Below are 55,144 nucleotides of genomic sequence, written 5' to 3' on the forward strand. Positions count from 1 at the left end.
CTCCTGCAACACCTTCACCGCGCCGAGCGCGAAGGTCTCCTGACTCGATGAGGGCCGGCGTCGCGGCGGCTGCCGTGATCGGCGTACTCGTGCTGGGCGCGACGGCGGTCCGGTTCGGCCCGGCGCTGGTGTCCGTGCAGGCCGAGGAGCCCGGGCGGCCCGTCGTACGGGTGCCGAAGACGGTCGCCGGCGGGCCTTCGCGGCAGCCGACCAGCGCGATGACGTTCACGCCGGACCTGCCGCTGGTGCAGAACTCGCTCTACAAGGCAGGGCGGGTGCCGACCGTCAGCTGCAAGCTGCCGGCCGCCGCGCAGACCTCGAAGGCTGCGGTCTCGGCGGCGGCTGCGGTGGTGCTCGACTGCCTTGACCGCGCGTGGGTGCCGGTGGTCGCCAAGGCGGAGTACCTGTACGAGTCGCCCGGGCTGGTCCTGTTCGACCGCGCGAAGGACAAGTCGTGCGACCTGCGCGAGCTGCACGCGTCGGCGTTCTACTGCTCGAGGGAGAACAAGATCTACCTGGAGTGGAAGGAATACCTCCAGCGCGGCAGCTGGAACCGCCAGATCGACCTGCTGGACACGATGGCGCACGAATACGGCCACCATCTCCAGCGACTGGTCGGCATCCTCACCTACGGCTGGGACCCGAAGGCCTCCCAGACCTCTCCCGCCGCCCTGCTGAAAAGCAGACGCATCGAGCTCCAGGCCACCTGCTTCGGCGCGGCCTTCCTCGGCGCCACCAAGACGTCCCTGCGCCTGACCGGCAGCCGCCGCGCCACCTGGGAGTTCCAGACCAAACACAGCGGCGACGAGTACAACCCCGACAAACTCCGCGACCACGGCTCCCGCACAAGCCAATGGCGCTGGGCCGGCCCGGCCTTCCAGTCGATGAGTCCCGCCTCCTGCAACACCTTCACCGCCGCCCAGACGAAGGTCTCCTGATGCGCCGCGCTGCCGTAGTTCTGGCGATTGTTCTGTGTGCTGTGTCGGCTTGTGGGAGCAAGCCTTCGGCGGTTCCGCAGCCGCGGCCGACGATGGCCAAAGCGGCCCTTGAGGTCAAGGCACCGCATCGGCCGATGCCGAGTGCACCGCCGAAAGGCGCCGACGAGTCGCCGTTGCTGAACAACGCGCTGTACCGAGCAGGCCGGGTGCCGGCGGTCAACTGCCGGTTTCCGGCGGGGCGCCTGGCGACGAAGGCGACTCTGCTGAAGTTCGGCCAGGCCGCTGTGGCCTGTCTCGATCTGGCTTGGCGACCGCTGGTCAGCCGGTCCGCGGTCGAGTTCCGGTCTCCGGCGGTGGCGGCGGTCAAGGTCGGTGACTCGACGGACTGCGGGGAGGTGGAGGACGACACCTCGGCGTTCTACTGCTCGGCGGACAACACCATCTACTTCGACTGGACCTTGTACGTCGAGGGGGAGCACAGCCGGACGAGTGTTCAGGTCGCCGTCATCTACACGATGGGGCACGAGTACGGGCACCATCTGCAGGAGTTGACGGGCATCAGTGACGCCTACGGCGAGCGCTACCGGCAGAAGTCCGGTGACGCGCAGCTCGAGCAGACCCGTCGGTCCGAGCTGCAGGCGAGCTGTCTGGCCTCTGCCTTCTTCGGAGCCAATCAGCGGACACTGGCCCTTACCGGCAACCGGTTGTATCACCTGCGGTGGCACGAGGACGGCGGCGACGCAGCCGGATTCCCGCGCGACCATGGCTCCCCGGGCAACAATCGCGCGTGGTCCCGAGCCGCCTTCGCCAGCAAGAACCCTGCCTCCTGCAACACCTGGGCGGCGCCGGCCAAGAAGGTCAGCTGAGGGCGTACTTGAAGCCTTCGTGGCTCTGGGTGAAGCCGAGACGCAGGTAGAAGCGGTGGGCGTCGACGCGGGCCTTGTCCGAGGTGAGCTGCAGGATGGTGCAGCCGCGGGCGCGGGCCTCCTCGATCGACCACTCCATCAAGGTCGTGCCGAGGCCGGTACCGCGAGCTGATGCGGCGACCCGGACGGCCTCGACCAGGCCGCGGGTGGCGCCCATCCGGGACAGGCCGGGGATGATCGTCAGCTGCAGCGTGCCGACCAGCTCGCCGTTGCGTTCGGCAACGACCAGGACCTGCTGCGGATCGGCCTCGATCGCGGCGAAGGCGGCCTGGTACGGCGTCAGGTCGTCCGGGCTCTCCCGCTGGGCGGCGATCTCGTCGTCGGTGAGCAGCGAGACGATGCCCGCGACGTCGGTGGCGGTGGCGCGGCGGATCACGACAGAGGTCATTGCCTTATGCAATCACATTACTTTAAGTTAGCGCCGTTTACGGTCTGTCAGCGCGGGCACGTGGGGGTCAGACACCACTGCAACCCGCCCGTAGCCGGAGTCGCGCGGGACAGGTGCGTGGCGACGGGTGCGGGCCAGTCCGGAGAGGAACGCCGATGTCAGCACTGGCCATCGACTTCACCCAACCCTTCGAAGATGCCTTCAGCAAGCTTCTGGGGTTCATTCCCAACCTGCTCGGCGGCATCGTCATCCTGGTGATCGGCTACATCGTCGCCAAGGTGCTCGGCAAGCTGGTCGGGAAACTGCTCGGCAAGGTCGGCTTCGACCAATGGATGGAACGAGCCGGCGTCTCCGGCATCCTGCAGCGGTCCGGCACGGGGCTGACCGCTTCCGCGATGCTCGGCAAGGTCGTGTTCTGGTTCGTCTTCCTGATCAGCTTCACGATGTTCGCCTCGGCGCTCGGCGTCCCGGAGATCTCGAACTTCATGTCCGACATGCTCGGCTACATCCCGCGGATCTTCGCGGCGATCGTGATCGTCTGTCTGGCCGCGCTGTTCGCGAACTTCCTGGCGATGGTGATCCGCGGCGCGACCGGCAACGAGACGCTCGCCAAGGTCGGCCGGTACGCCGTCCTGGTGTACGCCGCGTTCGCCGCGCTGACCCAGCTGGGCATCGCCGTCCAGCTGACCGGCAACACGCTGCTGATCGTCCTCGCGGGTGCCGCCCTGGCGCTCGGCCTCGCTTTCGGTCTCGGTGGCCGCGAGATGGCCGGCCAGGCGCTGCAGACGCTGTTCGACCGCAGTACGTCGAACCGCCCGGAGGCCGCTGCCCACTCCAACGGGATGAGCAACGGCAACGGGATGAGCAACGGGAACGGGATGAGCAACGGCACCACCGCTCGCAACGGCGCCGCCGACCAGGCCGGCTACCCGACCCAGGAGCCGGCGCACCACGGCGCGCCGCAGACGAACGGCAACTGGCCCGGCAGCAGCGACAACGGCTGGAGCACCGAGCCGCCGCGGCACAGCTGATCCACCGCCGTACGGATGCTTCACCGCAGTACGCCGCGGTGCGGGTGCTTCACCGCAGTAGACCGCGGTGTAGCTGATTCACCGCAGTAACCAGAGCGGGTGGGTGCGATCTTCGCACCCACCCGCTCTCTCGTTCAGTCCTCGGTCGAGTCCGGCCCGGCCCGGCGCACATCCTCCACCTTGGCCATCGCCTCCCGCAGATCACCCAGCCAACTTTCACTGTGCTGAGCCACCAACTTCACGCACCAACCGAGCGCGTCACTCCGCGACCGCGCCACCCCAGCGTCGACAAGCGTGTCCAGCACCTGCCGCTCCGGCTGCCGCAACCGCGTCATCACCGGCGCGGACAACGAGGTGAACACAGTCCGCGTCTCCCCGGCCCGCACCCCCCAGGCAACCTTCCGCCGAGTCGCGTGCTCCAACTCCCGCGCGATCTCGATCCGCTTCTCCCGGGTGTCCTCCCGGAACTGCTTGATCCGGCCTTCCTCCGCAGCAGACCGCTCCGCCGCACTGACCCCGTCACCCTGCTCAGGCGCCGCGATCCTGCCGACCACGAGAATCTCGTCGCGATCGATACTCACCTCAGGCTCACCCTCGAACCACTCCGCCGGCAGCCGACCAGTCAGCCACCCACGCACCCGTTCACCTTCTGACTGTGTACTCATGTAATCATGATTACACGGCATGCAAGCCTGCGGTAGGGGAGTATCTGTCAGGTCGATCTGCTGGATGGAGGACAGATGCGGAGTGTCTCGCTCGTGCACGTCGAAGTGAATTGCTCGCTGCCTGACGACGAGGAATTCGCGATGGTGGCGCGTCGGTGGCTGGAGGGTGGGGCGGCGTTCTTTCCGGAACTGTTCGACCGGCTCAGGTCCGGGGCGGCGATCGGGGCGTTCGTGGATCAGCCTCGAGGTGCGCGGATGTCCCAGCGGAAGTTCTCGCTGCCGGGATGGGAACAGCGGCTGGCCGGGTTGGACAACCGGCCGCTGGGGCTGACGCTCTCGATGGTGGAGGAGTCATTGGGGAGTGTCGAGATCACCGCGATCGACGAACACACCGATCAGCCGGGGCAGGTGCGGCTGACCATCAATGCGAGGGCGCCGGAGCTGCTGGCGCCCGATTCCGGCGAGCGGTGGATGTCCTTCCTGGCCGACTCGGTCGGTTCGCGTTCTGTCGACTACGGGCAGGTTGTTCTCGACGGCAACATCAACCACTCGACCGCGCTCGACATGGCTGTGGGCCGCGATTTCATCACCTCGATCGAGGAGAGTTCGAAGTTCCTGCGCGGCTACGGCTGGATCACGCTGTGCCCGAAGGTGCTTGCCGATCGGCTCGGCGGTGGAGCCGGGCTGGAGGCTTCGGGGGCGTTCGTGGCGGTCCGAACGCTGGACAGCGGTGATGTGTTGCTGCTGGCGACTGCTACTCCGCAAGAGTTCGACCGGGAGGCTCTGCGCCGGGTGTGGCGTGCGCTGGCTCCTGTACTTCCGCCTGGTTTGCCAGAGGCAACGGTCGGTTATGAACGCAACGAGGTGATCCTCGAGGATGCATCCCTTGCGAGCCGACCCCAGCCACCGCCTTCCAGCCATCTGGGCTAGCTGCGCGTCAGTGCTGTCACGGCAGCGGGACGAGCGACGAAGGAGCGAGGGAGCTGGGGGGTGGGGAGCAGGCGACGAAGTAGCCGGCGTGGGCGTCTGCAACAGGCGGTTCGGTCCGGGACGGGGTCCGGGCCGAACCGCCTGCGATCGGGTTACGCCGTGACCCGCCCCACCGAGCCGATCCCCAGCCTCCAACCATCAGGCTTAGCAGCGCGTCAGTGCTGTCACGGCAGCGGGACGAGCGACGAAGGAGCGAGGTAGCTGGGGGGGTGGGGAGCAGGCGACGAAGGAGCCGGCGCGGGCGTCTAAGCCGCAGGAGACGGGGCGTAGGCGGACCTAAGGGTGAGATGCGCAGCAGGCGCCGCATTGGTGTGGTCAAGCCCAAGCAGAGCCGCCCCGACGACCGGAGGCACGTCCACTACCCGCGCCACAGCCTTAGGAGCCGCAGCAGCAAGCAACCGGACGATGGTCTCCATCAGCAGCGGATGCCCCGCAGTAAGCACACCCCCACCCAGTACGACGTCCGTCGGCTCGTCCAGCAAGTCCAAGCGGCGCATCGCCACCACAGCCATGGCGACAACCTCCTCCGCCTGGTGCTGAACAACCGCCCGAGCGACGGCGTCACCCGCGGCTGCTACCTGGAAGAGGAGAGGAGTCGCTTCCAAACGGCGGGCCGACGGGATATCGCCCAGGTGGAGCGCCTCGATCAGCAAGGGCATCGAGGCCACCCCGTAGTGCGCGGGGAGGGCGGTAGTCAGCGCAGTGGCCGGCCCCCGGCCGTCATCGGCGCGGGCGGCTGCCCAGAACGCCTCGTCGGCCAACTGCTGCCCACCGCCCCAGTCACCGGAGATCTTGCCGACCGCAGCGAAGCGCGCAGTACGGCCGTCGGGGAGCAGGCCCGCGCAGTTGATCCCGGCGCCGCAGACCACTGCGACGCCGCGCGGCTCGTCCACGCCTGCGCGCAGCAGGGCGAAGGTGTCGTTGGCGACGTGCACCGACGTGGCCCAGCCGAACGACTCGAAGGCCTCGGCGAGGCGTTCTTCCTCGATCGGCAGGTCCGCGTTCGCCAGGCACGCGGAGATCTGCTGTACCAGCGGGATGTCGCCGAGCGTCAGCCCTGCCTCGGCCGCCGCGGCGGCGACCAGCGGGGCCAGCCCCTCCACGGCGGCGTAGGCGCCGACGATGTGCGGCTCGAAGCCGCCACCGCGCGCGGTACCGAGCACTGTGCCGTCGGCGGACACGATGGCGACGTCGGTCTTGCTGTTCCCGGCGTCGAAGGCGAGCACGCCACCCGGCACCAACGGTCTCGCCAAGGCCACGCCGTCCACCTCGTCCACCATCGTCACGCCCATGACAGGTACTCGCGGTTGTGCGCGAGCAGTTTGTCGGTGAGCTGGTTCGCGTACTCGATCTGCCCGATCAGCGGGTGTGCCAGCAGCGCGTTGAAGACCCGCTCCGCCCCACCCTTCAGTGCTGCTTCGAGAGCAAGATTCTCGTACGCCGTGACGTTCGCGACCAGCCCGGCGTACAACGGCTCGAGCGGTGAGATCGGCAGCGGCGTCGTACCGGCTGCGCCAACCGTCGCCGGGACCTCGATCACCGCGTCGTCGGGGAGGAACGGCAACGCGCCGTTGTTGAACGTGTTGACCACCTGGACGTCGCCGGTGTCGTTCAGCAGCGACGACGCCAGCGCGACCGCGGCCTCCGAGTAGTAGGCGCCACCCCGCTGCTCCAGCAACGCGGGCTTCTCGTCCAGCGACGGATCGGCGTACAGGTCGAGCAGTTCCTTCTCGATCGCGGCCACCTCGGCGGCCCGCGACGGCTTCTCCTTCAGCTCCCGGACGACCTCGTCGTGAGCGTAGAAGTAGCGCAGGTAGTACGACGGTACGACGCCAAGTTGCAGCAGCAGCTCGGCCGGCAGGTGCAGCTCATCGGCCAGCTCCGCGGAATGCGACGCGAGCAGCTTGGGCAGCACGTTCTCGCCGTTGACCCGGACGCCGCGCTCCCAGGTCAGGTGGTTGAGCCCGACGTGGTCGAGCGCGACCTCCTCCGGCGTCACCCCCAGCATCCGGGCGAACTTGCGCTGGAACCCGATCGCCACGTTGCACAGCCCGACGGCCTTGTGGCCCTCGGTCAGCAGCGCCCGGGTGACGATCCCGACCGGGTTGGTGAAGTCGATGATCCACGCGTCCGGGTTGGACTTGCGGACCCGCTCAGCAATGTCCAGTACGACGGGAACAGTGCGCAGCGCCTTCGCGAGGCCGCCCGCGCCGGTGGTCTCCTGGCCGACGCAACCGCACTCGAGCGGCCAGGTCTCGTCCTGGCCGCGCGCGGCCTGCCCGCCGACCCGCAGCTGCAGCAGCACCGCGTCCGCGCCCTCGATCCCCTCGTCCAGGTTGGACGTGGTGACAACGCGACCCGGGTGGCCTTGCTTCGCGAAGATCCGCTCGGCCAGCCCACCGACCAGCTCGAGCCGGTCGGCCGCCGGGTCGACCAGCACCAGCTCGGAGACCGGGAGCGAGTCGCGCAGCCGGGCGAACCCGTCGATGAGTTCAGGCGTGTAGGTGGATCCGCCACCGACGACTGTGAGTTTCAACCTTTGACCCCTGTGAGTGTGACGCCTTCGATGAAGGCCTTTTGGGCGAAGAAGAACAGGATGATCACCGGCGCCATCACGAGCAGGGTTGCTGCCATGGTGAGGTTCCAGTTGGTGTGGTGGGCGCCTTTGAAGGATTCCAGACCGTAGCTGAGGGTCCAGGCGGCGGCGTTCTCCGACGCGTAGATCTGCGGGCCGAAGTAGTCGTTCCAGCAGTAGAAGAACTGGAACAGCGCGACCGCCGCGATGGCCGGCTTGGCCATCGGCAGGATGATCCGGACCAGCGCCCGGAAGTCGCCGCAGCCGTCGACCTTGGCCGCGTCGACGTACTCCTTGGGGATGGTGAGCAGGAACTGGCGGAGCAGGAAGATCGAGAACGCGTCGGTGAACGCCATCGGGATGATCAGCGGCCACAGCGTTCCGGACAGGTGCAGTTGCTTGGCCCAGAACAGGTACATCGGCACGATCACCACCTGCGGCGGCAGCATCATGGTCGAGATCACCAGCATCATCGCGAAGTTGCGGCCGCGGAACTTGAACCGGGCCAGCGCGTAGGCGACCGGGATGCTGGAAACCAGGGTCAGCACGGTGCCGAGTACGGCGTACATCAGGGTGTTCTTCCACCAGGTCAGGAAGCCCGGGGTCTCCCACACGGTGCGCAGGTTCTCCCAGTGCCAGCTGTCCGGCCACAGGTCGCGGGTCAGTGCCTGCTGGTCGCTCATCAGGGCGGTCAGAGCGACGAACACGAACGGCAGCACGAAGAACAGCCCGGCCGCGATCGCCAGCGAGTGCACGGCGACCCACTGCAGGAACCTGGTACGGCGTGCCTCGCGGCCGGCCATGGTCAGGCCGGGGGCGGATTCAGGTGTCTCCACCCGGGGGGTGGTGGTCAAGGTGCTCATCTCAGCAGGCCTCCTAGTCGTCCGTGGCCAGGAAGCCACTGCCGCGGCGCATCAGGATCGCCGTGAACACCATCGCCAGTACGAACAGCACCAGCGCGATCACCGAGGCGCCACCGGTGTCGAACCGCTGGAACCCCAGGTTGTAGACCAGCTGCGGCAGGGTCAGCGTCGACTTGTCCGGGTACCCCGGCTCGAACTGCTGACCCGACCCACCGATCACCCCGCTGGCGACCTTCCCCGCGATCAACGGCTGGGTGTAGTACTGCATCGTCTGGATCACGCCCGTGATCACCGCGAACAGCAGGATCGGCTGGATGTTCGGCAGCGTGACGTGGACGAACCGCTGCCACGCCGAGGCGCCGTCCAGCGACGCCGCCTCGTACTGCTCCAGCGGTACGTCGAGCAGCGACGCCATGAAGATCACCATCAGGTCGCCGATGCCCCAGATCGCCAGCAGCGTGAGCGCCGGCTTCGACCAGGTCGGGTCGTTGAACCAGCCCGGCTGCGGCAGCCCGATCTTGCCCAGGATGTTGTTCACCGGCCCGGTGCCCGGGTTGAGCAGGAACGCGAACGCCATCGTCGCGGCCACCGGCGGCGCCAGGTAGGGCAGGTAGAACAGGGTCCGGAACAGGCCGGCGCCGGTCTTCACCTTGGTGATCAGCAGCCCGATGCCGAGCCCGAACACCACCCGCAGGGTGACCATCACGATCACCAGCCAGAGCGTGTTGCGCAGGGCCGGCCAGAAGAACGGGTAGTCGGTGAAGACGTAGGTCCAGTTCTTCAGGCCGGTCCAGACCGGCGGGGTGAACCCGTCGTACTTCATGAAGCTGAAGTAGACGGTCGAGGCCAGCGGGTAGAGGAAGAAGACGCTGACCCCGATCAGCCACGGGGACAGGAAGGCGAGGTTGCGGAGTCGTTCCCGGCGCCGCTTGTGCCTCAACCCTGGTGAGATCGTTGCGGTGGCCATCACTTGGCCTGCGCGATGTCCTTGTCGATCTGGGTGTCGGTCTTGGTGAGACCGGCGGCCAGATCGGTTTGCTTGCCCGCTTCGAACGCGTACCCGAAGTCCTGCAGGGTGAGCTGGTACGCGCCGCCGTTCGGGCTGGCCGGGGTGGTGCTGCTCTTGGGGTGCTGGGCGATCTCCAGGAAGACCTTGAAGCTCTCGTCGATCTTCAGGTCCGGCGACTTCAGCGCCTCCAGGGTGGAGGGCACGTTGTGGATCGCGTTGGAGAAGTCGACCACGGCCTTGGTGTCGGTGGTCATGAACTTGACCAGTTCCCAGGCGGCGTTCTGCTTCTCGCTGGTGTTCGCGATCCCGATGATGGTGCCGGACAGGTAGCCCTTGCCGTAGCTGTCGGCCTGGTCGTCCGGGACCGGGAACGGCGCGACGCCGATGTCGAACTTGACCCCGGCCTCCTTGGCCATCCCGAGCCGCCACTCGCCGTCGATCGACATCGCGACCTGGCCGGTGTGGAAGGGGTTCTTGGCGCCCCACTCGTCACCGAAGGTGGCGCGGTACTTCTCCAGCTTGGCGAAGCCGCCGAGCTCCTTGACCAGGTTCGACTGCCAGGTGAGCATCTTGCCGAACGCCGGGTCGGCAGCCAGGTTCGACTTGCCCTCCGGCGTGAAGTACGTCGGGTTCCACTGCGCGGCGAAGTGCGTCGAGGTCGACTCGTAGCCGTGGAAGTTCGGCATGAAGCCGAGCTGGGTGTAGCCGGCCGGGGTGGCCTTGGTCAGCTTCTTGGCGACCGCGTCGAACTCGGACAGCGTCTTCGGCGGCTCGGTGATGCCGGCTGCCTTGAACGCGGTCTTGTTGTAGTACAGGCCGTACGCGTCGTTCAGCAGCGGCAGCGTGCAGCGCTTGCCCTGGAACTGGGTGTAGTCCTGCAGGGCCTTCGGGAAGGTCTTGTCCAGGTCGACCGCGGACTTCTCCAGGAACGGCTTCAGATCGGCGAACACGTTGGAGGCGCAGAAGGTCCCGACGTTGTCGGTGGTGAACGACGACACCACGTCGGGGGAGTTCGGGCCGCCGGCCCGCAGCGCCTGCTTGATCTTGTCGTCGTTGATGTTGCCGACGACCTTCACCTTGATGTTCGGGTGCGCGGTCTCGAACGCCTTCACGTTGGCGGCGATCGCGGCCGCCTCGCTCGGCGCGCTCCAGCCGTGCCAGAAGGTGATGGTGGTGTCCTTGGTGGCGTCGTCGCTGGCCTTGGGGGCGGTCGACGTACCGGTGCAGGCGGTAGCGAGTAGCGCGACCGCGGCGGCCGCGGTCACTGCTCGGTGGACTCGACGCATTTCCGTTCTCCTGATCCTGGGTGGAGCTGGACAGCATTTTGGGTGTGCGGATCCACCGGGCCGGGGTGGTGTCCCGGTCCGGGGATGTAGGTGGCTGGCGGTCTGGGTTAGTCGGCAGTGCTCCCGGAGGTGGTGCCGGCTGTGTCGAAGACTGCGTCGCGGGTGAAGCTCAGAGCGGACTGGAGGGCGCCGGCCAGCACCGGGTCGGTGTGGATGGCGGTCATCAGCAGCCGCGGCCGCGGTACGGCGAGCTCGGCGAGCTCGTCCTGCACCAGGCCGCGGAGGCGTTCGCCGCCGGCGGTGATGACGCCGCCCGCGAGCACGATCAGCTCGGGGTCGACGACGGAGACGATCGCGGCCAGGCCGACCGCGAGCCGGTGGGCGAACTCGGCGAGCACGATGTCGCCGGCGCCGGGGGTCTGCAGGGCGGCGGCGATCGCGGCTTCCGGCGTACGGGCGCGGAGGCCGTTGGCGCGGGCCAGTTCGAGGACCGGTTCGCCACCGGCGAGCTCCTGGAAGCCGCCGGCGTTGTTGCGGCCGACGTTGCGCACCAGCGGAGTACCGGGCAGGGGCAGGAAGGCGACCTCACCGGCGCCGCCGGTCGCGCCGCGGACGAGGTGGCCCCCGATCACTATCGCGGCGCCGATCCCCTCCTCGCCCCAGAGCATGACGAAGTTGTCGCTGCTGTTCGCGTGCCCGACCTGCTGCTCGGCGACGGCGGCCAGGTTGACGTCGTTCTCCACCTCGAGCGGTACGGCGACGGCAGCCGCCAGCTCCTCGAGCAGGTGCGGCGCGTGCCAGCCGGGCAGGTGGGTCGCGTAGCGGAGCCGGCCGGTGGTCGGGTCGAACCCACCGGGCGTGCCGATCGAGACCCGGTGCAGCCGGTCGCGGGTCAGCCCGGCCTCACCGAGCGCGCCGTCGATCACCTTGACCACGCGCTCGACCGTGCCGCGGGCGCTGCGGCCGGGGGTGGGCAGCTCGAACCGGCCGACCACCTTGCCGGTCAGGTCCGCGACGGCGGATCGGATCCGGGTCGGCGTGACGTCCAGCCCCGCGACGTACGCGATGCCGCCGTTGATCTCGTACAGCTGCGCGTTCGGGCCGGGGCGGCCGGCGCTGGTACCGCTGGCCCGGACCAGACCGGCGCTCTCGAGCCGGGCGAGAAGTTGCGACGCCGTCGGCTTGGAGAGACCGGTGAGGTTACCGAGCGTAGTACGAGACAGCGGACCCTGTGACAGGAGCAGATCGAGGGCGGCGCGATCGTTCATCGCGCGGAGCAGGCGGGGCGTACCGGGTGTGCTGGCCATGTGCATACTCTCCCCTTCCTTCGCCGTCGCGTCGCCGAACCACGCTGCTGGATGCTGCCCTGAATCAACTGTTAGGAAAGTTTCCTATTACCGCGAGACCGTACGGGGGGAGCTGGCCGGGTGTCAATCGATCAGCGTGATCGGCTTGCGCCCGACTCAAGTTAGGGTGGGCTAACTTGTCGCCGAAGTTGCGGTGGGATCGAGTGGGGAAGGGCTTTCCGTGGAGTTCACACCAGGCAGCGTGATGCGGCGCTCGGTCCGCAGGCACCGTCGGCGGTTGGCCGGCGGCGTCGTGCTGCTCTCGTTGCACCAGGCCACCGAGGCCGCCGTACCGGTGGTGATCGGCATCTTCGTCGACCAGGCGGTCTCGACCGGGCGGCTGGAGTCGTTGCTGTGGTGCGTGCTGATGCTGTTCGCGTTGTTCGCCGTGCTGTCGAACGCGTGGAAGGCCGGCGCGCGGCAGGTGATGCGAGCGATCGAGTACGAGACACACCAACTGCGGTTGGAGATCGCGCGCCGGGTGCTGGATCCGCGGGGCCATCGGACCGGCCTGCGATCGGGTGAGCTGCTGCTGATCGCGACCTCCGACGCAGAGAAGGCCTCCCTCGTACTGCGTGCCGTCGCGCTGGGCTTCGCCGGCAGTACTGCGCTGGCAGTGTCGTCGGTCGCCTTGTTGCTGGTCGACGTGCCGCTGGGCATCGGCGTGATGATCGGCGTTCCCCTGCTGGTGTTGGGGATCCAGGCCTTGTCGCCACTGCTGACCCGGCGTACGTCGTCGCAGCAGGAGGCAGTGGCCAACACGACGGCGCTCGCCACCGACCTGGTCGGCGGTCTGCGGACGCTGCGCGGAATCGGGGCGCAGCACAACGCGGCCGAGCGCTACCGCCGGTCCAGCCAGGAGACCCTGAAGGCCACGCTTCGCGCTGCCTCCACCAACGGCTTGCAGGACGGCGTGACGACGGCACTGAGCGGGCTGCTTCTCGCGGCGGTCGCTGGTATCGCAGGCTGGTTCGCCTTGGACGGGCGGATCAGCATCGGCGAGCTGATCACTGTGGTCGGCCTGGCGCAGTTCGTCGCCGAGCCGGTCGGCCTCCTCGGGTTCAGCGGCCAGGTCTTCGCCATGTCGCGTGCATCTGCGGGTCGTCTGGCCTCTGTGCTCGGGTCGCCGTGGGGGATCGCCACCGGCATCTCCACCACTGTGGATCCGTCGAAGCCGCTGCTAGCCCTGGAAGGCGTCGGCTACAAGACGCTGTCGTCGCTCGACCTTTCCCTGCAGCCCGGTGAGCTCGTCGGGGTGCTCTGCTATGACCCCCGCGATGCCGATGCGCTGCTGACCGTGGTGGCAGGCAGAGCCGCCGAACACTCCGGCCGAGTGCTGGTCGGCGGCGCCGAGGTCGAGGAGCTGGACATCGACCTGGTACGCCGGTCCGTCCTGGTCGAGCAGCACGACACCGACCTGTTCGAGGGAACGCTTCGCTCCAACCTGCTGGCCGGTTCCGGCAACACTGCTCGCCTTGACCGCGTAGTAGCGGCTGCAGCGGCCACTGATGTCGTCGAGGCTCATGCGGACGGTTTGGACCACCCGCTGGCCGATCGCGGCCGCACCTTGTCGGGAGGCCAGCGCCAACGTCTCGGCCTGGCCCGAGCCCTACTGGCCGAGCCGCCGGTACTGGTGCTGCACGACCCCAGTACTGCGGTGGACGCAGTCACCGAGGAGCTGCTGGCCGAAGGGCTCGCAGAGGTCCGCGGTGTCGCGACACTCGCCACCCTGGTGCTGACGAGTAGCCCTGCCCTGCTGGGCAAGATGCATCGGGTGCTGGTGGTGTCGGACGGGGTGCTGGTGGCAGAGGGAAGGCACGCGGAGTTGGCCGAGACGGATTCGGCGTACCAGGAGGCGGTACTGCGATGAGCACGTTCGAGACATCGACGAGCGCGTCCGAGTTGTTGCCGATCGCCGGGCCGCGGGCCACCTGGATCGTGTTGTGGCGGGAGATCCGGCGGCTGCGGGCGCTGTCGCTGATCGCCGCCGCTGTGGTGACTGTGGGGAGTGCGGCCGGACTGGTCGCGCCATGGGCCTTGGGAGTGCTCGTCGACGACGTTTCGTCAGGCGCCTCCGGGAATGCTGTGTGGCGGGTTGTCCTGCTGATCGGTGGGGCGGCGTTGCTGACCGGCGTACTGACTACGTTCGGGGTGCTGCTGATCGCGAGGGTCGGTGAGACCGTGCTGGCGCGGATCCGGGAGCAGGTGCTGGATCGGGTGCTGCACCTGCCGGCGCCGGTGCTCGACCGGATCCGTACCGGGGACCTGCTGTCGCGGGTCGGCGATGACGTGGCGTCGGTGGCTACCGCGTTGACCGAGGTCGGGCCGGTGCTGCTGTCCGCGTCGCTGACGATCGTGCTGACCGCGGCCGGGATGTTCGCGCTGGACTGGCGGCTGGGCCTGGCCGGGCTGCTCTCGGTACCGATGTATCTGCTGGCCCTGCGCTGGTACCTGCCTCGCTCCGCGCCCTTCTACCGCCAGGAACGGCTCGCGATGGGCGAGCGGTCCGAGGCGATCATCACCTCGCTGCGGGGCAGCGCGACGGTCCGCGCGTACCAGTTGGAGGAGGCGCAGCTGGAGCGGATCGGGGACCGCTCGGCGGCCGCGCGGGACCTTTCGCTGAAGGCGTTCCGGCTCTTCGGCACCTTCGTGTCCCGGATCAACCATGCCGAGTTCGTCGGGCTCGCGGCGATCCTGACAGCCGGGTTCTTCCTGGTCCGGGCGGATGCGGTGACGGTCGGCGCGACTACCGCGGCCGCGCTGTACTTCCACCGGTTGTTCAACCCGATCGGCTCGCTGCTGATGCAGTTCGACGAGGTGCAGACGGCTGCGGCCGGATTGGCGCGGCTGGCCGGCGTGCTGTCGCTGGAGCCTGCTGTCGAGCCTCCTCCCGGTCCTGCGCCCGCGGATGCGTCAGTGGAGCTGGTAGGCATCGGCCACTCGTACGACGGTCCGCTGGTGGTCGACGGGGTTTCGCTGCGGCTGGAGCCCGGGGAGCGCGTTGCGCTGGTCGGCGCGAGCGGTGCAGGCAAAACAACCCTGGCGGCGATTGCGGCCGGAGTGCTGATGCCAACTGCGGGGACGGTATTGCTCGGCGGCGTGGACCTTCGCACGCTGGGCGAGACGCGTACTCAGCGGCAGGTCGCGCTGCTCAGCCAGGAGGTTCACGTGTTCTCCGGGACGCTGCTGGACGACGTACGGCTGGCGAAGGACTCGGCGACTGTTGCCGAGGTCGAGGAGGCGCTGGAGCGGGTCGGCGCGTTGGCCTGGGTGCGTGCGCTGCCGGACGGGTTGGAGAGCCAGGTCGGGGAGAACGCGCATCAGCTGACCGGTGCGCAGGCGCAGCAGGTCGCCCTGGCACGGCTGGTGCTGGCGAACCCACCGGTCGCAGTACTGGATGAGGCGACAGCTGAGGCGGGCAGTGCCGGCGCTCGCGAGTTGGAGCGGGCCAGTGCGGCGGCTACCGAAGGCCGCACGACGCTGGTGGTGGCTCATCGGCTCACTCAGGCGCAGCAGGCGGATCGGATCGTCGTGATGGACCAGGGGCGAATCGTGGAGTCAGGGACGCACGATGAGCTGCTGGCTGCCGGTGGTCGCTACAGCCAGCTCTGGCACAGCTGGACCGGCACTCCTAGGGCAGGCGCCAGTCAATAGCCGTGCCGCCGCGCTGAACTAGCAACTCGTTGACCCAGCTGAACGGCTTGGAACCGAAGAAGCCACGGTCGGCGGACATCGGGCTCGGGTGCGCGCTCTCGATGTACGGCGTATCGCCGAGCATCGGCTTGAGCGTCTGCGCGTCCCGGCCCCACAGGATCGCCACCAGCGGGCCACCGCGCTCGACCAGCGCGTGGATGGCCTGCTCGGTGACGGCCTCCCAGCCCTTGCCCTTGTGCGAGGCGGACTTGCCCGGCTGCACGGTGAGCACTCTGTTGAGCATCAGCACGCCCTGCTCGGCCCATGGCGTCAGGTCGCCGTTGGAGGGCGCCGGTACGCCGACGTCGGCCATCAGCTCGCGGTAGATGTTCTGCAGGCTGCGGGGGATCGGGCGCACGTCCGGCGCCACCGAGAAGCTCAGGCCGACCGGGTGCCCGGGCGTCGGGTACGGGTCCTGGCCGACGATCAGCACCTTCACGTCGTTCAGCGGTTGCTTGAACGCCCGCAGCACGTTCTCGCCGGCCGGCAGGTACGGCCGCCCGGCGGCGATCTCACCGCGCAGGAACTCGCCCATCCGGGAGACGGTCTCTTCCACCGGCGCCAGGGCCTCGGCCCAGTCCGGTGCCACCAGATCGTTCAAGGTCTTGGGGCTCACCGGGACATGATGTCACTCGTTGTTCGCGTGTCGGTCCACCTACTCGTCGATCCGGCCCGGTAGAACTGTGCCCGGCCCCGCGGCAGGTATGAGCTTCTGCGGGGCCTTTACCTTGTTTTCAAGCGGTTTCCCAGCCGAAGTTGAGCGAGTGGCTGTTCGGCTCGTGCCGGTTGTAGAACCTGTGCGCGTCCGTCCGTGCTGTTGATGAATCCAGCTCGAGATGCGTGGCGCCGTTCGCTTTCGCCCACTCGCGAGCGGCTGTCAGCAAGGCGGCCCCGATCCCGCCAGACCGCTGCGACGGGTCGACGGCCAGGTCCTCCACCCAGCAGCGCTGACCGAATCGCACCGACTCGATGTCCAAGTACGTCGTACCGAAGCCGACGACCGTCTCACCCTCGACAGCAACCAGTACTCCGCTGCGTGGGCCCGCGATCGTCCGCTCCAGGCGATCGGCAGCGACCACCGGGTCCCAGGCCGCCGGCTTCGCGCCGGGCGGCGCGAAGAGCCAGGCGTAGGCGTCGACCAGTTGGGGGATGTCTGCGGTGGTGGCTGCGCGCACTGTGCTCATACCGACGAGGCTAGTGAGGTGAAGTGGTTCGCAGACAGATCCAATTCACGCTGCTTTCCCCAGTCCACTCAGGAGTTGGCCAGGCGCTTCAGGGATTGCGCGTAGCGCTGGGCGACCAGCAGTTGGGCGCGACGGGCGACAGGGCCGCCGAGGCGGGTGTACCAGGTGGCTGCCCGGCTATAGGCGCGGATCGTGTAGTAGATGCCGTCCGGCTCGCGAGTGACCACCAGTGCCTCTTCGCCGGCTTCCGGGTGGCCGTCGAGGCTGCCATAGGCGAAGCCGATCCGGTCTCCCTCGTTGACCAGCCAGACGACCCGGCAGGGGATCGGGAGACCTACCGAGCCGACGCCGAGGCGGCCGAGCGAGTTGGTGCCGATCTTGAGGGGGATGTCCGTCGCCTCGACCGGGATACCGGCGGCGCGGTGGGCCTCCCAGGTCATCAACGCCTCGCCTGCGTGGCGGAAGACCTCGTCCCCACTCCCGAGCCGGACCCGGTGGTCGAGCCGGTGGTAGCCGGGTGGAGTGGTGTCCTGCTCGGTCGAGCCGATCGCGTCGTAGTTGAACCGCAGGTCCCTCAGATCAGCGAGCTTCATCCCACTCCTTCAGCCGACGCCAGGCCAGCAGTCCGCAGAGCGCGAAGCCGAGTGCGTTCGCAACCCCATGTGTAGCAACCATCCAGCGCAGTGGCAGGTACGGCGTCGCTACGACATGCCCCAACGCCCAACTGAGCGCCAGCAACATAGTGACCGTGAGAGTGCCGGCTGAAACAACCAGCAGCACTTTGGTGACCCGCTCGGCGCCTCGCGACCGGCGCCACATGGCCCAGCCGACCAGCCACATCCCGGCCGTCAGTACTGCGGCTCCTAGCAACTCGACCGGGTCGCCGAGGAAGAAGCCGAGCAGCACGATCCCGGTGCCCAGCGGAACGCTGATGGCCGCTGCGGTCGCCGCCCGGTTGCTGCTCGACTCCACCACCAGGCACGCGACCAGAGCCGCCGCGAAACCGGCGAAGTGGAAGTGGGCGACTGTCAGCGACAACACGGTCAGGCTGAAGCCGAACAGCTCGTACGACGAACGCTCGGCGACCAGCGCGAGTGCGGCGATCGCCGGGGTCACCAAGGCGGTGTAGAGCGCGATCTCCTTGGCCCGCAGGCGCTTCCGGCGTACCAGGTCGTTGGCGGCCAGGCCTGCGAGCACCAGCGTGCCGGCCAGGTAGATGGCGGCCAGTGTGATCGACAACGCGCCGCGGCCGAGCCAGAGGGAGATGACCCCTGGCACGGCCGCGATGAGCCACCAGCGGCGTACCGCCGGGCCGCCTGGCACCTTCACCAGGCTGAGCCCGAGCGGCACGATCACCAGCATCCCCAGGCTCACCACCAGGTGAACCAGTGTCAGCATCAGCTGCTCTTGAGCCCGCTGGTGTTGTCTTCCTTCAGGGACTTGAAGAGCGCGGTGGCCTTCTTGGTGTCCCACTTGACGGCCGAACCGTGCGAGGTGCTCAGGTTGCTGTCCGAGATCGGCACGGTCAGCGTGACCCCGTCACCGCCGGCCGAGACCGCCTTCATCCCGCGAGCGAACTTGAGCAGCGTGAACGGGCCCATGTCGCTGTCGATGCTGAGCGCCTCGGCGCCCGCGGTGCTCAGCTTGTAGAACCGGAACGGGTTCACGAAGGTGCCGGGGGCGACGGCCTTCTTGGCGATCGCGCCGATCATCTCGCGCTGCCGCTGGACCCGGCCGAGGTCGCCGGTCGGGTCGAACTTGCGGGCCCGGACGTACCCGAGGGCGTTCACGCCGTCGAGGTCCTGGCAGCCCTTCGGCAGATCGATGTGCGCGTCCTTGTCCTTGATTGCCTTGGGCAAGCACATCTCGATGCCGCCGAGGCTGTCCACGATCGAGGCGAAGCCGCCGAAGCCGATCTCGACGTAGTGGTCGACCCGCAGGCCGGAGACGTTCTCGACGGTCTGGATCAGCAACTGCTGGCCACCGAAGGCGAAGGCCGCGTTGAGCTTGTTCTTGCCGTGGCCGGGGATCGGCACGTAGGAGTCGCGCGGCAGGCTGATCAGCGCCGTCGGGCCGGACTCCGGCACGTGCAGCAGCAGGATCGAGTCGGTCCGCTGGCCGGCCGCCTTGCCGGTGTGCAGCTTGGCGCGCTCGGCGCGGGACAGGCCCTCGCGGCTGTCCGACCCGACCAGCAGGTACGTCGTACCGGGAGTGTCGGCGGGCCGGTCGCCGGTCGGGAAGGCGTCGACCTTGTTGATCTTGCCCCAGGCGAACAGCGGGATGCAGATCAGGCTCAGCACGAACAACAGGACGACGAGTCCGATGATCCGGGCGAACCAGTTGCGCCGCTTCTTGGGCCGCACGGGCGGCCGGTTGACGTAGCGCGGGTCGATGGACTGCGGTTGGCTCATGGAACGACCGTATCGGCACCTGGGCCGTTCGTGCGTCAGTCCGGCGAAGGGTCTTCACCCCACACTTTCAGACCGTGGGCGTGGCCGGCCTCGATCGAAAGGATGATCTTGGCCCGCTGATCGAACCAATCCGCCGGAACGTGCGTGGCGGTTGGCCGACCCGGGCGCTGAACAGGCGGCTGAAGTACGCCGGATCGTCGTAGCCGACCTGGCGGGCGATCGCTGCGATCGGGAGGTCGGTCTCGGCCAGCAACGCCTTCGCCTGGTTGATCCTGGTGGTCAAGATCACCTCCTGTGGGGTCGAGCCCGTTTGGCGGGTTGTCGCTCGTAGGTCGTCGATGGTGACGCCTAGTGCTTCGGCGTACTGGGGGATCGACAGGGGGTGGCAGGCGATGGCTTGGAGTTGGGTGACGAGCTCGTTGCCCGGTTCTTCCTGGTGTGCGGTCGAGATGAGGTCGTAGAGGGCTGCTGTGGCTTGTAGTTGGTTGGTCTGGGCTACTCGGAGCAGCTTGGCGAAGGCGCGCTGGAGCGGGCGGGGGTCGGCGTACCGGCGTACGGGGGTGGTGGGGGTGAGGTGGCCGAGTTGGGTGAGTGGGGCTGTCGCAGTACCGCTGAAGAGGACCCAGGACTGTTGCCAGGCGGTGGATGGGCGGTAGCCGTGCAATACGCCGGGGAAGAGCCAGAGGAGGGCAGGAGCCTGTACTTCGTGGAGTGTGCGGTCGGGGCCGTGCAGTAGTTGGCCCTTGCCCTGGTGGAGGAAGACAGCGGCGTGGCAGCCGAGGGCGCGTTCAGGGGTTGCTCCCGGAGTGTTGCGCTGCTCGCCTGCGCCGAGGCAGAAGAGTCCAAGTTGGCGCTCGGATGGACTGGGAGTCAAGTAAACCGACCATGTCTCCATAGAGACAAGAGTCCAAGAAGTGACTGCTCAAGTCCATTCACCGGGTCTGGCCGGGCGGTTGCAATGGTCTTGTGCTGACTTCGAATGGGTATGTGTTGTCGCCTGAGCGACTTGGGATGCTGGCTGAGGTACCGCGTCGGGAGCGTGGTGATCGGGAGGTGTTGCGTGCCCGGCTGGCGCGGGACGGGTATCTGTTCCTGCGTGGGCTGCTCGATCCGGCGGAGGTGCTGGCGTTTCGGCGCTACTACTTCGAGCGGACCGGGGTGGCCGACGCTGCCGGCGTACCGCGGGAGGTGGATCCTGCTGTGCTCCGGAAGGTGCTGTTCGGCGAGGTGGTGCCAGGGGCGGAGTACAGGGCGTTCTGTGCGCAGTCGGCGCTGCGGGGTTGGTACGAGTGGTTCCTGGGTGGGGAGACGTTCCTGCATCGCCGCAAAATCATCCGGCATATTGCGCCGGGCCAGGCGGGCATCGGTACGGCTACGCAGGCGCACTACGACCTCGTGTACCTGCGAGAGGGCACTGATCAGGTGCTGTCGGCCTGGATCCCACTTGGCGACTGCCCGGTCTCCCTGGGCGGCCTCACCTACCTAGCGAACAGCCACCACCGAGTGCTGCGGGAGGAGGCGGCTGGCACGCTCGAGCGGCCGGCTGCCTCGATCACTGCCGACCTGCCCGCTCTCGCCGACGAGTACGACGCCAGTTGGCTGGTTGCTGACTACGCGGCCGGTGATGTGGTCATCCACACGGCGCACACGGTTCATGCCGCACTGGACAACGTCGCGTCGACGATGCGGCTGTCGACCGACATTCGCTACCAGTTGGCGGCGACTCCGATCGATCCCCGCTGGCAGGCCGACTGGCACGACCGCGACGGCTTGTGAGCGGCGGGACGGTGCGGGTTTTCCCCAGAATCTGAGACTCTTCTCGCTAACGACATTCATTTCGGTTAAGGTTTTCGAGGATCGACCGGGCGGTGGATGGGGTGCCGCCCGGCGGCGCGAATCTGAGGAGAACCGTGAACCGCAACGAGCTGGTCGCCGGAGTGGCGACGAAGGCGGGCATTCCGCGCAACCAGGCCGAGCGGGTGCTGGACGCCCTGGGCGACGTCGTCACCGAGGCGGTGCACAAGGGCGACAAGGTCTCGCTGACCGGCCTGCTGAGCATCGAGCGGGTACTGCGCGCGCCGCGCACCGGGCGCAACCCGCAGACCGGCGAGCCGCTCTCGATCCCGGCCGGCTACTCCGTCCGGTTGTCGTGCGGAAGCCGCCTCAAGGCCGCGGCCCGAGGCAACCTCCGCACCATCTCCTGACCATCCGTCAGCGCTTGACCGCGGTCACCCAGTACTCCGTCGCAGGAGTCGGCGGAGTGCTGAAGCGGGCGTTCGGCAGGTAGATCCGCGAGCCGTAGAAGGCCGCCGTGGTCGGGACGTCGAAGTCGGTGCTGGTGATCTCGCGTACCAGCCGGCCTCGGCTGCCGGAGTTGTCGAGGTCGAGGACGGCGATCTTGTTCAGCCGGTTCTGCACGACGTACAGGGTGTCCTTGCTGAGCAGCAGTCCGTCGCCGTTCGTCATCACCGCGGCGCCGAGATCGATCTTCCGGGTCACGCCGGTGCGCGGATCGACGCGGAACAGGAAGCCGGTCGCCGACTGGACGATGATCAGGTTGCGGCCGTCCGGGGTGAGCTCGATGCCGTTGGCGTTGTTGTTCGCCGGGTCGTGCACGTAGTCGCCGCTGAGCTTGATCGTCTGCACGGCGGCCTGCGAGGGCAGCTTGCCGTTGCGGCCCAGCGGGACCTTGTAGAGAACCGGCTGGCGCGAGTCGGTGAACCAGGCGGCGTCCTTGCTGAGGATGACGTCGTTGACGAACGTCGGCGTCGCGGTGGTGAACGTGTAGCTGGCGAGCACCTTGCCGGAGCGGGTGTCGATCACCCGGCCGTTGCCGCCCGCTGCGCCGGCTACGAACAGCCGGCCGCGCTTGTCGGTCTTCATGCCGAGTGACGCGGTGCCCGGGCCTTGGCTGATCACCTTGCCGGCGCCGGTGCGCAGGCTGGCGGCGTAGATGTCGCCGTCGACGCGGGAGCCGAAGTACGCCGTACCGGAGCGGTCGATGGCGATGCCCTCGGGCTGGAAGCCTGCGGGGAGCTCGAAGCGGGTTGGGAAGCGGACTGCTTTGGCGGCCTTTGCTGCTGTTGCCGCGGCGGCTGCGGCGTTGGCTGGGTTGGTGCCGAAGCGGATGGGATCGCACATGTCGTCTTCGACGGCGTGCTTGACGACGTGTGGTCCGGTGGCCGGAGTGGTGCCGGCGGTGGATGCTCCCGGGAAGGCAGAGGCGGTGAGGCTGCCGAGGAGCAGTGCGGGGAGGCCGATCGTGCTGGCGAGAATGCGGCCCAGATGTCTCGGCTGTGGACGTGACATGGCGAAGTGTCCTCCCTAGCTGATTGTGCTTTCAACAATAGGTGAACGGCTGCCGGGGCAGAACGGTTCAGCCCCTGTGGATATCTCCGCGGCCGTTGGGCGCGAACGGGTAATGTCACTGTGAGTGGCATCAGAAGCCATCCGGCACAGGGAGTGTGGGGCAGGCATGACAGCAGGAATCGACAGCTCGGATCTGTCCACGACGGTCAGGCCGCAGGACGACCTGTACCGCTATGCGAACGGGCCGTGGCTGGACCGCACCGAGATCCCCGCGGACAAGGCGATCTACGGCGCCTTCCACGCGCTGCTGGACGACTCCGAGCGCGACGTCCGGACGATCGTCGAGCAGACCGCGGCGACCGAGCATCCGGCTGGCAGCGAGGCACGCAAGATCGGCGACCTGTTCAACAGCTTCATGGACACCGAGCGGATCGAGCAGCTCGGCGCCACCCCGATCGCCGACCAGCTCGAGCTGGTCGCCGCGATCAAGGACGTCGACGGCCTGATCGCCGTGCTCGGGCAGCTGGAGCTGCAAGGCGTGCCCGGTGTCTTCTACTACGGCGCCGACATCGACGCGAAGAAGTCCGACGAGTACATCATCTACACCAGCCAGGGCGGCATCACGCTGCCGGACGAGTCCTACTACCGCGAGGACTCCTTCGCCGACGTGCGGACGGCGTACGTCGCGCACCTGGCCCGGATGCTCGAGCTGGCCGGTCTACCCGACTCCAGCGCGGCCGCAGACCGGATCATGGCGCTCGAGACCCGGCTGGCCGAGGGCCACTGGGACCGGGTGCGCAACCGCGACGTCACCGCGACGTACACCAAGGTCGACCGGGCCGGCCTCGAAGCCCTGACCCCTGATTTCGACTGGGCCGTCTGGCTGACCAATGCCGGCGTGCCCGAGTCGGCGTTCGAGCAACTCGTCGTCCGGCAGCCGTCGTACCTGACCGCGGCTGCCGCCGCGCTGCAGGAGATCGACCTCGAGCACTGGAAGGAATGGCTGAGCTGGCGCGTCGTGCACAGCGCGGCACCGCTGCTGAGCAAGGCCTTCGTCGACGAGAACTTCGCCTTCTACGGCAAGACGCTGACCGGTGCGCCCGAGCTGCGCGAGCGCTGGAAGCGCGGGCTCGGCGTGGTCGACTCCGCCCTGGGTGAAGCGGTCGGCCAGCTGTACGTCGCCGAGCACTTCCCGCCGGCCGCGAAGGCCCGGATGGTCGAGCTGGTCGGCCACCTGGTCGAGGCCTACCGGCAGCGGATCGAGGCGCTCGACTGGATGAGCCCGGAGACCCGCCGGCGCGCGCTCGACAAGCTCGCCACCTTCACCCCGAAGATCGGCTACCCGGACAAGTGGAAGGACTACAGCGGTCTGGAGATCGCTGCCGACGATCTGGTCGGCAACGTCCGCCGCTCGGTCGCCGTCGAGACCGCGCGCGACCTGGCCAAGCTCGGCCAGCCGATCGACAAGACCGAGTGGCTGATGACGCCGCAGACGGTCAACGCGTACTACAACCCCCGGATGAACGAGATCGTCTTCCCGGCCGCGATCCTGCACCCGCCGTTCTTCGACCTCGACGCCGACGACGCGGTCAACTACGGCTCGATCGGCGCCGTGATCGGCCACGAGATCGGCCACGGCTTCGACGACCAGGGCTCGAAGTACGACGGCGCCGGCAACCTCAGCGAGTGGTGGACCGACGAGGACCGCACCGCCTTCGAGGAACGCACCGCCAAACTCGTCGCGCAGTACGACGTACTGGAGCCGACCGATGCTCCCGGCCACACCGTCAACGGCAGCTTGACCCTCGGCGAGAACATCGGCGACCTCGGCGGCCTCTCGATCGCCTACGTCGCCTACACGCTCTCTCTGGGCGACGCCGACTTCCCGACCGTCGACGGCCTCACCGGCCCCCAACGCTTCTTCCTCGCCTGGGCCCTCGGCTGGTCCAGCAAAGCCCGCGAGGCCGAGGCCATCCGTCGCCTCGCCATCGACCCGCACTCCCCGCCCGAGTTCCGCTGCAACGCGGTCGTCCGCAACATCGACGCCTTCCACGAAGCGTTCGAGATCGCGGACGCCGACGGCATGTGGTTGGCCCCGGAGGACCGCGTCCGGATCTGGTAGTTCCCGTACGACGGGTTGGGGGCGAGACGGTTGTCCCGTCTCGCCCCTCCTGCGCCTAGTGACTCAGCCTCGCAACGACTTGGTCGCCCGGGCTGCTAGCCGTTGAGCGTGCTCGGGGTTCGCGACCCAGCCGATCCATCCTGCGTCCTTCGCCGGCGTGGACCCCTTGCGCGCGGCCTCGCGGAAGTCGAGGCATGCCAGCCACAGCGGTCGCATGGCCAGTACGTCAGGCAGCCGCTCGAGTTCGTCGTCGGTGAGTTGGACGTGTTCGCGATACCCGCGCGCGGCAGCGTCGAGGTTCTCCTCGTCGCCCTCACCCGCGGTCGTCAACAGCCAGGCAAGAGCAGGCAGGCGTGGTCCCCGTCCGGAGCCTGCCCAGCCGACGATGGAGAGGTCGCCTGGTCTGCCGACCGCCGCCCACCCGTGGTAGTTCCCATGAGTGAACGCCTCGGGCAGCCCCTCCGCGTTGTCGGCCTGCTCGACCTGGTCGCGAAGCCACTCGAACGTCTCGCGCCCCTCCGGCGGGACAGCGTCCTCGACGCTCACCAGGAAGCTCATCGCCGCCGCGAGATCCTGCTTCGGCCGCCCCACGAAGAAGGCGCCGTCGTGCTCCTCCGCTCCGCCGTCCCGCGCGACCGCACCACCGGCGACCGGCAGTGTGTGGAGGCGGCCGAGCAGGCTCGCCAGTTCGTGAAGCACCGCCGGCGACTGGGCCGGGCGTCCACCTTCGAGGTACTCCGTCACGATCACGCCGCGCCCCTCGAACACCGACACCGGCTCGTCATGTGCGAGCTTCTCGGCGGGGAAGTCGTGTGCGGCCAGGAAGCGCAGGATTTCCGCATCCCCCTCGACCCGGCCGACCGTATCCGCCGCCGACGAGAACACCCGAGCGATCCAGGGCGAGCCAACTTCTCGCTTGACCACCAGCGTCCAGGGGTAGTGGCCGATCCAGGACCCAGCCGGTCGCGTCTCGGGGTCGTCGTCGATGGGCGCGATCGACGTGATGCCGACGCCGTACCGCGCCTCGAGATGCGCCCTCAGCTCCGCGAACTCGACCGGCCGAGTCTGCGCGAACGGCGACCGACGGCCCTCCTCGAGAGCTGCGCGAGCCTCGGTGTACCGCAACCCGGTCGCTTGGGCGCGTTCCCGTACCGCGCGCTTGAAACTGCCTTCTTTGGTCATGACAAGCCTCCTCGACGTGCCCGTTCCCCCAGCGAAGCGGCACTCGAACCAGGCCTGGACAGCAGCAGCCTTGAGGGCAGAATCCCCTTCACCTTCACGAGTTCCCGGCTGGGGCAGGTCCTCACGAGGCTGGGCGTCGGCTACGCCGTACCCCGATCCTGCCGGTGCCTGGCATCCATGTCAACGGCAATGGAAATGCGCCGACGCCCGCTGATTGCCGATACTTTGCGCATGACGTTCTCCAGCGACCAGTGGCCCCACGACCCCAGGCTGGACCCGTTCCGCGACGCCGTGTGGGAGCTGAGCCGAGACAATCAGGTGGTCGCCCACCTCACCACCCAGGTCATCCGCATGCGCTCCTTCCCCATCTTCTGGCTGAAGCGCGAGTCGCTCTGGTACCAAGTCAACTGGCTCGACGGCGAGCAGGACCGACCAGAGGAAGACTACGGCCCGAACTGGTACACGGTCGCCGAACTGGAGCAGGGCAAATTCACCCCGGACGACGATGACGATGTCCTGGACGCCCGCCCGGTCCCAGAGCCGCAGCACCAAGGGCTCTGGGCGCAGTACGGCCCACCGGCCTAGTCGGTGCACCCACCTCAGGTAGTCCGCATTCGAGACGCAGCGCCAGGCGACGGCGATGCGCTTGCGGAACTGCACGCCCGGTCGAGGGCCGCGTACTACGGCGCCGGCGGCCACGAGGTGGCAGCGGTTCCTGACGAGAAGTACCGGAAGACCTGGCGCAAGATGGTGGCAGATCCGCGCCTCGCCGTCCTGGTAGCTGTCTTGGGCGATGACATCGTCGGTGTGATCTCGCTGGATGCCAACGGAGCGTTTCCGACCAATGCACCTGATGAGACGCGCATCCGGCTCGTCGGAATCTTCGTCGAGCCAGGCCGGTGGTCGAGCGGCGTCGGCGGTGCCCTGATGAGGCGCTTCGTTTCCATCGCACGCCAAGCCGATGCTGTTGGCGAGGTCGATGTCTGGGAGCGGAACTCGCGGGCTATTAGGTTCTACGAGCGACACGGCTGGACCCGGGACGGAACCTCGCGTCCGGGGCCGGCTGGGGCGGACTACGTCGGCTTCGTGCACCTGGCTCAGGGGACTTAGGGGTGCGCGGGCCTCTGCACCAACCAGCAGGAACGCTCAGTACTGCTGAGCAAGGCCGCCGCGCTGAGTTGACCGCTGGTTGGCTCAGTGTGACCGCCGAGTTGCGCCTCGACCACGGTCACGCTGCATGTCATCGATCTGTCAGTTCCGGCGGCTACGGTGTCGAGGGTGATGACCTCTGAGCAGTTGGCCGACCTCCTCGAGTCAGTGACCCAGGAGATCAAGTCCGGCGACGTACCGGGAGCCGTGCTGGCTGTCAGCAGTGGCTCGGACCAATGGCTGACTGCTGTCGGATCGGAAGCTCCGGGCGGCGCCGAGCTCCGGACCGACGCCGTCTTCCGGATCAGCTCGATGACCAAACCGCTCACCGCGGCCCTGACCCTCAAGCTCGCCGAGGAAGGCGTTCTCGCCCTCAGCGATCCGGTGGACCGCTGGATCCCCGAACTGGCCGACCGCCGGGTACTCCGTACGCTCGACGGCCCCTTGGACGACACTGTGCCGGCCGAGCAGTCGGCGACCGTCGAAGACCTGCTGCTGATGCGACTGGGATTCGGCTTCGCTTTCGAGGTGGAGAAGTGCCCGGTCGCCGAGCGCGCCATCGGCGACGGCCTGGGGATGGGCCCACCGCTGCCATCGGCGATCCAGCATTCCCCGGACGAGTGGATCCGCCGCTTCGCGGAGCTCCCGTTGATGGAACAGCCCGGAAAACACTGGCGCTACGAGCTGGCGTACGCAGTACTGGGTGTCCTGCTGGCGCGAGCCACCAGTACGCCGTTGCCGCAGCTCCTGAGCGCCCGGGTGCTGAAGCCGTTGGGGATGAACGACACCGGGTTCACCGTTCCGGAGCAGGCGCGCGACCGCCTGATCCCGAGCTACGTCGGAACCGAGGACGGGATCGCCCTCTTCGACCCCGTCGACGGCAGCGACTGGCTCAACCCGCCCGTCTTCCCACACGCCGGCGGCGGCCTGGTCTCAACCGCCACCGATTACCTGAGATTCGCCCGCTCCCTGCTCGACGACGGCGGCCTGATCAACGCCGCCTCCCGAGCCGCGATGACCAGAGACCACCTCACCGCCGAGCAGCGCAACGGCCCATCCGCCGGCATCTTCCTGGACGGCGAAGGCTGGGGCTACGGCGTACAGGTCCGGGACCAGCCTGGTCTCCCAGCCCGCTACGGCTGGGGCGGCGGCCTCGGCACGACGTGGTACTCGTACCCCGAACACGGCGTCAGCGCAGTACTCATGACCCAGCACCTACCGCCCTCCCTCCCAGTGCTCACAGCCTTCACCAACTCCCTCGACACCGCACTGGGCGGCTGACCCGTCTTTCGGCGGTAGCCCAGGCGGGTACGAAAGGTGCGGGCTGCGGTGGATTGCCAACAGATCAGAGCATCAGCTTGAGGCCTGGAGTATCTGTTCAATCGCAGGCTCAAGTGCTTTGAGCAGTTCGTCGCCGATCGAGAGGGCATCCTCGACGTCGGCAGTGCTGACTGTTTCGGCGCGGTACTCGGCGCCGTGCCGGACGTACCGGAGTTGGGCCGCGTCAGTAACGATTTGACGGCCTCCGAAGTTGGAGGCGATCGCTGCGGCGGCGTCGAAGGTGGTGACGTGAGCCGATTGGCCTTTCGGGCGGAGCCCGGTGGCCATCACGAGCGCCAAGCAGGTCTTGCGGCAAGCGTCGTAAGCGAGCTGGAAGGCGCCTTCGGGATCATTGGCGTCAGCCCCGGCCGCCGCGGTTCGCAGGTGGTTGCCGGCCTGCCGCAGGAGATTGGCCACGACTGTCTGATCAACGGGCACCCGCTCGACCTCGCCCGCACTGATCAGGCCGGCGATCGTCGCCTGTGCTGCTGCGTTCACTGCTTTGCTCCGGTGTTGTCAAGGACGGTCAGATGAGGACTGCTGTGGACGGTCTGGAGGAAGCCGGTGGGTTGCTCGGCCCAGTCCTCTGCCGTGACGATGATGAGCTGGACCGGGACGCCGAGCTGTTCTTCGAGTTGCGCGTTCGCCCGGCGAAGCGCCCTCGGCGACGGAGAGCCGACCACGATCACGTCAACATCGTTCGGAGGCGGCCCGGCCTCTCCCTGGAAGCGCCGCGCCCAGGAGCCGATGATGATGGCACGTTCGATGCCAGGAACCTCAGCCAACACCTGCGGCACCGCAACACCGGGGCCATAGGCCCGACCCAGGATCTGCACCAGAGGCTCGAAGTACGGGCTCGAAGTGTTGGCAGCGACCAGCCGGGTGTTCCCGGCCCGGCGCTCACGCAACAGCCCGCCCTCCACCAGTCGGTTGACCTCGCGAAGCGTGTTGGGCTGCGCAACACCGGCGACCGGTGCAAGTGTCGAGATGGGTTGCTCGCGGTCCGGCACGAGAAGCAGCCAGGCGAGAATCCTCGCCTGGGCCTCCGAGCGGAAGATCGGCATCAAGGCCGACGGAGCAGTAGCCACATTCCGTATAGTACTATATCGAGATCGTATAGTGCGATCGTGAAGGCATGCTCACCGATGACCGAATCTCGGTCAGGGCTCCGCGGGCGGTTGCTCCGGGCAATCGAGGGTACGGTGCCCAGGATTTCGCCCAACGAGCTGGAGGATTCATGCGCCCGATCGCCCTTGGTGCCCTGTCCGTGTTGGTCACGGCTGCCGCCGTAGCCCTGCCTGTCGCGACCGCCCAGGCCACTACTACTGCGCCAAGCTGCGAGGTCTGGCGCTCGACCGGCGCTGCCTTGACCGGGTTTGGGCGGTGTGTGTCAGCCGACGGCTACCCGCGCTTCCAGATCAAGGTCCGCTGCTCGAACGGCACCCTGATCTACTCGCCGACCGTGCCCCTCGGCCAAACCACCTGGGCGACCTGCACCTCAGCCCAGGGCATCGTCAGCTCCATCACGCCCGTCGGCAAGAACTGATCGACAAGAGCCCAGGTCGAGTGACCTGGGCTTTGTCGGTAGTGCTCAGTGCGGTGGGCGGGGAGTCACTCGCCGATGAGGTTGGTGTTGGTGATGTAGCGGAAGTGGACGGTGCCGTTCTGTGGCAACGCGACGCTGCCGATGGTGTTGACGATGGTCTGCGCGCCCTTGGCCTTGCTGACGGCGTACACGGTGGCGGTGTGGGTTGTGTTGTTGAAGCCGGTGAGTAGCGTGCCGCCGTTGTTGCCGCAGCGTTCGGCGACCAGTTGCTGGTAGGCGCCGAAGCCGGTGGTGCGGATTACCTTGAGGGTGCCCTTCAGTTGGGGCGTCTTGGGGAGGTGGATCGTGTAGATGCCGCCGGTCTTGGTGACTCCCAGGAGGGTGTCGTACGTCGGGGTCTCGGCGATCGTGGTGATCGATCGGAACGACTTGTAGCCGGGTGCGCTGCCGGCGGACGAGATCGGGCCGGTGGTGTCGTCGATGCTGTAGCGGTAGAGCGAGCCGTTGGTGTTCAGGCCGTAGAGGTACGAGCGTTCGGCGTAGTTGCTGGCGTTGACGTAGCGCGAGCTGGCGATCGAGGTGAAGCTGCCCCAGCCGGTGCCGAGGCGCTTCGAGCTGACCACCGGGTTCGTTGTTGTCGGAGTCTTGTACGACTCGACGACGGTGTACAGGCTGTTGCCCGTCAGGAGCAGTCCGGCGTAGTACTTGGTGGTGCCGAGGCCCGCCCAGGCGAACCAGGTGGAGCTGGCGCGGACGGCGAACATCTTGTAAGACCCGGCCGACTCGGTGGTCACCGGCTTGGTCGCGATGATCTTGTAGCCACCGTTGTCGCCGGTGGCGGTCACGGCGCCGACGACGACCGCGCAGGCTCCCGCTGCAGCGGCCTGCGCTCTGGCGGTCGGCTCCGAACTGTTCGCGGCCGGCGGCTGCGGCTTGCCTTGCACGTTCGCGGTGGCCTGGTTGGCCGCCACGGTCCCCGCGACCAGGCTCAGCCCGGCCACTGCAAGAGCAAAACGTCGAATTCTCATCAGCAGGTTTCTCCCTCAGTACCCAATGCCCCCGTGGGCTTCTCGCACCCTAGCGACCGGCTCAGGGAGTAGGGACCAGAAAGTGGTTGCAACAAGCTGCAATCACCGCTGCTCAACGGGTGAAAGGAATTCGCCTTCCATCTCCAAGAGATGGAAGGCGAATTCCAGATAGTGCGGGAGAGATCAGCTGGCCATCCAAGCTTCGACGGCGTCGATCTCGCGGGGCATGGCAGCCGAGAGGTTCTCGAAGCCGTCGGCGGTGATGAGGATGTCGTCCTCGATCCGGATGCCGATGCCGCGGAGGTCTTCGGGGACGGTCAGGTCTTCGGCCTGGAAGTAGAGGCCGGGTTCGACGGTCATCACGTAGCCGGCTTCGAGGGTTCCCTTGTTGTACTTCTCGTTGCGGGCGGCGGCGCAGTCGTGGACGTCGATGCCGAGCATGTGGCTGACGCCGTGCAGGGTGTAGCGCTGGTAGATGCCGCTGTTCGGGTCGAGGGCCTCGTCGGCGCTGACCGGGAGCAGTTCCATCGCCTCCAGGCCGCGGACGATGACCTCGATCGAGGCCTCGTGGCCGGCCCGGAATCCGACGCCGGGCTTGAGGGCGTTGATGCCGGCGTTCTGGGCGTCCAGCACCAGCTGGTACAGCTCGCGCTGGCGCGGGGTGAACTGGCCGTTGATCGGCAGCGTGCGGGTGATGTCGGCGGTGTAAAGGTTGCGGTTCTCCACGCCCATGTCGAGCAGCATCAGGTTGCCGTTGTCGACGGTGCCGTCGTTCTCGATCCAGTGCAGGGTGGTGGCGTGCGGGCCGGCCGCGGCGATCGAGGTGTAGCCGACGTCGTTGCCCTCGGCGCGGGCGCGGCGCCAGAAGGTGCCCTCGATCCAGCGCTCGCCGTACTTGCGGACGCTGTCCATGTCGGCCAGTACGTCGGAGAAGCCGCGGTGCGTGATCGCGCACGCCTCCCGCAGTTGCTCGATCTCGAACGCGTCCTTGACCAGGCGCAGTTCCGACAGGGCGTAGGCGAGCTCGCCGTCGCGGTCGGCGTCGGTCTTCGTGCCGGTCAGCAGGGAGGCGATCGAGCTATCCTCGCCGCGGCGGACGCGGGTCGGTACATCGCTCTTCAGCACGTCGGCCAGTGCGTCGACGTGCCGGGTCTCGAGCCCGAACTCCTTGGCGGTCTCGGTCAGCGACGGACGACGGCCGGCCCACAGCTCGCCGTACATCCGGTCGCGCCAGAACTCCTCGCCCTCGCTGCGGTCCGAGCGGGGCCGGAAGTAGAGCACCGAGTCGTGGCCGCTGGTCCCGTTCGGCTCCAGCACCAGGACGGCGTCCGAGGTCTGGTCGCCGACCAGCCAGACGTAGTCGGTGTGCGGGCGGAACGCGTAGTCGGTGTCGTTCGAGCGGACCTTGAAGGTGCCGGCCGGGATTACCAGCCGCTCACCGGGGAACGCCTGCGACAGGGCGTCGCGCCGTTTCGCCGCCCAGGTGCCCACGTCACTGAGGGTGACGTCGTCTCGCTCGATCGAGCCCCAGCCGGAGTTCATGAACTCGCGCAGCTTCTCGCCCGTGGGGCTGTCGTGGGAAGCGGTCTTGGGGGCCTTGTCGGTGCTGTCGCTCATCGTCGAGCCATCCTCATCTCAGCGCGCGGTGTGCAGTGGTCGCCACGGAGCGTGCCGGTGTCCGGCAGCCCCTCGGCGGGGTCCGAGCCGATGCGGGTGATGGCATCGGACCCGTCCCCGAAGACTACGCTCGGCGCGCAGATCTTCGCCTCCTCGGTGCCGGAGATTCCGGGCAGACCAGTCGCCGCCGTCACACACCGCGACCTGCCCCGCCCACCGGATGGCCGCCCGGGGATGAACCCGGGGTAGCCATCCAGCGGCGGGGCAGGCTCGGCCGGATCAGCCGGAGACTGGCTCCAGCTCAGCCGGAGACGAGCTCCGGATGAGCGGGAGACGAGCCCTGGCTCAGCGGGGAGGCAAGCTCCAGCTCAGCGGGAGACGAGCTCCGGCTCAGGAACATCAGCCGGTACTACGGGCTCGAACGTCCGGCGCAGCTTCTCGCCTTCGACGTCCACGTCGGGGAGCAGCCGGTCCAGCCAGCGTGGCAGCCACCAGGCCGAGCGGCCGAGCAGCGCCATCACCGCGGGCACGATCGTCATCCGGACCACGAAGGCGTCGATCGCCACCGCGATCGCCAGCCCGAAGCCGATCTCCCGGACCAGCGTCTCGCTGGACAGGATGAACCCCGAGAACACCGCGACCATGATCACCGCGGCAGCGGTCACCACCCGGGCACTGTGGCTGAACCCGTCGACCACAGCCTTGGTCGGCGCCGCGCCGTGCACGTGCTCCTCCCGCATCCGGGTGACCAGGAAGACCTGGTAGTCCATCGCGAGCCCGAACACGATCCCGACCAGGAACACCGGCAGCATGCTGATGATCGGTCCGGTCTGGCCCTCGATCCCGAGCGGACCGGCCAGCCAGCCCCACTGGAACACCGCGACGACCGCGCCGAAGGTCGCCCCGACCGTCAGCAGGAACCCCAGCGTCGCCTTCAGCGGCACCAGGATCGACCGGAAGACCAGCATCAGCAGGATGAACGCCAACCCGACGATCAGCGAGAGGTAGGGCAGCAGCGCCCCGCTCAACTTGTCGGAGATGTCGATGTTGAAGGCGGTCGAGCCGGTCACCGACACCTTCGCGCCGCCTACCTGCGGCGCGTCCCGGATCGCCTCGACCAGCGCCTTCGTCTCGTCGGTCGACGGACCGCTCGACGGGACCACCGTCAGGATCGCGGTGTCACCCTGCGGGTTGAAGGCCGGCGGCGTCACCACGGCGACATCCGGCAGCTTCCGTACCACGTCCGCAGTACCGGCCGCCGCGGCTTTGGGGTCGGCCGAGCCGGCCGTGTCGACCACGAGCATCAGCGGCCCGTTGAAGCCGGGACCGAAGCCCTCGGACAACAGTTCGTACGCCTTGCGCTGGCTCGAGTCAGGCGCGGAGGTGCTGTCGTCGGGGAGCCCGAGCTTGAGATCGGTCGCAGGAATCGCGAGTGCTCCGAGTCCGACCACGGCGACCAGCAGCACGGCCACCGGGCGGCGAGTGACGAAGCCGGCCCAGCGACGGCCCGCGGAAGGCTTGCCGTTCACAGCTTCCGGGTCGCCGCCGCGCAGACCGGGGATCTTGCCGCCGAGCACCCGACGACCGGCCATCCCGAGCAGCGCGGGTAGCAGGGTCAGCGCGATGGCCACCGCGATCACGACGGTGAACGCAGCCGCGAGACCCATCTGGGTCAGGAACGGGATGTCCACCACGAACAGGCCGCCCAGAGCGATCACGACGGTCAGTCCGGCGAAGACCACGGCCGATCCCGCAGTACCGACCGCGCGGCCGACGGCCTCTTCGGGTTCCAGACCGGTCCCCAGTTCGTGCCGGTACCGCGACATGATGAACAGCGCGTAGTCGATCGACACCGCGAGCCCGATCATCACCGCGAGGATCGGCGTCCCCGAGCCGATGTCGATGAAGCCGGTCGCCGCCGTGATCACACCGGCGCCGATCCCGACCCCGATCAGGGCCGAGAGCAACGGCAGGCCGGCCGCGATCAGCGAGCCGAAGGTGATCAGCAGGACCACAGCCGCGACGCCGACCCCGATCACCTCGGTCGCGCTCTGCTCCTGCTGGACCTGCATCGCGTCGCCGCCGTACTCGACGGTGAGACCGGCCTCCCTGGCCGGCTTCACCGCTTCGGCCACCGCCTCCTGGTCCTCCGGAGTCACCTCCTGCGCGGTGACCTTGTACGAGACCTGCGCGTAGCCGATCCGGCCGTCGGCCGAGATCGCCTTGGCGGTAAAGGGATCTACCACCCTGGCCACCTGCGGGCCGGTGCTGATCCGCTCGATCGTGCTCTTCACCAGCGCGGTGTTGGCCGGGTCGGCTAGCTTGCCACCCTCCGGCGCCTGGAAGACGATCCTCGCGGTGGCGCCGTCGGCACCTGCCTGCGGGAACCGCTCGTCGAGCAGATCCAGCGCCCGCTGCGATTCGGTGCCGGGGATGGAGAAGCCGTTGGAAGCCGGCCCGGACAGGGTGGCCGCGCCGGTGATGCCGGCGACCAGCAGACCGAGCCAGATGAAGACCATCAGGCGGCGGCGCCGGAACGCGAACCTGCCGAGGCGATAGAGGTAGGTAGCCATGGTGACGATCGTTGCCGTCGGACCCCGTAGTCCGCGTCCACCGGCTGCGGGTTTCCCGCCGTACTGCGCCCGCCGTACGCCCTACTGCAGCGGCTGTACTCCGGCCTTGACCAGGCCGGTCCGGTAGGCGATCACCACGAGCTGCGCCCGGTCCCGGGCGTCGAGTTTCATCATCGCCCGGTTCACGTGCGTCTTGGCGGTCAACGGCGAGAGCACCAGCCGGTCGGCGATCTCGTCGTTGGACAGCCCCAGCGCCACCAGCCCGACGATCTCGCGCTCCCGGTCGGTCAGCACGTCCAGCTCGGCCGGAGCGGTCTGCGAGCCGACCTCGGGCTGGGTCAGGAACCGATCCATCAACCCTCGCAGGGCCTTCGGGGACAGCAGCGCGTCGCCGCGGGCGACGGTGTGGATCGCGTTGATCAGCTCCTCAGGCTCGGCGCCCTTGCCGAGGAAGCCGCTCGCGCCGGACCGGATCGCCTCGAAGACGTACTCGTCGATCTCGAAGGTGGTCAGGATCAGCACCTTCACCCCGGCCAGCGACTCGTCGTCGGTGATCAGCCGGGTCGCGGCCAGCCCGTCCAGCCCGGGCATCCGGATGTCCATCAGGATCACGTCCGCGCGCTCGCTGCGGGCCAGCTCGATCGCCTCCTGGCCGTTGGCCGCCTCAGCAACGACCTCCAGGCCGGGAGCTGAGTTCACCAGCACCCGGAACCCGCTCCGGATCAGCTTCTGATCGTCGGCCAGCAGTACCCGGATCGTCACCAGTAGCTCCAGTTTCCAGAGGAAGCACGGCGCGGACTTGGAAGCCGCCGTGCGGTTGTGGCCCGGCCGTCAGGTCGCCGCCGACCGCGGCGACCCGCTCCCGCATGCCCAGCAGACCATGCCCGGAGGGGAGCGGAACACCCCGGTACGGCGTACCGGGGTGGCCGCCGTCGTCGGTGACCTCGATCGTGAGCGAGCCGCGCTTCTCCTCGAAGCGGACCCGCACGGCAGCGCCCGGGGCGTGCTTGATCACGTTGGTGAGCGACTCCTGCAGGATGCGGTAGGTGGTCAGTTCGAGCACGTCCGGGAGGTCGGTGGGGACCGGCGGCTGCCAGTCGATGGTGATCCCGGCGGCAGTGGACGACTCGATCAGGGCGCTCAGCTCCTGCAGCGAGGGGGTGGGAGCGGTCGGCAGCGAGTCGACGCCCGAGCGGCGCAGTACGCCGAGCAGCACGGTCAGCTCGGACAGCACGGTCCGGCCGCCCTCGCGGACTAGGCGAAGGGCCTGCTCGGCCTCGTCGGGCTGATCGCGCAGCAGGTGAGACGCGACGCCGGCCTGCACGTTCATCAGGGCGATGTGGTGGGCGATCACGTCGTGCAGCTCGTGCGCGATCCGCAGTCGCTCCTCGGTCACCCGCCGCTGCGCCTCTTCCTCACGGTCGTGCTCGGCCCGCCGGACCCTTTCCTCCAGCTCGGCCAGGTAGGCCCGGCGATAGCGGACCGCTTCGCCGGCAGCCGAGGCGAACAGCACGAGTACGGCGATCGAAAGGTTCGAGAGCAGCTTCTCGTCGGTGAACAAGGTGGTAGCGGCGATCATCGCCACGGCGACGATCGCGCCCGCGATGGTCCGGGTCTTGCGGTCCAGCTGGACGGCGACGGTGTAGAGCGCGAGCGTCAGCGCCAGCGCGATCGGGCTCTTCACCTGCTCGGTGATCGCGTAGGCGATCGCGGCCACCGTCGTACAGGCGAGCACGGTGAGCGGGGCGCGGCGGCGGACGATCAGCACGCCGGAGGCCAGCACGATGATGACCGTGGCGGTGAGCGTGAGCTCGATCTGGTCCTGGCCGTGCTTCGCGCCCGGCTGCACCAGGTTGACGATCATGATCGCCACCGCGATCGCGACGTCGCACAGCAACGGATGCCGTCGGCATTTGGCGAACCATCGCGCGGCCAGGCCCATGGCTCGACCCTACGTGGTCGTAGCAGCCGAGGGCGTCATCCACAAGCTGTATCCCGCGTCTACTGCAAGCGCAGTAGACGCGGGATACAGGCGGGGGCAGCTACTCGACAGGTGTCGCGCGGTTCAGCTCGAAGCCCTTGGCCGCAGCAGTTGCCGCCGGGGTGGGCACCGGCAGCGGGTGCCCGGCCACCGTGGTGTCAGCGCTGGGCAGCTCACCGGTCAGCAGGTACTTCGTGCCGATCGCGTTCGCGGCCGGGTTGACCGCTGCCCGGGAGTTGGCGAAGACGCAGTGCTTGCCCGAGTTCTTCTCGGTGACCAGCACCGAGGTGGGTAGCGCCTGGTGCATCTTCAAGGCCCCCGAGTACGGCGTCGACGGGTCGCCGATCGTGTTGTAGAGCAGTACGCCGGGCAGGCCGGCCCCGGTGATCTTCACCCGGCCCGGGCTGTCGAAGCCCCAGCTCTGGCAGGCGCTGCCGCTGGCCCAGATGTTGTACCAGGCGAACTGCGAGGTCTTCGCCAGCTTCGCCGCGTCCTTCTCGTACGTCGCGCGGTTACGCGACCACTTCGAGTCGGCGCAGATCACCGCGTTGAAGATCGCGTTGTCCTCCTCGGCGTCCGCGCTCGTACTGGGCGTCGCGAAGTCGACCAGATCGGCGTCGTCACCGCCGACGGCGTACGCGCTGAGTGCCTGGGTGAACGGGATCCAGCCCGACTCGGAGAACATCACCCCGGCCGCGGTGCCGAGCAGCTCGTTGCCGCCGACGACCCCGTGCGGCGTGGTCCGGAACTCGGTCAGGGTCCTGGTCCAGGCCGCCCGCACGGTCGCGACGTCCTTGCCCAGGTGGAAGACGTTGTCGTACTTCGCCACCCACGGCAGGTAGTACTCGTCGAAGCGCTTCTGCAGCCCGGCCGACTGGGTCAGTCCGGCCTGGTACCACATGTCCTTCGGGGTCGGGTCGACGTTGCCGTCCAGGATCATCCGGCCGACCCGCTGCGGGTACAGCTTGCCGTAGACCGCGCCGAGGTAGGTGCCGTAGGAGAAGCCGACGTAGTTGAGTTTCTGGTCGCCCAGTGCCGCGCGGATGGTGTCCATGTCGCGGGCGACGTTCACCGTGCCGAGGTGAGGCAGCACCTCCTTGTTGTTCGCCGTACAGCCCTGGGCGTAGCTGCTCCAGAGGCTCCACAGCTCGCCTCGGTTGGCCTTGACGTCGGGGTCCGGCTGCGGCGGACCGAAGTGGTCGGGGGCTGCGCAGCTGATCGGCGAGCTGTGCCAGACACCGCGCGGGTCGAACCCGATCACGTCGTAGGCGTCCAGGACACCGGCCTCGAGCCGGGTGAAGCCGGTGGCGTCCGGTTTGGTCAGCGTCCCGGCCTGCACCGCTCCGCCGCCACCAGGGCCGCCGGGATTGACCAGCAGCGAGCCGAGTCGCTTGGCCGGGTTCCTGGCCGCGTGCTTGGTGACCAGCACCGAGACGGTGGCGCCACGCGGCCGCGAATAGTCCAGCGGGACGGTCAGGGTGGCGCAGGTGAGGGCCGGGAACGGGCCCGCGATGTCCTCCGGGCAGGCGCCGAAGACCAGTGAGCGAGGATGCTTGCCATCAGCAACGGCCGGGGCCGCGGTGGCGGCGGCCGGGACGGCAGGAGCGATCAGGGCAAGGGTCGCGGTGGCGACCAGGGCCAGACGAAGACGCATCGGCGAGCTACCTCCAGGCGAGAGGACGGGTGTTTCGGCAACGTACCTCGCCCGTCGGGCCAGCCGGAGGAAGTGCTGTTTGCAGGAAAGTGCAATCAGCGTCAGAGGAATTCGCGCAGGGCCTCGACCGGGTCGGGGGCATCGAGGAGTTGCACGCCGCGGGGGAGCAGCATGAGCTGTCCGGAGGACTGCCGGGAGGCGACTCTGGCCCGTTCGAAGATCAGCTTGATCTCGTCGGTCACGGCGTCGAAGGCGTAGGTGGCCTCTTCGGTCCAGCTGGGTTTGCCGAACTCCAGCACCAGCCATCTGCGGACCCTGCCGGAGCCGACGGTGTGGCCGAGCTTCACGCCGGTGAAGGTCGCCACGAAGGCGTGGGCGGCCAGGGTGACGACGTCTGCCGTGAGGAGCTTCTCCACAGCCGCCTCCGGATTCACCTGATCCTGCTTGTGCTGATCGGAGCTCATCAGGCGCTCGGCTCTGCGGAGGCTTGGACCGCCAGCCCGCGCAGGGCTTCGTAGCGGGGCCGCAGCTTGGCCACGCGGTCGGCATCGGCAGTGACCGGCTGCTGGGTTTCGCCGCCCGGCGACGGTGACAGGCCGAGGGCGACTGCCGCGGCACCGCGAGCGCCGACCTCCGGCTCGGAGCAGGTGGTGGTCGGGCGGTCGAAGGTCGCGGTGAGGCAGCGGCGCCACCAGGCGCTCGCGTCGATTCCACCGCCACCCAGAACGACTTCGAGAGGACGGCCGAAGAGTTCGTCGAGCATGCGGAGACCGCGGTCGATCTCCAGGGAGGCGCCTTGCAGGGAGGCGGCGAGCAGATCGGCGGCGGTGTCGTCGAACGACAGACCGAAGTACACGCCGGAGCCACCGGGCACGGTGTCAGGTGGCCGGGTGCCGGCCTGGAACGGGATCGCGATCACCTGCGAGGAACCGATCTCCACGCCGGTGGGCTCAGGCCCCTCCAGATTCAGTACGCCGGTCAGCCACGCATGCAGGTTTCCGGCGGCAGAGAACGCCATCCCGGTCACGGCTCGCTGATCGTCGACGCGGTAGCGCCACAGCTCCCACGGCAACTCGGGGGCGTGCTCGATCGGGTGAACAACGCGAACGGCGGCCGACGTACCGACTGTCACGGCAGCGGTGGTCTGGTCGTAGCCGCCCGTACCGACGTTGGAAGCAGCGCCGTCACCTGTCGGCGGATGGATCGGTACGCCGACCAGGCTCGGCCAGCGACGCGCGTACTCCGCGGAGAGCGTGCCGGTCCAGCCGGTCGGGACGATCGGCGGGAGTTGCTTGTCCGAAACGCCTGCCACCGCGAGGGCTTCGTCGTCGTACCCGCCGGTGGCGAGGTCGAGCGTACCGGTGCCGGAGGCAACAGAAACGGAGGTGACCCGTTCTCCGGTCAGGCGCTCCAGGACCAGATCGGGCAGACCGGCGTAGTTGGACGGTGACGCGACGGACTGCAGCCAGGGGATCCGGCGAGTCCAGTAGAGGCGGTGCAGCCAGGCGCCGGTGCGGGCGTGGAAGGCGCGCTCGTCGAAGGCCGGGTCGAGGTCGAGGGCGACCGATCGCGTGTCCACCCAGGGGATCACCGGGGTGATCGCCTCACCTTTGTTGTCGAGGGCAACGATTGAGTGCCACTGCGAGGAGAGCACGATCGCGGTGATGCCGGTCAGGTGGCCGTTCTGCTCCAGCTCGTCCAGGCAGCCGAGCAGGCCTTCGACGTAGCCGTGCAGATCGAGCGTCGCCGCGCCGCCGGCGCCGTAGATCGCGGAGATCTTGTGCCGGGCGAGCGCACCGGGGATCGGCGCGGCCTCCTCGGAGAGGACGAGTGCGCGAGCGGACGACGTACCGAGGTCCAGGGCCAGAATGCGACCGTCAGTCCTCGGCATGGAGCGCCTTCAGGAAGGACGCCGCCCAGACGTTCACATCGTGGGCGGCCAGGTGCTTGCGCATCGCCTTCATCCGGCGGCCGAGCTGACGGTCGTCGGTGTTCATCGCGTCGACGATGGTGTCCTTCATGCCGTTGATGTCGTGCGGGTTCACCAGGAAGGCCTGCCGGAACTCGTCGGCCGCGCCGGCGAACTCGCTCAGCACCAGCGCGCCGGTGTCGTCGTAGCGGCAGGCGACGTACTCCTTGGCGACCAGGTTCATGCCGTCCCGCAGCGGGGTCACGACCGCGACGTCGGCGGCCCGGAAGAGCGCGGCCATCTCGGTCCGCGAGTACGACGTGTGCAGGTAGTTGATCGCCGGAGTGCCGATCCGCCCGTGGGTGCCGTTGATCCGGCCGACCAGCAGCTCGATCTCGTCGCGCAGTACGCGGTACTGCTCGACCCGCTCGCGGGACGGGGTCGCGACCTGGATGAAGACCGCGTCGTCGACCGAGACCCGTCCCTCGTCCAGCAGCTCGCCGAAGGCGCGCAGCCGCTGCCGGATGCCCTTGGTGTAGTCGAGCCGGTCGACGCCGAGCAGGATGTGCGCGGGGTTGCCGACCTCCTGGCGCATCTCGGCGGCGCGCGCGACGGTCTCCGGCTGGCGGGCCAGCTCCTCCAGCTCGCCGACGTCGATCGAGATCGGGAACGCCTTGGCCCGGACGACCCGGTCGTCGGGCAGGTGGATCCGGTCGCCGCGGGTGCGCAGCCCCATCCGGTTGCGGGCCAGCCGGGCGAAGTTCGACGCCGCGCCCGGACGCTGGAAGCCGACCAGGTCGGCGCCCATCAGCCCGTCCAGGATCTGCCGGCGCCAGGGCATCTGCGCGAACAGCTCGGTCGGCGGGAAGGGGATGTGCAGGAAGAAGCCGATCCGTACGTCGGGACGCAACCGGCGCAGCATTGCCGGGACCAGCTGCAGCTGGTAGTCGTGCACCCAGACCACCGCGTTGTCGTCGGCGGCCTCTGCGGCGGCCTCGGCGAAGCGGCGGTTCACGGCGACGTACGACTCCCACCACTCACGGTGGAACTCCGGCGCCACGATCACGTCGTGGTAGAGCGGCCAGAGCGTCGCGTTGGAGAAGCCCTCGTAGTACAGCTCGATGTCCTCGGCCGACAGTGTCACCGGGACCAAGTGCATACCGCCCTCGTCGAACGGGTCCACCTTCTCGTCGGCGCCACCGGTCCAGCCGATCCAGGCGCCCTGGTGGCGTTGCATCACCGGCGCCAGGGCGGTCACCAGACCACCGGGGCTGCGGCGCCAGGCCGTTGTGCCGTCGGGCATCTCGATCCGGTCGACAGGCAGCCGGTTGGCCACCACTACGAAGGAACTGCGTCCGCTCGGCATCAGCTGTTATCCACCCAGGTATTCGTCGTCGCCGGGGTAGCTGACCCCGATCTGTCTACGTGTCTCGTCGAGCAGTTCGAGGATCTCGATCGTCGCCGCATGCGGGAGGGCGGGGCATTCGATCTGCCCGGCACGCAGTGCCCGCATCACCTCGGCTGCTTCGTAGTGGTACCCAAGCCCATGCGCCGGTACGTCGATGCGCTCCTGGCCCGCCGCGGTGCTGCGGACGTAGTACGGGGGGTTGTGGAAGCGGCTCGGGAGCAGCAGGCTGCCCTCCGGGCCACTGACCGAAGCCGTGAACGGGTTCTGCGAGCGCAGCCCACAGGTCAGCGCGGCGACGGCGCCGGAGTCGTAGCGCCAGGCCATCGCGACGTTCAGGTCGACGCCGTCCTCGTTGAGCGAGCCGACCGCCTTGAGCTCGTCCGGCTGACCGAGGGCCATGTGCACGAACGTCATCGGGTAGATGCCGCCGTCCATCAGCGCGCCGCCGCCGAGGGCGGGGTCGAGCAGCCGGGCCGGAAGCTGCGGCTTGAAGAAGCCGAAGTCGGCCAGCGCCTCCATCGGCTCGCCGATGGTGCCTTTGGCCAGGTCTTCGAAGAAGGCCTGGATCACCGGGTTGGTGCGCATCCACATCGCTTCGGCGAAGAGCGTGTTGTGCTCGGTCGCGACGGCGACCAGGTCGCGGGCCTGCTTGGCGGTCAGCGTGACCGGCTTCTCGCAGAGCACCGCGATGCCGGACTGCAGCGCGGCCCGGGCGATCGCGTAGTGCTGCGGGTGCGGGGTGCCGATGTAGAGGACGTCGACGTGACCGTCGTCGATCAGCCGGCGCCAGTCGTCGTACCGGTGCTCGATGCCGAACTCGTCGGCGAACCTGTCGGCGCTCTCCAGCGACCGCGACGACACAGCCGTCGCCACCGCCTCGTCGCCGAGCACGGCAAGATCCTTGGTGAAGGAAGTGGAGATGTTGCCTGTCGCAACAATTCCCCAGCGGACTCGCCTGACCGTGTGCACTACACCCATTGTCTGAACTCCGGGGTCGGGAACGGGCCGTGAGCCTTGATTCTCGCGGTTTCGAACGCATGCGCCAAGCGAATGAGGGTGGCATCACTGCGACCCGTGCCGCTGAAGGTGATTCCGACCGGCAGGCCTTCGACCAAACCGGACGGCACCGCCAGCAGCGGGTAGCCCGCCAGTGCGGCATGGGACGACGAGCTGCCGAGGACGTGATCGCCGTTGATCAGGTCGATCGCCCAGGCCGGTGAGTAGGACGGCGTGACCAGGGCGTCGAGCTGATGGTCGCGCAGCAGGTTGTCGATACCGTCGCGGCCGGAGGCCAGGGCGGAGAGTCTGGCGGCGACGTAGACCGCGGAGTCGAGTCCGTCGGTCAGGTCGGAGCGCTCGAAGAGTTCCTGGCCGAAGTACCGGAGCTCGGTGTCGGCGTGGGCCTTGTTGAACGCGATGACGTCGGCGAGGGTCCGCGGGCCGCCCGGGTGGCGGGTGGCCAAGTAGGCGGCCAGGTCGACCTTCATCTCGTACTCGAGGATCGCCAGCTGGTCACGCTCGCTGCCCGGCGCCGGGAGCGACAGGTCGTCGACGAGCGTCGCGCCGGCCGCGGAGAGCAGCTTGAGCGCTTCCTCGGTGGCCTGGTCGAGACCGTTGGAGTAGCCCCACAGCGGCCCCCGCGGTACTCCGATGCGTACGCCGGTGAGGTCGTCGCCCTGGCAACTGGCCTCGTAGTCGACGCCACCACCGGTCATCACGGTCAGTAGCGCCGCGGCCTGCCGGACCGTCTTGGTCATCGGCCCGGCCGTGTCCTGCGAGTGACTGAGCGGGACGATGCCCTGCTGCGGGATCAGCCCGACGGTCGGTTTGAGGCCGACGACGCCGTTGAGAGCCGCCGGGCAGACGATCGACCCGTTGGTCTCGGTGCCGATCGCCAGGTCGGCGAGCCCGGCGGCGACTGCTGCGCCGGAGCCGCTGGAGGAGCCACCTGCGGAGCGGTTGAGGGCATAGGGGTTGCGGGTCAGGCCGCCGTACGCGCTCCAGCCCGAGGAGGACGCGGAGCCGCGGAAGTTGGCCCACTCGCTCAGGTTGGTCTTGCCCAGGATGATGCAGCCGGCCTCCCGCAGGCGGCGGACCAGCGGGGCGTCGTACGGGGGTGGTGGCTGGTCGGCCAGCGCCAGCGAGCCTGCGGTGGTCGGCAGGTCGAAGGTGTCGATGTTGTCCTTGACCAGCACGGGCAGGCCGTGGAGTGGTCCGCGGACTCGGCCTTCGTGACGTTCTGTGTCGAGTCGGGTGGCTTCGGTCAGGGCGGCAGGGTTCGGGGTGCAGACGGCGTTCACCAGCGGATTCAGCTCGGCGTACCGGTTCTGCAGCTCCTCGACCGTCGCGATGGCGGTGCGCGGACCGGGCGACACGTCGCCGGGGCCCTGTCGAGTTGAGCTCACACCGTCGATCCTGCCAGAGTTGAGCACGCCCGGCCGTCCGCCTGGTGTCTGTGGGACGCGTCCCGCGACACAACCCTGGGTAGCTGCGCGGTGAATGACATTGCTGTGTTTCTCCGCGTAGGGTGGAACGCGGACGGACGATCACCGACCGCACGGGAGTCAGCAGCAGATGGACAGCGCCAACGCCAGCTCTTCCGGCCCCGCCGAGGCGGGCCTGCCGGCCGTCGCTGGGTTGTCCGACCGCGACGGTGCCATCCTCGGCTTCGAGCGGCACTGGTGGAAGTACGCCGGTGCCAAGGAGCAGGCGATCCGGGACCAGTTCCAGATGTCGGCCACCCGCTACTACCAGGTGCTCAACGCCCTGATCGACAAGCCCGAGGCCCTCGCGCACGACCCGTTGCTGGTCAAGCGCCTGCGCCGGCTCCGGGCCGCTCGCCAGCGGGCCCGATCCGCCCGCCGCCTGGGCATCGAGGTCTGACCCTTGAATCGCCAACAGGACGAAAGAGGCCAGGTCCTCTCGTCCCTGGTCGCCGTGCTCGCCGTCGTCGCGATCGTCGGCGGTCTGCTGGTGCTGTTCGGGACGCGCGGTAACGACTCCGTCGCAGACTCGGGCAAGCCGGCCGACAAGACGACCCCCAAAGTCACCCCGTCCGGTAGTCCGTCGGTGAAGCCTTCCGCGCCTGCCTCCTCGGCGCCCGCCTCTTCAGCGCCGCCGGCCCCGACCAGCGCGCCGCCGTCGTCCGCGCCGGTCTCCTCCGCGCCCCCGTCGGTGCCTGCCTCGGAGAAGCCCAGCGTGCCGCCGAGCAGCCCGGCATCGATCCCAGTCTCCGCGCGGCCGGCCGTCGAGGTGTACAACAACACCGCGCGCAAGGGCCTGGCCGAGGACGTCGCGATCCGCGCCCGGCAGAGCGGCTGGATCGTCACCGGCCGGGACAACTGGCACGGCAAGATCGTCGCCAGCACGGTCTACTTCCCGGCCGGTATGCAGGCCGAGGCCGAGCAGCTCGCCAAGGACATCGGCGTCGCCCGGACCAAGGACGCCCTGCCGAACATGAAGAAGGACCGCCTCAGCGTCATCCTGACGACGGACTACGCCGGATGAGCACTCCCGTACTGGCGACTGCGGCCGGGCGGGAAGGCTGGGAGGCGATCGTCGACGATCCGGCCGGGGCGGTGATCGCCTCCGACTTCGACGGCACGCTCTCACCCCTGGTCGAGGACCCGTCGATGTCGCGCGCTGCCGACGGGGCCCTGGACGCATTGGCCAGGCTGGCCCGGTCGGTGGGGCAGGTGGCCATCGTGACAGGTCGGCCTGCACTGGTCGCTACGGAGCTGTCTGGCGTTACTGGGCACCCTGGGCTCGGGCGGCTCGTAGTACTGGGTCACTACGGGTTGGAGCGCTGGGAGGCATCCACTGGTGCCGTCACCAGCGATCCGGTGCCCGCTGGGGTTGCTGTCGCCCGGGAGAAGCTCCCGGCGCTCCTGCAGGGCGTAGGCCTCGGGGACGCCTTCGTGGAAGACAAGGGCAGCTCACTGGCCGTCCATACTCGCCGCCTTGCTGAGCCGCTCCCTGCCCTCGAGGTACTGCGTCAGCCGCTCACCGAGCTGGCCGAGTCGGTAGACCTCCGCCTGGAGCCCGGCAACCTAGTGCTGGAGCTCCGGCCGCCTGGGATCGACAAGGGCGTGGCCCTGCGCCGCCTGATCGACTCCACCGGCGCCCGCTCGGTCCTGTACGCCGGGGACGACCTAGGCGACCTCGCGGCCTTCGAAGCCCTGACCGCCTTGCGCGCCACCGGCCTGCACGCAGTACTGGTCGCTACTCGCTCCTCCGGCGCAGCTGCCCTCACCGACGTCGCCGACATCGTCGTGGACGACCCAGCCGGGGTAGTGACCGTCCTCACGGCCCTTTCGGACGCGATCGCAACGCGCTGAACGCCTGACTGACCGTCTGGCCGAGCGGCTGCACCGGGTACTCCGTGTAGTTGCCGTCGTCGAGACCAGCCAACCGCTCGAACGGGTTGCGGGAGGCCGGGCAGCCGGTGCGGCACCACGACCAGACCACACCGAGGACGTAGAGCGGGAACATCGGCAGGCCGAGCAGGCAGAAGTACTGCCACGAGTGCCGCTCCTCGTGCTGCACCAGCACCGGCCGCGCGTCGAAGTACTCACGATCGTGCTTGCTCAGGATCAGATTCCCGATAGTGAACGCACTCGCGACCGGGAAATTGAGCTTGTAGCCGGTCGCGTAGAAGAGCCCCCGCGGCCCCCGGCTGAACTTGGCCCGCCCGATCAGCCCGACGATGACCCCGGCCGGCGTGCTCAGGTTGACCACGTTGACTACCAACTTCAAGCCCTGCCACCCCGACATCGCCATGACTCAGTATGAGGTTCTGTCGGTGGGGTGGGTAAGACTGGCGGGGTGAGTTCGGTGGTTCGGCGGTGGCGGCCTGGGCGGGTGGCGGATCCGCACGTGCTGATCGGGGGGCTTCGGAAGGGGGCGGGGGATCCGGCGTACGTGTTCGAGGCGGGGCGGCGGACGGTGTGGCGGGCTACTCGGACGCCTGAGGGGCCGGTGCTGATCAGGCTTACGCCGTACTCCGCGCTGGGCGAGGTCGAGGCTGAGGCGTGGGGGCCGGGGGCCGCGTGGGCTGTTGACGGGGTGCCTGAGCTGTTGGGGGAAGGGGACAGCTGGGACGGGTTCGAGCCGTTGGCGGAGCACACTGCGCTGGTTGAGGCGGCTCGGCGCTTCGCTGATTTCCGCGTACTGCGGACGCGCGCCGTGTTCGAGGCGATGGCGGCGGCCGGGATCGAGCAGGTGGTGACCGGCAAGGAGGCGTTCGCGGGGTGGCGGATGCTGCTGCGCGAGTACGGCGAGCCTGCGCCGGGGCCGGGGTCGCCTGATGGGCCGAAGATGATGGTGCCGCCTTCGCCGGAGGAGTGGCGGTTGATCCCGTCCTGGCAGTGGCTGCGGGCTGGGGTGGAGGGCAGGCGGTCGCGGGTGGTGATCACCGCGGCGACGCGGGCGGCCGCGCTGGAGCGCACGCTTGAGCTGACCGATGGGGCCGAGGTCGAGCGCCGGCTCAGGTCATTGCCTGGTGTCGGGGTCTGGACGGCCGCCGAGGTGAGGCAGCGGGCGCACGGTGACGCGGACGCGTTCTCCTTCGCCGATTACCACGTGTCCCGCAACGTCTCGTATGCGCTGATCGGCGAGGAGTTGGACGACGACGGCTGTGCCGAGCTGATCGAGCCCTATCGCGGTCACCGGTACCGCGTCCAGGCGCTGCTGACGCTGGCCGGGATCACCCATCCTCGCTACGGCCCGCGCAAATCGCTGCCGACCCACACCCCGGGCGCTACCCACCGCCTGCGCTGATCCGCGTGAAAGCGCTGAGTCTGGGCACAGGATGGCTCTATGAAAATTGACGGGGACGGGCTGTACCTGGTGGCTGGGGCGGCTCTGCTGGTCGGGGCCGTGTTGCCCCGGTTGCTACGGCGGTACGCGATCTCGGCGCCGATCGCCTTCGTGGGCGCCGGCCTGTTGCTCGGGTTGTTCGTCGATCGCTCGCGGTTGAGCCCGATCGCGGAGCCGAAGCTGACCGAGCATCTGGCCGAGCTGACGATCCTGATCGCGCTGATGGGCGTGGGGTTGGCGATCGATCGGCCGATCGGGTGGAAGCGATGGATGGTCACCTGGCGACTGCTGCTGGTGGCCATGCCGGCGTGTATCGCGGCCGTCGCCGGGGTGGGGTGGCTGGTCGGGTTGGCGCCGGCGACCGCGCTGCTGTTGGCCGCAGTACTGGCTCCTACTGATCCGGTGCTGGCGTCCGACGTGCAGGTGCAGGGGCCGACGACGGGTGAGGGCGCTGAGCCCGAAGAGGACGACGAGGTGCGGTTCGCGCTCACCTCGGAGGCGGGGCTGAACGACGGGCTGGCCTTTCCCTTCATCTATGCGGCCGTTTTCGCTGCCACCAAAGGCGCGGTGGGCAACTGGGCGCTGGAGTGGTTCGCCTGGGACCTGATCGGCAAGACCGTGATCGGGGTCGCGATCGGGGTCGGCGCCGGCTGGTTGCTCGGCAAGATGGCTTTCGCGGCGCCGTCGCGGACCTTCCGGCTGGCTGACTCGCGCGAGCCGGTACTGGCGTTGGCGATGACGCTCGGCGTTTACGGGCTCACCGAAGTGCTGCACGGGTATGGGTTCGTCGCCGTGTTCGTGGGTGCGTTGACGTTGCGGGCTTCAGAGCGCAGTCATGACTTCCATGAGGATCTGCACGGCTTCATCGAGCAGCTCGAGCACATCCTCACCTGGGGGATCCTGCTGCTGCTCGGCGTCGCGATCACCGGCGGGCTGCTCAAGCCGCTGACCTGGTCCGGCGCCGCGATCGGGCTACTCCTGGTCCTCGTACTCCGCCCGCTGACCGCCTGGCTCTCGCTGACCGGTACGCCGATGCGCCGGTCCGAGCGTTGGGTGACAGCCGCGTTCGGCGTACGGGGTGTGGGGTCGGTGTTCTACCTCGCGTACGCCGGCGCCGACTTCTCCACCGACCTGCCGTGGTTGTGGGCGACCGTCGGTTTCACCGTCGTGCTGAGTGTGCTGGTGCACGGCGTCGCGGCGACTCCGTTGATGCGGATGCTCGACCACAGGCGTGACAAAGCAGCGAAGTGAGATTGCCGTCTTGCATGGTGGGATCGAAAGACACGATCCGGACCCGATTGGGTAACCTCGGCAGTGCTCATCCAGAGGGACTGAGGGAAACGGCCCGTTGATGTCCCGGCAACCCTCCCCGTACGGCGTTCTCGATCCGAGGCGTCCGGCGGCGGAACGGTGCCAAATCCGTCCTGTGCCGAGATCCGGTACGGGGAAGATGAGGAGGGAAAACTCCGTCATGAGCCTGAGCACCGCAGCCGCCACCCACACCATCCGTGAAGGTGCCTTCGGCAACGGAACCCACCTGAGCTGTCGCGCCTGTGGCGCGAAATCCGAGCTGGGTCCGTTCTATGCCTGTATGGAGTGCTTCGGTCCGCTGGAGGTCGGGTACGAGTTCCCGACCATCACGCGTGAGCAGATCGAAGCCGGACCCAAGAACATCTGGCGGTACCAGCCGCTGCTGCCGGTCCCGGTCGACGTGGCGAGCTTCCCGAACATGGAGCCCGGCTACACCCGGTTGATCGACGCCGGCAACCTGGCCCGCGAGCTGGGCCTGCGCAAGCTGTGGGTGAAGGACGACTCGGGCAACCCCACCCACTCCTTCAAGGACCGGGTGGTCGCGTCCGCCCTGAGCGCCACCCGCGAGCTCGGCATGCGGGTCTTCGCCTGCCCCTCCACCGGCAACCTGGCCAACGCGGTCGCCGCGGCCGCCGCCCGGGCCGGCATCCGCTCGGTCGTGTTCGTGCCGCAGGACCTGGAGCGGCCCAAGATCATCACCACCGCCGTGTACGGCGGGACGCTGGTGGCCGTCGAGGGCAACTACGACGACGTGAACAAGCTCGCCTCCGAGATCGCCGGTGAGGAGGACGGCTGGGCGTTCGTGAACGTCAACGTCCGGCCGTACTACTCCGAGGGCTCCAAGACGCTGGCCTTCGAGATCGCCGAGCAGCTCGGCTGGCGGATCCCGCAGCAGGTGGTGATCCCGGTCGCGTCCGGCTCGCAGCTGACCAAGATCGACAAGGGCTTCACCGAGCTCGGCAAGCTGGGGCTGGTCGACGCGACCGACTACAAGATCTACGGCGCCCAGGCGACCGGCTGCTCGCCGGTGGCGCAGGCGTTCCGCGACGGGTACGACGTGGTGAAGCCGGTCAAGCCGGACACCATCGCGAAGTCGCTGGCGATCGGCAACCCGGCGGACGGGCCGTACGTGCTCGACGTGGCCCGGCGGACCGGTGGGGTGATCGAGGACGTCAGCGACGAAGAGGTGATCGAGGGCATCCAGTTGCTCGCCCGGACCGAGGGCATCTTCACCGAGACCGCGGGCGGGGTGACCGTCGCGACGCTGAAGAAGCTGATCGAGACCGGCCAGCTCGACCCGGAGGCCGAGACGGTGATCATCAACTCCGGCGACGGGCTGAAGACGCTCGACGCCGTGGCCGACCGGGTCGGCCCGAAGGTCACCATCCCCGCGTCGTACGACGCCTTCGTGAAGGCTGGTCTGCAGTGAGTGTGAGCGTCCGTGTCCCGACCATTCTGCGCCCGTACACCCAGGGCGTCTCCGAGGTCTCCGTCGAGGGTGGCACGCTGAGCGAGGTGCTGGAGTCGCTCGATGCGTCGTACCCGGGGATCAAGAGCCGGGTGCTGGACGAGTCGGGTGAGCTGCGGCGGTTCGTGAACATTTATGTGGACAACGACGATGTGCGGTTCTCTGAGGGGCTGCAGACGCCGATCAAGGACGGCGGCCAGGTCTCCATCATCCCCGCTGTCGCCGGCGGCTGATTTTCTTCTTTGTTTTATTGGCGTTTGGGGTCCCCGCCGTGGTGATGAGGCGGGGATCCGCCGTTGTGGCTGAGGTCGGCGTCCGCCTGAAGTACTAGAAGCAGTTGGCTCAGTTGCCTTAGGTGGCACCGAACGCAGAAAGGCAGTGGGCCTCAGCCCACTGCCTTCTGCTTTTCTACTTTCTTCTGTTCTTGTTGCTGTTGGTCAGTCGGTGCCGAACTCCATGGCTGCGTTGTCGAGCAGCTCGTCGTCGGGGTTGATCTGGCCGCGGGAGGCGATCGCGTCGGCGCCGCCTGAGGTCATCTCGCCGATCAGGGTGGTGTCGGCGCCGAGCAGTTCGGCGTGGGCGGAGCCGATCAGGCCCATGCCGGCGTACTGCTCCAGCTTGGCGCGGGAGTCGGCGATGTCCAGGTTCCGCATGGTGAGCTGGCCGATCCGGTCGACCGGGCCGAAGGCGGAGTCCTCGGTGCGCTCCATCGACAGCTTGTCGGGGTGGTAGCTGAAGGCCGGGCCGGTGGTGTTGATGATCGAGTAGTCGTCGCCGCGCCGCAGCCGCAGGGTGACCTCGCCGGTGATCGCCGAGCCGACCCAGCGCTGCAGCGACTCGCGGACCATCAGCGCCTGCGGGTCCAGCCAGCGGCCCTCGTACATCAGCCGGCCGAGCTTGCGGCCCTCGGTGTGGTACGCCGCGATGGTGTCCTCGTTGTGGATCGCGTTCACCAGCCGCTCGTACGCCGCGTGCAGCAGCGCCATCCCCGGCGCCTCGTAGATGCCCCGGCTCTTGGCCTCGATGATCCGGTTCTCGATCTGGTCCGACATGCCCAGCCCGTGCCGGCCGCCGACCGTGTTGGCCTCCAGCACCAGGTCGACCGCGGAGCCGAACTCCTTGCCGTTGATGGTCACCGGCCGGCCCCGGACGAAGCCGATGGTGACGTCCTCGGTGGCGATCTCGACCTCGGGGTCCCAGAACTTCACGCCCATGATCGGGTCGACCGTCTCGATCCCGGTGTCCAGGTGCTCCAGCGTCTTCGCCTCGTGCGTCGCGCCCCAGATGTTCGCGTCGGTGGAGTACGCCTTCTCGGTGCTGTCGCGGTACGGCAGCTGGTGCGCGACCAGCCACTCGCTCATCTCCTTGCGGCCACCGAGCTCGGTGACGAAGGCGGCGTCCAGCCACGGCTTGTAGATCCGCAGGTTCGGGTTGGTCAGCAGCCCGTAGCGGTAGAACCGCTCGATGTCGTTGCCCTTGAAGGTCGAGCCGTCGCCCCAGATCTGGACGTCGTCCTCGAGCATCGCCCGGACCAGAAGGGTGCCGGTCACCGCGCGGCCCAGCGGGGTGGTGTTGAAGTACGCCCGGCCGCCGCTGCGGATGTGGAACGCGCCGCAGGTCAGCGCGGCCAGCCCCTCCTCGACCAGCGCGGCCCGGCAGTCGACCAGCCGGGAGATCTCGGCGCCGTACGCCTTGGCGCGGCCGGGGACCTGGTCGATGTCGGGCTCGTCGGCCTGACCGATGTCGGCGGTGTAGGTGCAGGGCACCGCGCCCTTGTCGCGCATCCACGCGACCGCGACGGAGGTGTCGAGCCCTCCGGAGAAGGCGATGCCGACGCGTTCGCCGACGGGCAGAGACGTGATGACCTTGGACATGAGAATAAGTATGCACTCCTCTGCATGATCATGCAAACCGCCCGGTTAGGATGGCCCGATGCGCGCGATCGTGATCGAGAAGTACGGCGTACTGCCGACGGTGCAGGAGGTGCCCGAGCCGGCGGTTCAGCCGGGTGGGGTGGTCCTGAAGGTTGAGGCGACCGGGCTGTGCCGTAGTGACTGGCACGGCTGGCAGGGCCACGACTCGGACATAGTGCTGCCGCACGTGCCTGGGCATGAGCTGGCCGGGACGATCGCGGCCGTGGGTGCTGGGGTGGAGGGGTGGGCGGTTGGTGATCGCGTCACGTCGCCGTTCATCTGCGCTTGTGGGTCGTGTGAGCAGTGTCTGGAGGGGAATCAGCAGGTCTGCCCGAATCAGTTGCAGCCGGGGTTCAACTACTGGGGTTCGTTTGCGGAGTACGTCGCGCTGCCGTTTGCCGCGGTGAATCTGGTGCGGCTGCCGGAGTCGATGGACTTCGGTACGGCGGCTGGGCTGGGGTGCCGGTTTGCTACCTCGTTCCGGGCTGTGCGGCAGGTTGGGCGGGTCGCGGCTGGTGAGAACGTGGTGATCTTCGGGTGTGGGGGGATCGGGCTGTCGGCGGTGATGATCGCTGCGTCGCTCGGGGCGCGGGTGATTGCTGTGGACACGAGTCCGGCGGCGTTGGAGTTGGCGCGGTCGTACGGCGCTGCAGAGGTGCTGTTGTCGTCTGAGTCTGTTGCCGAGGAGATTCGGGAGCTGACCGGCGGTGGGGCGCAGGTGACGATGGATGCGCTGGGGTCCAACGAGATCGTGCAGAGCGCGCTGCGGTCGCTACGGCCGCGCGGGCGGCATCTGCAGGTCGGGTTGCTGCCGTCCGGGGTGCGGCTGGATGTCGGTGGGTTGATCTGGCAGGAGTTGGAGTGGCTCGGCAGTCATGGGATGCCGGCGCATGCCTACCCGGAGATGCTCGGGCTCGTTGCCTCCGGCAACCTGAAGCCCGCTGAGTTGGTGACGCGGAGGATCGGGCTGGACGAAGTACCGGCTGCGCTTGCTGCGTTGAGTGACGGGACGCCCGCAGGCATCACCGTCATCGAGCCTTAAAGCCGGATCAGATAGACAGTCGGTGGGCGGCCCGTGCGGCCGTGTTGCTGGCTGCCGATGGGGTCGGCCAGGCCGGCGCGTTCGAGGCGTTTGAGGACTCGGCGGGCGGTGCGGAGCTGGACGGCGAGGTGTTCGGCGACGTCCTGGGTGGTGAGGCCGTCGGGGAGGGTGGCGACGAGTTCGCGCATCCGGGACAGCGTTTGGGTGTTGAGGCCGACCCGGCGGGCCAGCAGCGGCAGTGATTCGGGGCCGCGGTCGGGGGCGGGCGCGTCGGTTTCGCTGGACGGCTCGATCACGATCTCGACGTCGTCCGACATCGAGACCACACCGGCCACCGGGCCCATCGACGCGGCGCGGCTGACAGCGCGGCGGGCGAGCGCCTCGGCCTCGGCCGCAGTACGGCCTACTCCGAAGCCGACGCGGGCCGTTGGGTGCCGGGCGGCGAGTGCGTCGAGCAGCGGCATCCGGCTGAACTGCTCGGTGGCTTGTTCGAGCAGGCCGCGGGTGGTGACGACGAGGTTCCGGCCGTCGGGCAGTACTGCGAGGCTGCCGCCGAGCGTGATCAGGTCGCGGGCCAGTGCGTCGTCCGGCTGGGGGAGCTCGACGATGCCGAGGGCGACCTGGGCGTCGCCGACGTGCTGGCCGGTGGTGGTGAGCACGAGGGCCTGCAGGGTCGACTGGATCGAGTACCGCGAGGGGGCGAGGCGCACCGACGGCATCTCGTTCTCCAGCAGGTGGAACGCCGATCCGAGACAGCTGATCGCGACCTTCGTGTCGTGCTGCTCGTGGACGGAGCGGTGGAAGGCGACGATGTCGTCCGAGGTGAGACCGGCGCGGTACGGCAGCACGTGGATGTCGTCGGTGGGCAGCTTGGCCTCGATCAGCGTCTCGATCACCTCCGCCCGGCGCAGCGTGTCGATCGACAGCCGGGTGACGTCGTGGCCGAGCCGGAGCAGCTCGACCAGCGCGCGCAGCAGGGTGGCGCCGTCGTACGAGACGTACATCGCCGGCCGGTCGATGACGCCGGCCTCGGTGGCGATCGTGAACGGCACGACACCGGTGAAGAGGATCGCGTCGACCTGCTCGTGCACCTGCTCGACCAGCTGGACGGCCTCGGTCTCGTGCCGGTAGGGCAGCGGCACCAGGGTCGCCGGGTGGCTCGCGGTACCGACGGCGAGGACGCGCTGGACCAGATCCTCCGGGCCGATGATCCCGACGCTGATCACTGCGGTGCACCCCTCATTGGATCTGTGAACATTCAGGTCCGAAAATCTGTCCCTGCCCCCAATTCGGCACAATAGCGCACTGCTTGCACGATCCGAGGGAACTCTTGACGCCATCTGACGCCGTCTCCTAGGTTTCGGTCAAGACCTAAATTGCTGCAATCTCGGGGAGCCGCTCATGTCCGGAGCGCCAGTACGCCGTACGCCGCTGCCCGGGGTGCTCGAACCGGCCGGCCGGACGATCGGTGCGGAGGAGCGCGCCGCCGT

Annotated in this window: 55 protein-coding genes and 1 riboswitch (2 of these 56 running past the window's edge); of the genes, 23 read left to right on the plus strand and 32 right to left on the minus strand. The window is 68.4% G+C overall.

The features are described 5' to 3' along the window. The 3 genes from AB0P21_RS18940 to AB0P21_RS18950 all read left to right on the plus strand — a co-directional run. Positions 1-43: the final stretch of a neutral zinc metallopeptidase gene (locus AB0P21_RS18940; protein WP_363698185.1), read on the plus strand. Its footprint begins 1,268 nt before the window's first position; only the last 43 of its 1,311 coding nucleotides appear in the window; its start codon lies beyond the left edge, outside the window; its stop codon occupies positions 41-43. Positions 44-47: 4 nt separating this feature from the next. After that, positions 48-938 carry a neutral zinc metallopeptidase gene (locus AB0P21_RS18945; protein ID WP_363698187.1) on the plus strand — a complete coding sequence of 297 codons (891 nt, stop codon included), beginning with the start codon at positions 48-50 and terminating at the stop codon, positions 936-938. 134 nt (positions 939-1,072) lie between these two features. After that, positions 1,073-1,804, plus strand: a complete 732-nt coding sequence (locus AB0P21_RS18950; RefSeq protein ID WP_363698188.1) for a neutral zinc metallopeptidase — start codon at positions 1,073-1,075, stop codon at positions 1,802-1,804. Here the strand turns inward: AB0P21_RS18950 and AB0P21_RS18955 are convergent. Beyond that, on the minus strand, positions 1,797-2,252 hold the full coding sequence (locus AB0P21_RS18955; RefSeq protein WP_363698190.1) for a GNAT family N-acetyltransferase: 456 nt from the start codon (positions 2,250-2,252) through the stop codon (positions 1,797-1,799). The two genes, AB0P21_RS18950 and AB0P21_RS18955, sit on opposite strands and share 8 nt — an antisense overlap. A gap of 155 nt (positions 2,253-2,407) precedes the next feature. Between AB0P21_RS18955 and AB0P21_RS18960 the strand changes: the two genes are divergently transcribed. Continuing rightward, positions 2,408-3,283 (plus strand): hypothetical protein, encoded by an 876-nt coding sequence (locus AB0P21_RS18960; RefSeq protein WP_363698192.1) that lies wholly within the window; start codon positions 2,408-2,410, stop codon positions 3,281-3,283. A gap of 134 nt (positions 3,284-3,417) precedes the next feature. Here the strand turns inward: AB0P21_RS18960 and AB0P21_RS18965 are convergent, their stop codons facing one another. Then, positions 3,418-3,948 carry a hypothetical protein gene (locus AB0P21_RS18965; RefSeq protein ID WP_363698193.1) on the minus strand — a complete coding sequence of 177 codons (531 nt, stop codon included), beginning with the start codon at positions 3,946-3,948 and terminating at the stop codon, positions 3,418-3,420. Positions 3,949-4,023: 75 nt separating this feature from the next. Here AB0P21_RS18965 and AB0P21_RS18970 point away from each other — a divergent pair, with 75 nt between their 5' ends. Beyond that, positions 4,024-4,878: a hypothetical protein gene (locus tag AB0P21_RS18970; protein ID WP_363698195.1), complete on the plus strand. Its 855-nt coding sequence runs from the start codon at positions 4,024-4,026 to the stop codon at positions 4,876-4,878. A gap of 305 nt (positions 4,879-5,183) precedes the next feature. Here AB0P21_RS18970 and AB0P21_RS18975 read toward each other — a convergent pair whose 3' ends face one another. The 6 genes from AB0P21_RS18975 to AB0P21_RS19000 all read right to left on the minus strand — a co-directional run bounded on the left by AB0P21_RS18975 (position 5,184) and on the right by AB0P21_RS19000 (position 11,978). Continuing rightward, entirely contained in the window at positions 5,184-6,230 is a 1,047-nt protein-coding gene (locus tag AB0P21_RS18975) for a BadF/BadG/BcrA/BcrD ATPase family protein (protein WP_363698197.1), read from the minus strand. After that, positions 6,221-7,474, minus strand: a complete 1,254-nt coding sequence (locus tag AB0P21_RS18980) for a 6-phospho-beta-glucosidase (RefSeq protein WP_363698199.1) — start codon at positions 7,472-7,474, stop codon at positions 6,221-6,223. The genes AB0P21_RS18975 and AB0P21_RS18980 overlap by 10 nt, the downstream gene beginning before the upstream one ends. Next, on the minus strand, positions 7,471-8,376 hold the full coding sequence (locus AB0P21_RS18985) for a carbohydrate ABC transporter permease (protein ID WP_363698201.1): 906 nt from the start codon (positions 8,374-8,376) through the stop codon (positions 7,471-7,473). Before AB0P21_RS18985 ends, AB0P21_RS18980 begins: the two co-directional genes overlap by 4 nt. A 13-nt stretch (positions 8,377-8,389) precedes the next feature. Further along, the gene (locus AB0P21_RS18990) at positions 8,390-9,343 is read right to left on the minus strand and encodes a sugar ABC transporter permease (protein WP_363698203.1); all 954 of its coding nucleotides are present in this window, start codon (positions 9,341-9,343) and stop codon (positions 8,390-8,392) included. Beyond that, positions 9,343-10,671: an ABC transporter substrate-binding protein gene (locus tag AB0P21_RS18995; RefSeq protein WP_363698205.1), complete on the minus strand. Its 1,329-nt coding sequence runs from the start codon at positions 10,669-10,671 to the stop codon at positions 9,343-9,345. The genes AB0P21_RS18990 and AB0P21_RS18995 overlap by 1 nt, the downstream gene beginning before the upstream one ends. A gap of 107 nt (positions 10,672-10,778) precedes the next feature. Continuing rightward, positions 10,779-11,978: an ROK family transcriptional regulator gene (locus tag AB0P21_RS19000; RefSeq protein WP_363698206.1), complete on the minus strand. Its 1,200-nt coding sequence runs from the start codon at positions 11,976-11,978 to the stop codon at positions 10,779-10,781. 220 nt (positions 11,979-12,198) lie between these two features. On the opposite strand from AB0P21_RS19000, the gene AB0P21_RS19005 reads away from it, so the two are divergent. Then, on the plus strand, positions 12,199-13,887 hold the full coding sequence (locus AB0P21_RS19005) for an ABC transporter ATP-binding protein (protein ID WP_363698208.1): 1,689 nt from the start codon (positions 12,199-12,201) through the stop codon (positions 13,885-13,887). After that, on the plus strand, positions 13,884-15,671 hold the full coding sequence (locus AB0P21_RS19010; RefSeq protein WP_363698210.1) for an ABC transporter ATP-binding protein: 1,788 nt from the start codon (positions 13,884-13,886) through the stop codon (positions 15,669-15,671). The genes AB0P21_RS19005 and AB0P21_RS19010 overlap by 4 nt, the downstream gene beginning before the upstream one ends. Here the strand turns inward: AB0P21_RS19010 and AB0P21_RS19015 are convergent. The 6 genes from AB0P21_RS19015 to AB0P21_RS19040 form a co-directional block, all read right to left on the minus strand. Continuing rightward, the gene (locus AB0P21_RS19015) at positions 15,649-16,326 is read right to left on the minus strand and encodes a uracil-DNA glycosylase (RefSeq protein WP_363698212.1); all 678 of its coding nucleotides are present in this window, start codon (positions 16,324-16,326) and stop codon (positions 15,649-15,651) included. The genes AB0P21_RS19010 and AB0P21_RS19015 overlap by 23 nt on opposite strands. A gap of 118 nt (positions 16,327-16,444) precedes the next feature. Continuing rightward, positions 16,445-16,894 carry a GNAT family N-acetyltransferase gene (locus tag AB0P21_RS19020; RefSeq protein ID WP_363698214.1) on the minus strand — a complete coding sequence of 150 codons (450 nt, stop codon included), beginning with the start codon at positions 16,892-16,894 and terminating at the stop codon, positions 16,445-16,447. Positions 16,895-16,962: 68 nt separating this feature from the next. Then, positions 16,963-17,487 carry a DUF1990 domain-containing protein gene (locus tag AB0P21_RS19025; RefSeq protein WP_363698216.1) on the minus strand — a complete coding sequence of 175 codons (525 nt, stop codon included), beginning with the start codon at positions 17,485-17,487 and terminating at the stop codon, positions 16,963-16,965. After that, positions 17,474-18,292, minus strand: a complete 819-nt coding sequence (locus AB0P21_RS19030; RefSeq protein ID WP_363698217.1) for a YndJ family protein — start codon at positions 18,290-18,292, stop codon at positions 17,474-17,476. Before AB0P21_RS19030 ends, AB0P21_RS19025 begins: the two co-directional genes overlap by 14 nt. Continuing rightward, positions 18,292-19,305 carry an LCP family protein gene (locus AB0P21_RS19035; RefSeq protein WP_363698218.1) on the minus strand — a complete coding sequence of 338 codons (1,014 nt, stop codon included), beginning with the start codon at positions 19,303-19,305 and terminating at the stop codon, positions 18,292-18,294. The genes AB0P21_RS19030 and AB0P21_RS19035 overlap by 1 nt, the downstream gene beginning before the upstream one ends. Positions 19,306-19,372: 67 nt before the next feature. Continuing rightward, positions 19,373-20,179: an AraC family transcriptional regulator gene (locus tag AB0P21_RS19040; protein WP_363698220.1), complete on the minus strand. Its 807-nt coding sequence runs from the start codon at positions 20,177-20,179 to the stop codon at positions 19,373-19,375. A gap of 92 nt (positions 20,180-20,271) precedes the next feature. On the opposite strand from AB0P21_RS19040, the gene AB0P21_RS19045 reads away from it, so the two are divergent. Beyond that, on the plus strand, positions 20,272-21,081 hold the full coding sequence (locus AB0P21_RS19045; protein ID WP_363698222.1) for a phytanoyl-CoA dioxygenase family protein: 810 nt from the start codon (positions 20,272-20,274) through the stop codon (positions 21,079-21,081). A 134-nt stretch (positions 21,082-21,215) separates the two neighbouring features. Further along, entirely contained in the window at positions 21,216-21,509 is a 294-nt protein-coding gene (locus AB0P21_RS19050) for an HU family DNA-binding protein (protein WP_363698224.1), read from the plus strand. Positions 21,510-21,516: 7 nt separating this feature from the next. Here AB0P21_RS19050 and AB0P21_RS19055 read toward each other — a convergent pair whose 3' ends face one another. Then, the gene (locus AB0P21_RS19055; RefSeq protein ID WP_363698226.1) at positions 21,517-22,614 is read right to left on the minus strand and encodes a superoxide dismutase; all 1,098 of its coding nucleotides are present in this window, start codon (positions 22,612-22,614) and stop codon (positions 21,517-21,519) included. Between the two features lie 166 nt (positions 22,615-22,780). Between AB0P21_RS19055 and AB0P21_RS19060 the strand changes: the two genes are divergently transcribed. After that, positions 22,781-24,736: a M13-type metalloendopeptidase gene (locus tag AB0P21_RS19060; protein ID WP_363698228.1), complete on the plus strand. Its 1,956-nt coding sequence runs from the start codon at positions 22,781-22,783 to the stop codon at positions 24,734-24,736. A 63-nt stretch (positions 24,737-24,799) separates the two neighbouring features. On the opposite strand, the gene AB0P21_RS19065 is transcribed toward AB0P21_RS19060, so the two are convergent. Continuing rightward, positions 24,800-25,918, minus strand: a complete 1,119-nt coding sequence (locus AB0P21_RS19065) for a phosphotransferase (RefSeq protein WP_363698230.1) — start codon at positions 25,916-25,918, stop codon at positions 24,800-24,802. A 231-nt stretch (positions 25,919-26,149) separates the two neighbouring features. Here AB0P21_RS19065 and AB0P21_RS19070 point away from each other — a divergent pair, with 231 nt between their 5' ends. The 3 genes from AB0P21_RS19070 to AB0P21_RS19080 all read left to right on the plus strand — a co-directional run bounded on the left by AB0P21_RS19070 (position 26,150) and on the right by AB0P21_RS19080 (position 28,348). Further along, positions 26,150-26,503 (plus strand): hypothetical protein, encoded by a 354-nt coding sequence (locus AB0P21_RS19070; protein ID WP_363698231.1) that lies wholly within the window; start codon positions 26,150-26,152, stop codon positions 26,501-26,503. Positions 26,504-26,620: 117 nt separating this feature from the next. Further along, the gene (locus AB0P21_RS19075; protein ID WP_363698233.1) at positions 26,621-27,028 is read left to right on the plus strand and encodes a GNAT family N-acetyltransferase; all 408 of its coding nucleotides are present in this window, start codon (positions 26,621-26,623) and stop codon (positions 27,026-27,028) included. A 171-nt stretch (positions 27,029-27,199) separates the two neighbouring features. Further along, complete coding sequence (locus AB0P21_RS19080; RefSeq protein ID WP_363698455.1) at positions 27,200-28,348, plus strand: serine hydrolase domain-containing protein; 1,149 nt, start codon at positions 27,200-27,202, stop codon at positions 28,346-28,348. 72 nt (positions 28,349-28,420) lie between these two features. Here AB0P21_RS19080 and AB0P21_RS19085 read toward each other — a convergent pair whose 3' ends face one another. Together AB0P21_RS19085 and AB0P21_RS19090 are read right to left on the minus strand one after the other, a co-directional pair. Next, complete coding sequence (locus AB0P21_RS19085; protein ID WP_363698235.1) at positions 28,421-28,885, minus strand: hypothetical protein; 465 nt, start codon at positions 28,883-28,885, stop codon at positions 28,421-28,423. Continuing rightward, a complete protein-coding gene (locus AB0P21_RS19090) occupies positions 28,882-29,451 on the minus strand; it encodes a winged helix-turn-helix domain-containing protein (RefSeq protein ID WP_363698237.1) in 570 nt (189 codons plus the stop codon). The genes AB0P21_RS19085 and AB0P21_RS19090 overlap by 4 nt, the downstream gene beginning before the upstream one ends. Before the next feature lie 173 nt (positions 29,452-29,624). Here AB0P21_RS19090 and AB0P21_RS19095 point away from each other — a divergent pair, with 173 nt between their 5' ends. Continuing rightward, positions 29,625-29,933 (plus strand): hypothetical protein, encoded by a 309-nt coding sequence (locus AB0P21_RS19095; RefSeq protein WP_363698239.1) that lies wholly within the window; start codon positions 29,625-29,627, stop codon positions 29,931-29,933. Positions 29,934-29,998: 65 nt separating this feature from the next. On the opposite strand, the gene AB0P21_RS19100 is transcribed toward AB0P21_RS19095, so the two are convergent. From AB0P21_RS19100 to AB0P21_RS19150, 11 genes are all read right to left on the minus strand, one after another. Continuing rightward, a complete protein-coding gene (locus AB0P21_RS19100) occupies positions 29,999-30,961 on the minus strand; it encodes a hypothetical protein (RefSeq protein WP_363698241.1) in 963 nt (320 codons plus the stop codon). Positions 30,962-31,144: 183 nt separating this feature from the next. After that, positions 31,145-32,578, minus strand: coding sequence for an aminopeptidase P family protein (locus AB0P21_RS19105; protein WP_363698243.1), 1,434 nt, complete (start codon positions 32,576-32,578; stop codon positions 31,145-31,147). 368 nt (positions 32,579-32,946) lie between these two features. Then, positions 32,947-35,151, minus strand: coding sequence for an MMPL family transporter (locus AB0P21_RS19110; protein WP_363698244.1), 2,205 nt, complete (start codon positions 35,149-35,151; stop codon positions 32,947-32,949). Between the two features lie 81 nt (positions 35,152-35,232). After that, complete coding sequence (locus AB0P21_RS19115; RefSeq protein WP_363698246.1) at positions 35,233-35,913, minus strand: response regulator transcription factor; 681 nt, start codon at positions 35,911-35,913, stop codon at positions 35,233-35,235. After that, positions 35,816-37,093, minus strand: coding sequence for a sensor histidine kinase (locus AB0P21_RS19120; RefSeq protein WP_363698248.1), 1,278 nt, complete (start codon positions 37,091-37,093; stop codon positions 35,816-35,818). Before AB0P21_RS19120 ends, AB0P21_RS19115 begins: the two co-directional genes overlap by 98 nt. A 100-nt stretch (positions 37,094-37,193) precedes the next feature. Next, positions 37,194-38,786 (minus strand): alpha/beta hydrolase, encoded by a 1,593-nt coding sequence (locus tag AB0P21_RS19125; RefSeq protein WP_363698250.1) that lies wholly within the window; start codon positions 38,784-38,786, stop codon positions 37,194-37,196. A gap of 101 nt (positions 38,787-38,887) precedes the next feature. Next, positions 38,888-39,250 (minus strand): hypothetical protein, encoded by a 363-nt coding sequence (locus tag AB0P21_RS19130; RefSeq protein WP_363698251.1) that lies wholly within the window; start codon positions 39,248-39,250, stop codon positions 38,888-38,890. Then, positions 39,250-40,677, minus strand: coding sequence for an FGGY family carbohydrate kinase (locus tag AB0P21_RS19135; RefSeq protein ID WP_363698253.1), 1,428 nt, complete (start codon positions 40,675-40,677; stop codon positions 39,250-39,252). Before AB0P21_RS19135 ends, AB0P21_RS19130 begins: the two co-directional genes overlap by 1 nt. After that, entirely contained in the window at positions 40,664-42,061 is a 1,398-nt protein-coding gene (locus tag AB0P21_RS19140; protein WP_363698254.1) for a trehalose-6-phosphate synthase, read from the minus strand. Before AB0P21_RS19140 ends, AB0P21_RS19135 begins: the two co-directional genes overlap by 14 nt. A gap of 6 nt (positions 42,062-42,067) precedes the next feature. Further along, positions 42,068-43,081, minus strand: a complete 1,014-nt coding sequence (locus AB0P21_RS19145) for a Gfo/Idh/MocA family oxidoreductase (RefSeq protein ID WP_363698256.1) — start codon at positions 43,079-43,081, stop codon at positions 42,068-42,070. After that, positions 43,072-44,508, minus strand: coding sequence for an amidase (locus tag AB0P21_RS19150; RefSeq protein WP_363698258.1), 1,437 nt, complete (start codon positions 44,506-44,508; stop codon positions 43,072-43,074). The genes AB0P21_RS19145 and AB0P21_RS19150 overlap by 10 nt, the downstream gene beginning before the upstream one ends. 169 nt (positions 44,509-44,677) lie before the next feature. Between AB0P21_RS19150 and AB0P21_RS19155 the strand changes: the two genes are divergently transcribed. From AB0P21_RS19155 to otsB, 3 genes are read left to right on the plus strand one after another with little or no spacing between them, the layout of a single operon-like run. Beyond that, positions 44,678-44,986, plus strand: a complete 309-nt coding sequence (locus tag AB0P21_RS19155) for a DUF3263 domain-containing protein (RefSeq protein WP_363698260.1) — start codon at positions 44,678-44,680, stop codon at positions 44,984-44,986. Positions 44,987-44,989: 3 nt separating this feature from the next. Further along, positions 44,990-45,610 carry a LytR C-terminal domain-containing protein gene (locus AB0P21_RS19160; protein WP_363698261.1) on the plus strand — a complete coding sequence of 207 codons (621 nt, stop codon included), beginning with the start codon at positions 44,990-44,992 and terminating at the stop codon, positions 45,608-45,610. Further along, positions 45,607-46,440 (plus strand): trehalose-phosphatase, encoded by an 834-nt coding sequence (gene otsB, locus AB0P21_RS19165; protein WP_363698262.1) that lies wholly within the window; start codon positions 45,607-45,609, stop codon positions 46,438-46,440. The genes AB0P21_RS19160 and otsB overlap by 4 nt, the downstream gene beginning before the upstream one ends. Here the strand turns inward: otsB and AB0P21_RS19170 are convergent. Next, entirely contained in the window at positions 46,406-46,858 is a 453-nt protein-coding gene (locus tag AB0P21_RS19170; protein WP_363698264.1) for a hypothetical protein, read from the minus strand. The genes otsB and AB0P21_RS19170 overlap by 35 nt on opposite strands. Positions 46,859-46,927: 69 nt before the next feature. On the opposite strand from AB0P21_RS19170, the gene AB0P21_RS19175 reads away from it, so the two are divergent. The 4 genes from AB0P21_RS19175 (at position 46,928) to AB0P21_RS19190 (ending at position 50,932) form a co-directional block, all read left to right on the plus strand. After that, positions 46,928-47,881 (plus strand): DNA-3-methyladenine glycosylase 2 family protein, encoded by a 954-nt coding sequence (locus AB0P21_RS19175; RefSeq protein ID WP_363698265.1) that lies wholly within the window; start codon positions 46,928-46,930, stop codon positions 47,879-47,881. Positions 47,882-47,920: 39 nt separating this feature from the next. Next, positions 47,921-49,171 (plus strand): cation:proton antiporter, encoded by a 1,251-nt coding sequence (locus AB0P21_RS19180; protein WP_363698266.1) that lies wholly within the window; start codon positions 47,921-47,923, stop codon positions 49,169-49,171. 64 nt (positions 49,172-49,235) lie between these two features. After that, a riboswitch (SAM riboswitch) is annotated at positions 49,236-49,377 on the plus strand. Between the two features lie 14 nt (positions 49,378-49,391). Then, positions 49,392-50,660 carry a threonine synthase gene (gene thrC, locus AB0P21_RS19185; RefSeq protein WP_363698268.1) on the plus strand — a complete coding sequence of 423 codons (1,269 nt, stop codon included), beginning with the start codon at positions 49,392-49,394 and terminating at the stop codon, positions 50,658-50,660. Further along, positions 50,657-50,932 carry a MoaD/ThiS family protein gene (locus tag AB0P21_RS19190; protein WP_363698270.1) on the plus strand — a complete coding sequence of 92 codons (276 nt, stop codon included), beginning with the start codon at positions 50,657-50,659 and terminating at the stop codon, positions 50,930-50,932. The genes thrC and AB0P21_RS19190 overlap by 4 nt, the downstream gene beginning before the upstream one ends. A 204-nt stretch (positions 50,933-51,136) precedes the next feature. On the opposite strand, the gene argG is transcribed toward AB0P21_RS19190, so the two are convergent. After that, positions 51,137-52,573, minus strand: coding sequence for an argininosuccinate synthase (argG, locus tag AB0P21_RS19195; RefSeq protein WP_363698271.1), 1,437 nt, complete (start codon positions 52,571-52,573; stop codon positions 51,137-51,139). Positions 52,574-52,631: 58 nt separating this feature from the next. Between argG and AB0P21_RS19200 the strand changes: the two genes are divergently transcribed. Then, on the plus strand, positions 52,632-53,654 hold the full coding sequence (locus AB0P21_RS19200) for a zinc-dependent alcohol dehydrogenase family protein (RefSeq protein WP_363698273.1): 1,023 nt from the start codon (positions 52,632-52,634) through the stop codon (positions 53,652-53,654). On the opposite strand, the gene AB0P21_RS19205 is transcribed toward AB0P21_RS19200, so the two are convergent. After that, entirely contained in the window at positions 53,651-54,880 is a 1,230-nt protein-coding gene (locus AB0P21_RS19205; RefSeq protein ID WP_363698275.1) for a helix-turn-helix domain-containing protein, read from the minus strand. The two genes, AB0P21_RS19200 and AB0P21_RS19205, sit on opposite strands and share 4 nt — an antisense overlap. Positions 54,881-55,055: 175 nt before the next feature. On the opposite strand from AB0P21_RS19205, the gene AB0P21_RS19210 reads away from it, so the two are divergent. Then, positions 55,056-55,144, plus strand: the 5' portion of a protein-coding gene (locus tag AB0P21_RS19210) for a DegT/DnrJ/EryC1/StrS family aminotransferase (protein WP_363698276.1). 1,087 nt of this gene lie beyond the right edge of the window; 89 of the gene's 1,176 nt are visible here — the first part of the coding sequence; its start codon is at positions 55,056-55,058; the stop codon falls past the right edge of the window.

It is taken from the genome of Kribbella sp. NPDC056861, from assembly GCF_040687575.1.
In the GTDB taxonomy this organism is placed as follows: Bacteria; Actinomycetota; Actinomycetes; order Propionibacteriales; family Kribbellaceae; genus Kribbella.

What these genes read in the sequence shown, in the direction of transcription:
- AB0P21_RS19025 (WP_363698216.1), bottom strand. Translation starts at nt 17,487, where the DNA reads ATGAAGCTCGCTGATCTGAGGGACCTGCGGTTCAACTACGACGCGATC.
- AB0P21_RS19035 (WP_363698218.1), bottom strand. Translation starts at nt 19,305, where the DNA reads ATGAGCCAACCGCAGTCCATCGACCCGCGCTACGTCAACCGGCCGCCC.
- AB0P21_RS19060 (WP_363698228.1), top strand. Translation starts at nt 22,781, where the DNA reads ATGACAGCAGGAATCGACAGCTCGGATCTGTCCACGACGGTCAGGCCG.
- AB0P21_RS19070 (WP_363698231.1), top strand. Translation starts at nt 26,150, where the DNA reads ATGACGTTCTCCAGCGACCAGTGGCCCCACGACCCCAGGCTGGACCCG.
- AB0P21_RS18965 (WP_363698193.1), bottom strand. Translation starts at nt 3,948, where the DNA reads ATGAGTACACAGTCAGAAGGTGAACGGGTGCGTGGGTGGCTGACTGGT.
- AB0P21_RS18985 (WP_363698201.1), bottom strand. Translation starts at nt 8,376, where the DNA reads ATGAGCACCTTGACCACCACCCCCCGGGTGGAGACACCTGAATCCGCC.
- AB0P21_RS19180 (WP_363698266.1), top strand. Translation starts at nt 47,921, where the DNA reads ATGAAAATTGACGGGGACGGGCTGTACCTGGTGGCTGGGGCGGCTCTG.
- AB0P21_RS19100 (WP_363698241.1), bottom strand. Translation starts at nt 30,961, where the DNA reads ATGAGAATTCGACGTTTTGCTCTTGCAGTGGCCGGGCTGAGCCTGGTC.
- AB0P21_RS19030 (WP_363698217.1), bottom strand. Translation starts at nt 18,292, where the DNA reads ATGCTGACACTGGTTCACCTGGTGGTGAGCCTGGGGATGCTGGTGATC.
- AB0P21_RS19145 (WP_363698256.1), bottom strand. Translation starts at nt 43,081, where the DNA reads ATGGGTGTAGTGCACACGGTCAGGCGAGTCCGCTGGGGAATTGTTGCG.
- AB0P21_RS18975 (WP_363698197.1), bottom strand. Translation starts at nt 6,230, where the DNA reads ATGGGCGTGACGATGGTGGACGAGGTGGACGGCGTGGCCTTGGCGAGA.
- AB0P21_RS18990 (WP_363698203.1), bottom strand. Translation starts at nt 9,343, where the DNA reads ATGGCCACCGCAACGATCTCACCAGGGTTGAGGCACAAGCGGCGCCGG.
- AB0P21_RS19020 (WP_363698214.1), bottom strand. Translation starts at nt 16,894, where the DNA reads ATGAGCACAGTGCGCGCAGCCACCACCGCAGACATCCCCCAACTGGTC.
- AB0P21_RS19125 (WP_363698250.1), bottom strand. Translation starts at nt 38,786, where the DNA reads ATGCGTCTTCGTCTGGCCCTGGTCGCCACCGCGACCCTTGCCCTGATC.
- thrC (WP_363698268.1), top strand. Translation starts at nt 49,392, where the DNA reads ATGAGCCTGAGCACCGCAGCCGCCACCCACACCATCCGTGAAGGTGCC.
- AB0P21_RS19055 (WP_363698226.1), bottom strand. Translation starts at nt 22,614, where the DNA reads ATGTCACGTCCACAGCCGAGACATCTGGGCCGCATTCTCGCCAGCACG.
- argG (WP_363698271.1), bottom strand. Translation starts at nt 52,573, where the DNA reads ATGTCCAAGGTCATCACGTCTCTGCCCGTCGGCGAACGCGTCGGCATC.
- AB0P21_RS19095 (WP_363698239.1), top strand. Translation starts at nt 29,625, where the DNA reads ATGCGCCCGATCGCCCTTGGTGCCCTGTCCGTGTTGGTCACGGCTGCC.
- AB0P21_RS19090 (WP_363698237.1), bottom strand. Translation starts at nt 29,451, where the DNA reads ATGCCGATCTTCCGCTCGGAGGCCCAGGCGAGGATTCTCGCCTGGCTG.
- AB0P21_RS19080 (WP_363698455.1), top strand. Translation starts at nt 27,200, where the DNA reads ATGACCTCTGAGCAGTTGGCCGACCTCCTCGAGTCAGTGACCCAGGAG.
- AB0P21_RS19135 (WP_363698253.1), bottom strand. Translation starts at nt 40,677, where the DNA reads ATGCCGAGGACTGACGGTCGCATTCTGGCCCTGGACCTCGGTACGTCG.
- AB0P21_RS18995 (WP_363698205.1), bottom strand. Translation starts at nt 10,671, where the DNA reads ATGCGTCGAGTCCACCGAGCAGTGACCGCGGCCGCCGCGGTCGCGCTA.
- AB0P21_RS19120 (WP_363698248.1), bottom strand. Translation starts at nt 37,093, where the DNA reads ATGGGCCTGGCCGCGCGATGGTTCGCCAAATGCCGACGGCATCCGTTG.
- AB0P21_RS18945 (WP_363698187.1), top strand. Translation starts at nt 48, where the DNA reads ATGAGGGCCGGCGTCGCGGCGGCTGCCGTGATCGGCGTACTCGTGCTG.
- AB0P21_RS19130 (WP_363698251.1), bottom strand. Translation starts at nt 39,250, where the DNA reads ATGAGCTCCGATCAGCACAAGCAGGATCAGGTGAATCCGGAGGCGGCT.
- AB0P21_RS19110 (WP_363698244.1), bottom strand. Translation starts at nt 35,151, where the DNA reads ATGGCTACCTACCTCTATCGCCTCGGCAGGTTCGCGTTCCGGCGCCGC.
- AB0P21_RS18970 (WP_363698195.1), top strand. Translation starts at nt 4,024, where the DNA reads ATGCGGAGTGTCTCGCTCGTGCACGTCGAAGTGAATTGCTCGCTGCCT.
- AB0P21_RS19065 (WP_363698230.1), bottom strand. Translation starts at nt 25,918, where the DNA reads ATGACCAAAGAAGGCAGTTTCAAGCGCGCGGTACGGGAACGCGCCCAA.
- AB0P21_RS18955 (WP_363698190.1), bottom strand. Translation starts at nt 2,252, where the DNA reads ATGACCTCTGTCGTGATCCGCCGCGCCACCGCCACCGACGTCGCGGGC.
- AB0P21_RS19200 (WP_363698273.1), top strand. Translation starts at nt 52,632, where the DNA reads ATGCGCGCGATCGTGATCGAGAAGTACGGCGTACTGCCGACGGTGCAG.
- AB0P21_RS19105 (WP_363698243.1), bottom strand. Translation starts at nt 32,578, where the DNA reads ATGAGCGACAGCACCGACAAGGCCCCCAAGACCGCTTCCCACGACAGC.
- AB0P21_RS19140 (WP_363698254.1), bottom strand. Translation starts at nt 42,061, where the DNA reads ATGCCGAGCGGACGCAGTTCCTTCGTAGTGGTGGCCAACCGGCTGCCT.
- AB0P21_RS19000 (WP_363698206.1), bottom strand. Translation starts at nt 11,978, where the DNA reads ATGGCCAGCACACCCGGTACGCCCCGCCTGCTCCGCGCGATGAACGAT.
- otsB (WP_363698262.1), top strand. Translation starts at nt 45,607, where the DNA reads ATGAGCACTCCCGTACTGGCGACTGCGGCCGGGCGGGAAGGCTGGGAG.
- AB0P21_RS18960 (WP_363698192.1), top strand. Translation starts at nt 2,408, where the DNA reads ATGTCAGCACTGGCCATCGACTTCACCCAACCCTTCGAAGATGCCTTC.
- AB0P21_RS19155 (WP_363698260.1), top strand. Translation starts at nt 44,678, where the DNA reads ATGGACAGCGCCAACGCCAGCTCTTCCGGCCCCGCCGAGGCGGGCCTG.
- AB0P21_RS19010 (WP_363698210.1), top strand. Translation starts at nt 13,884, where the DNA reads ATGAGCACGTTCGAGACATCGACGAGCGCGTCCGAGTTGTTGCCGATC.
- AB0P21_RS18950 (WP_363698188.1), top strand. Translation starts at nt 1,073, where the DNA reads ATGCCGAGTGCACCGCCGAAAGGCGCCGACGAGTCGCCGTTGCTGAAC.